General features: G+C 73.4%; 44 protein-coding genes, 1 pseudogene and 1 riboswitch (1 of these 46 running past the window's edge). Of the genes and pseudogenes, 23 read left to right on the top strand and 22 right to left on the bottom strand.

Annotated elements, in window-relative coordinates; genetic code table 11:
- On the bottom strand, positions 1-92 hold the 5' portion of the coding sequence (locus tag ACFRAV_RS12530) for a response regulator transcription factor (RefSeq protein ID WP_351114075.1). Its footprint begins 589 nt before the window's first position; only the first 92 of its 681 coding nucleotides appear in the window; the start codon lies at positions 90-92; the stop codon falls past the left edge of the window.
- A 139-nt stretch (positions 93-231) separates the two neighbouring features.
- Here ACFRAV_RS12530 and ppdK point away from each other — a divergent pair, with 139 nt between their 5' ends.
- The 3 genes from ppdK (at position 232) to ACFRAV_RS12545 (ending at position 4,050) form a co-directional block, all read left to right on the top strand.
- Entirely contained in the window at positions 232-2,997 is a 2,766-nt protein-coding gene (gene ppdK / locus ACFRAV_RS12535; protein ID WP_382554313.1) for a pyruvate, phosphate dikinase, read from the top strand.
- Between the two features lie 96 nt (positions 2,998-3,093).
- On the top strand, positions 3,094-3,606 hold the full coding sequence (locus tag ACFRAV_RS12540) for a pyridoxamine 5'-phosphate oxidase family protein (protein WP_382554316.1): 513 nt from the start codon (positions 3,094-3,096) through the stop codon (positions 3,604-3,606).
- A gap of 72 nt (positions 3,607-3,678) precedes the next feature.
- Positions 3,679-4,050, top strand: coding sequence for a DUF779 domain-containing protein (locus ACFRAV_RS12545; RefSeq protein WP_382554317.1), 372 nt, complete (start codon positions 3,679-3,681; stop codon positions 4,048-4,050).
- Here ACFRAV_RS12545 and ACFRAV_RS12550 read toward each other — a convergent pair.
- The 5 genes from ACFRAV_RS12550 to ACFRAV_RS12570 form a co-directional block, all read right to left on the bottom strand.
- A complete protein-coding gene (locus ACFRAV_RS12550; protein ID WP_382554320.1) occupies positions 4,040-5,260 on the bottom strand; it encodes a hypothetical protein in 1,221 nt (406 codons plus the stop codon). The two genes, ACFRAV_RS12545 and ACFRAV_RS12550, sit on opposite strands and share 11 nt — an antisense overlap.
- Before the next feature lie 94 nt (positions 5,261-5,354).
- Positions 5,355-5,549, bottom strand: coding sequence for a hypothetical protein (locus ACFRAV_RS12555; RefSeq protein ID WP_351114070.1), 195 nt, complete (start codon positions 5,547-5,549; stop codon positions 5,355-5,357).
- Positions 5,550-5,710: 161 nt separating this feature from the next.
- Positions 5,711-6,829 (bottom strand): acyl-CoA dehydrogenase family protein, encoded by a 1,119-nt coding sequence (locus ACFRAV_RS12560; protein ID WP_382554322.1) that lies wholly within the window; start codon positions 6,827-6,829, stop codon positions 5,711-5,713.
- On the bottom strand, positions 6,826-8,007 hold the full coding sequence (locus ACFRAV_RS12565) for an acyl-CoA dehydrogenase family protein (RefSeq protein WP_382554326.1): 1,182 nt from the start codon (positions 8,005-8,007) through the stop codon (positions 6,826-6,828). Before ACFRAV_RS12565 ends, ACFRAV_RS12560 begins: the two co-directional genes overlap by 4 nt.
- Complete coding sequence (locus ACFRAV_RS12570; RefSeq protein ID WP_382554327.1) at positions 8,004-8,981, bottom strand: NADPH:quinone oxidoreductase family protein; 978 nt, start codon at positions 8,979-8,981, stop codon at positions 8,004-8,006. Before ACFRAV_RS12570 ends, ACFRAV_RS12565 begins: the two co-directional genes overlap by 4 nt.
- A gap of 282 nt (positions 8,982-9,263) precedes the next feature.
- On the opposite strand from ACFRAV_RS12570, the gene ACFRAV_RS12575 reads away from it, so the two are divergent.
- Genes ACFRAV_RS12575 through ACFRAV_RS12590 form a run of 4 tightly spaced genes read left to right on the top strand, consistent with a single transcriptional unit; the run spans position 9,264 to position 12,967 of the window.
- The gene (locus ACFRAV_RS12575) at positions 9,264-10,805 is read left to right on the top strand and encodes an ATP-dependent DNA ligase (protein ID WP_382554329.1); all 1,542 of its coding nucleotides are present in this window, start codon (positions 9,264-9,266) and stop codon (positions 10,803-10,805) included.
- Positions 10,802-11,308, top strand: a complete 507-nt coding sequence (locus ACFRAV_RS12580) for an NUDIX domain-containing protein (RefSeq protein WP_382554331.1) — start codon at positions 10,802-10,804, stop codon at positions 11,306-11,308. Before ACFRAV_RS12575 ends, ACFRAV_RS12580 begins: the two co-directional genes overlap by 4 nt.
- A 14-nt stretch (positions 11,309-11,322) precedes the next feature.
- Positions 11,323-12,708: an NADP-dependent succinic semialdehyde dehydrogenase gene (locus ACFRAV_RS12585; RefSeq protein ID WP_382554332.1), complete on the top strand. Its 1,386-nt coding sequence runs from the start codon at positions 11,323-11,325 to the stop codon at positions 12,706-12,708.
- Positions 12,709-12,733: 25 nt separating this feature from the next.
- Complete coding sequence (locus tag ACFRAV_RS12590; RefSeq protein ID WP_351114062.1) at positions 12,734-12,967, top strand: DUF6213 family protein; 234 nt, start codon at positions 12,734-12,736, stop codon at positions 12,965-12,967.
- 29 nt (positions 12,968-12,996) lie between these two features.
- Here the strand turns inward: ACFRAV_RS12590 and ACFRAV_RS12595 are convergent, their stop codons facing one another.
- Positions 12,997-14,193: a hypothetical protein gene (locus tag ACFRAV_RS12595; RefSeq protein ID WP_382554336.1), complete on the bottom strand. Its 1,197-nt coding sequence runs from the start codon at positions 14,191-14,193 to the stop codon at positions 12,997-12,999.
- 127 nt (positions 14,194-14,320) lie between these two features.
- On the opposite strand from ACFRAV_RS12595, the gene ACFRAV_RS12600 reads away from it, so the two are divergent.
- The 3 genes from ACFRAV_RS12600 to ACFRAV_RS12610 are packed head-to-tail and all read left to right on the top strand — an operon-like array spanning position 14,321 to position 17,253.
- Complete coding sequence (locus ACFRAV_RS12600; protein ID WP_382554337.1) at positions 14,321-15,421, top strand: type III polyketide synthase; 1,101 nt, start codon at positions 14,321-14,323, stop codon at positions 15,419-15,421.
- 49 nt (positions 15,422-15,470) lie between these two features.
- Positions 15,471-16,694 carry a cytochrome P450 gene (locus ACFRAV_RS12605; protein ID WP_382554341.1) on the top strand — a complete coding sequence of 408 codons (1,224 nt, stop codon included), beginning with the start codon at positions 15,471-15,473 and terminating at the stop codon, positions 16,692-16,694.
- A 7-nt stretch (positions 16,695-16,701) separates the two neighbouring features.
- Positions 16,702-17,253, top strand: coding sequence for a cupin domain-containing protein (locus ACFRAV_RS12610; RefSeq protein WP_382554343.1), 552 nt, complete (start codon positions 16,702-16,704; stop codon positions 17,251-17,253).
- Between the two features lie 60 nt (positions 17,254-17,313).
- Here ACFRAV_RS12610 and ACFRAV_RS12615 read toward each other — a convergent pair whose 3' ends face one another.
- Positions 17,314-17,826, bottom strand: a complete 513-nt coding sequence (locus ACFRAV_RS12615) for a hypothetical protein (protein ID WP_382554345.1) — start codon at positions 17,824-17,826, stop codon at positions 17,314-17,316.
- A gap of 187 nt (positions 17,827-18,013) precedes the next feature.
- Here ACFRAV_RS12615 and ACFRAV_RS12620 point away from each other — a divergent pair, with 187 nt between their 5' ends.
- Positions 18,014-18,754 carry a Type 1 glutamine amidotransferase-like domain-containing protein gene (locus tag ACFRAV_RS12620; RefSeq protein WP_382554347.1) on the top strand — a complete coding sequence of 247 codons (741 nt, stop codon included), beginning with the start codon at positions 18,014-18,016 and terminating at the stop codon, positions 18,752-18,754.
- 126 nt (positions 18,755-18,880) lie between these two features.
- Positions 18,881-19,225, top strand: a pseudogene (locus ACFRAV_RS12625) (transposase); the annotation flags it as partial.
- Here the strand turns inward: ACFRAV_RS12625 and ACFRAV_RS12630 are convergent.
- Positions 19,220-19,690, bottom strand: a complete 471-nt coding sequence (locus ACFRAV_RS12630) for a hypothetical protein (RefSeq protein ID WP_382554348.1) — start codon at positions 19,688-19,690, stop codon at positions 19,220-19,222. The pseudogene ACFRAV_RS12625 and the gene ACFRAV_RS12630 sit on opposite strands and share 6 nt — an antisense overlap.
- 167 nt (positions 19,691-19,857) lie before the next feature.
- Between ACFRAV_RS12630 and ACFRAV_RS12635 the strand changes: the two genes are divergently transcribed.
- Positions 19,858-20,184, top strand: coding sequence for a hypothetical protein (locus ACFRAV_RS12635; RefSeq protein WP_382554350.1), 327 nt, complete (start codon positions 19,858-19,860; stop codon positions 20,182-20,184).
- An 86-nt stretch (positions 20,185-20,270) separates the two neighbouring features.
- On the opposite strand, the gene ACFRAV_RS12640 is transcribed toward ACFRAV_RS12635, so the two are convergent.
- Positions 20,271-21,500: an acyl-CoA dehydrogenase family protein gene (locus ACFRAV_RS12640; RefSeq protein WP_382554352.1), complete on the bottom strand. Its 1,230-nt coding sequence runs from the start codon at positions 21,498-21,500 to the stop codon at positions 20,271-20,273.
- A 223-nt stretch (positions 21,501-21,723) separates the two neighbouring features.
- Here ACFRAV_RS12640 and ACFRAV_RS12645 point away from each other — a divergent pair, with 223 nt between their 5' ends.
- Entirely contained in the window at positions 21,724-22,374 is a 651-nt protein-coding gene (locus ACFRAV_RS12645) for a TetR family transcriptional regulator (RefSeq protein ID WP_351114051.1), read from the top strand.
- 360 nt (positions 22,375-22,734) lie between these two features.
- Here ACFRAV_RS12645 and def read toward each other — a convergent pair whose 3' ends face one another.
- Positions 22,735-23,271 carry a peptide deformylase gene (gene def, locus ACFRAV_RS12650; RefSeq protein ID WP_382554354.1) on the bottom strand — a complete coding sequence of 179 codons (537 nt, stop codon included), beginning with the start codon at positions 23,269-23,271 and terminating at the stop codon, positions 22,735-22,737.
- A 183-nt stretch (positions 23,272-23,454) separates the two neighbouring features.
- Between def and ACFRAV_RS12655 the strand changes: the two genes are divergently transcribed.
- The 4 genes from ACFRAV_RS12655 (at position 23,455) to ACFRAV_RS12670 (ending at position 27,816) form a co-directional block, all read left to right on the top strand.
- On the top strand, positions 23,455-24,696 hold the full coding sequence (locus ACFRAV_RS12655; RefSeq protein WP_382554356.1) for a MurT ligase domain-containing protein: 1,242 nt from the start codon (positions 23,455-23,457) through the stop codon (positions 24,694-24,696).
- Positions 24,697-24,743: 47 nt separating this feature from the next.
- A complete protein-coding gene (locus tag ACFRAV_RS12660) occupies positions 24,744-25,472 on the top strand; it encodes a type 1 glutamine amidotransferase (protein ID WP_382554359.1) in 729 nt (242 codons plus the stop codon).
- 212 nt (positions 25,473-25,684) lie between these two features.
- A complete protein-coding gene (locus ACFRAV_RS12665) occupies positions 25,685-26,710 on the top strand; it encodes a 6-phosphofructokinase (RefSeq protein WP_382554361.1) in 1,026 nt (341 codons plus the stop codon).
- Positions 26,711-26,859: 149 nt separating this feature from the next.
- Complete coding sequence (locus ACFRAV_RS12670) at positions 26,860-27,816, top strand: cytochrome c oxidase assembly protein (protein ID WP_382554363.1); 957 nt, start codon at positions 26,860-26,862, stop codon at positions 27,814-27,816.
- Positions 27,817-27,857: 41 nt separating this feature from the next.
- On the opposite strand, the gene ACFRAV_RS12675 is transcribed toward ACFRAV_RS12670, so the two are convergent.
- The 5 genes from ACFRAV_RS12675 to ACFRAV_RS12695 are packed head-to-tail and all read right to left on the bottom strand — an operon-like array spanning position 27,858 to position 32,276.
- The gene (locus tag ACFRAV_RS12675) at positions 27,858-28,040 is read right to left on the bottom strand and encodes a hypothetical protein (protein WP_351114088.1); all 183 of its coding nucleotides are present in this window, start codon (positions 28,038-28,040) and stop codon (positions 27,858-27,860) included.
- 51 nt (positions 28,041-28,091) lie between these two features.
- On the bottom strand, positions 28,092-29,330 hold the full coding sequence (locus ACFRAV_RS12680; RefSeq protein WP_382554364.1) for a sensor histidine kinase: 1,239 nt from the start codon (positions 29,328-29,330) through the stop codon (positions 28,092-28,094).
- Positions 29,327-31,066: a cation acetate symporter gene (locus tag ACFRAV_RS12685; protein WP_382554367.1), complete on the bottom strand. Its 1,740-nt coding sequence runs from the start codon at positions 31,064-31,066 to the stop codon at positions 29,327-29,329. Before ACFRAV_RS12685 ends, ACFRAV_RS12680 begins: the two co-directional genes overlap by 4 nt.
- A 21-nt stretch (positions 31,067-31,087) precedes the next feature.
- Positions 31,088-31,510: a hypothetical protein gene (locus ACFRAV_RS12690; protein WP_382554369.1), complete on the bottom strand. Its 423-nt coding sequence runs from the start codon at positions 31,508-31,510 to the stop codon at positions 31,088-31,090.
- Positions 31,511-31,526: 16 nt separating this feature from the next.
- Entirely contained in the window at positions 31,527-32,276 is a 750-nt protein-coding gene (locus ACFRAV_RS12695; RefSeq protein WP_382554408.1) for a LytR/AlgR family response regulator transcription factor, read from the bottom strand.
- A gap of 146 nt (positions 32,277-32,422) precedes the next feature.
- Between ACFRAV_RS12695 and ddaH the strand changes: the two genes are divergently transcribed.
- Together ddaH and rocD are read left to right on the top strand one after the other, a co-directional pair.
- Positions 32,423-33,235, top strand: a complete 813-nt coding sequence (ddaH, locus tag ACFRAV_RS12700; RefSeq protein ID WP_382554370.1) for a dimethylargininase — start codon at positions 32,423-32,425, stop codon at positions 33,233-33,235.
- Complete coding sequence (gene rocD, locus ACFRAV_RS12705) at positions 33,232-34,560, top strand: ornithine--oxo-acid transaminase (RefSeq protein WP_382554372.1); 1,329 nt, start codon at positions 33,232-33,234, stop codon at positions 34,558-34,560. Before ddaH ends, rocD begins: the two co-directional genes overlap by 4 nt.
- Before the next feature lie 180 nt (positions 34,561-34,740).
- Here the strand turns inward: rocD and ACFRAV_RS12710 are convergent, their stop codons facing one another.
- The 6 genes from ACFRAV_RS12710 to ACFRAV_RS12735 form a co-directional block, all read right to left on the bottom strand.
- Positions 34,741-35,577 (bottom strand): urease accessory protein UreD, encoded by an 837-nt coding sequence (locus ACFRAV_RS12710; protein WP_382554374.1) that lies wholly within the window; start codon positions 35,575-35,577, stop codon positions 34,741-34,743.
- The gene (gene ureG, locus ACFRAV_RS12715; RefSeq protein WP_382554376.1) at positions 35,565-36,242 is read right to left on the bottom strand and encodes an urease accessory protein UreG; all 678 of its coding nucleotides are present in this window, start codon (positions 36,240-36,242) and stop codon (positions 35,565-35,567) included. The genes ACFRAV_RS12710 and ureG overlap by 13 nt, the downstream gene beginning before the upstream one ends.
- Before the next feature lie 80 nt (positions 36,243-36,322).
- Entirely contained in the window at positions 36,323-36,997 is a 675-nt protein-coding gene (locus ACFRAV_RS12720; RefSeq protein ID WP_382554378.1) for an urease accessory protein UreF, read from the bottom strand.
- A gap of 14 nt (positions 36,998-37,011) precedes the next feature.
- Positions 37,012-38,724 carry an urease subunit alpha gene (locus tag ACFRAV_RS12725; protein ID WP_382554410.1) on the bottom strand — a complete coding sequence of 571 codons (1,713 nt, stop codon included), beginning with the start codon at positions 38,722-38,724 and terminating at the stop codon, positions 37,012-37,014.
- Positions 38,725-38,743: 19 nt separating this feature from the next.
- Positions 38,744-39,055, bottom strand: coding sequence for an urease subunit beta (locus ACFRAV_RS12730; RefSeq protein WP_382554380.1), 312 nt, complete (start codon positions 39,053-39,055; stop codon positions 38,744-38,746).
- A gap of 15 nt (positions 39,056-39,070) precedes the next feature.
- Positions 39,071-39,373, bottom strand: coding sequence for an urease subunit gamma (locus ACFRAV_RS12735; protein WP_382554381.1), 303 nt, complete (start codon positions 39,371-39,373; stop codon positions 39,071-39,073).
- A 450-nt stretch (positions 39,374-39,823) separates the two neighbouring features.
- Positions 39,824-40,024: riboswitch (cyclic di-AMP (ydaO/yuaA leader) on the top strand.
- A 2-nt stretch (positions 40,025-40,026) separates the two neighbouring features.
- Between ACFRAV_RS12735 and ACFRAV_RS12740 the strand changes: the two genes are divergently transcribed.
- The 3 genes from ACFRAV_RS12740 (at position 40,027) to ACFRAV_RS12750 (ending at position 43,201) form a co-directional block, all read left to right on the top strand.
- Entirely contained in the window at positions 40,027-40,500 is a 474-nt protein-coding gene (locus ACFRAV_RS12740) for a C40 family peptidase (protein WP_382554383.1), read from the top strand.
- A gap of 305 nt (positions 40,501-40,805) precedes the next feature.
- Complete coding sequence (locus tag ACFRAV_RS12745) at positions 40,806-42,188, top strand: hemolysin family protein (protein WP_382554386.1); 1,383 nt, start codon at positions 40,806-40,808, stop codon at positions 42,186-42,188.
- Complete coding sequence (locus ACFRAV_RS12750) at positions 42,185-43,201, top strand: hemolysin family protein (protein ID WP_382554389.1); 1,017 nt, start codon at positions 42,185-42,187, stop codon at positions 43,199-43,201. Before ACFRAV_RS12745 ends, ACFRAV_RS12750 begins: the two co-directional genes overlap by 4 nt.
- Positions 43,202-43,304 lie beyond the last annotated feature (103 nt).

The raw sequence follows: 43,304 nt of genomic DNA on the forward strand, positions 1-43,304 counted from the left end.
AGGTCGTGCACCCCGCGCCTGACCACCTCGTGGTCGTCGAGAAGAAAGACCCGGATCGGGCTCGCGGGGCCGGCCGGCCGGCTGTCCGCCATCGGTTGCTCCTTGTCGTTCGGCAGGGGTGTCACTCCAACGATCATGCCTCGGTCCCGGGCCCTCGGGCCAGGGCCGAGCGGCCCTGACCGGCCCCGCGAGGGGCTCGCGCAGCCCGCACGACCTACTGGGGAGCATGCCATGGTCCGTTACGTGTACGACTTCGCGGAGGGCGGCCGGGACATGGCCGGCCTGCTGGGCGGCAAGGGGTCCAACCTGGCGGAGATGACCCGGATGGGCCTGCCGGTGCCGCCGGGATTCGTGATCAGCACGGAGGCGTGCCGGGCCTACCTGGCGACCGGGTCCGCGCCGCGGGAGCTGGACGCGGAGGTGGCCCGTCACCTTGCCGCGGTGGAGGAGTCGGCCGGGCGGGCACTGGGCCGGCCTGACGACCCGCTGCTGCTGTCGGTGCGCTCCGGGGCCCGCGTCTCCATGCCCGGGATGATGGAGACGATCCTGAACGTCGGTCTCACCGACGCGTCGGTGCATGGTCTGGCCCGGGTGTCCGGCAGCGAGCGGTTCGCCTGGGACTCCTACCGCCGCCTGCTGCAGATGTTCGGCGCGACGGTGATGGGCGTGCCCGCGTCCCGGTTCGAGGAGGCCCTGGAGGCGCTGAAGGCGCGCCGCGCCGCACGTGACGACCTGGGGCTGGACGCGGAGGACCTGGCGGGGCTGGCCGGCGTGTTCAAGGACCTGATCCTGCGGGAGACCGGTGAGGAGTTCCCGCAGGACCCGGCCGAGCAGCTGCGTCGTGCGGTCCTGGCGGTGTTCGCGTCGTGGAACGGGGAGCGGGCGCGGCTCTACCGGCGCCGCGAGCACATCCCGGACGACCTGGGCACGGCGGTCACCGTGCAGCGGATGGTGTTCGGGAACCTGGGCGCGGACTCCGGCAGCGGCGTGGCGTTCACCCGCGACCCCGCGACCGGGCGGCCGGGGATCTACGGCGACTACCTGCCGAACGCGCAGGGCGAGGACGTGGTGTCCGGCATCCGCAACACGGTGCCGCTGGCCGACCTGGAGCGGCTGGACCCCGTCTCGTACGGGCGGCTGCTGGAGATCATGAAGACCCTGGAGCGGCACTGGACAGACCTGTGCGACATCGAGTTCACCGTCGAACGCGGCGAGCTGTGGATGCTGCAGACCAGGGTCGGCAAGCGGACCGCCGAGGCGGCGTTCGCCATCGCGGACGCGCTGGTGCGGGAGGGGCTGATCGACCGCCGGGAGGCCCTGGCGAGGGTGGGCGGCGAGGGCCTGGCCCGGCTGATGTTCCCCCGCTTCGACGCGGACCGCACCGGCGAGCCGCTGGCGCACGGGGTGGCCGCGTCGCCGGGCGCGGCGGTCGGCGCGGCGGTGTTCGACTCGGCGGAGGCGGCACGGCGGGCGGCGGCCGGCGAGAGGGTGGTCCTGGTCCGCCAGGAGACGAACCCGAACGACCTGCCGGGCATGGTGGCCGCGCAGGCCGTCCTGACGAGCCGGGGCGGCAAGACCAGCCACGCGGCGGTGGTGGCGCGCGGCATGGGCAAGGTGTGCGTGTGCGGGGCGGAGGAGCTGGTGGTGGACACGGCCGGCCGCCGGTTCACCGCGCCGGACGGCACGGTGGTCGAGGAGGGCCGGGTGGTCTCGGTGGACGGCTCCTCCGGCGCGGTGTACCTGGGCGAGGCGCCGCTGGTGCCCTCGGAGGTGATGCGTCACCTCGAGGGCGGCGTGGAGGGTGCGGCGCGGGAAGCCGCGGAGGAGGGCTCCCTGGTCGCCGCCGTGACGCGCGCCCTGGAGCAGGCGGACGCCGCGCGGCGGCTGGAGGTGCGGGCCAACGCGGACACCCCCGAGGACGCGGCCCGGGCCCGCCGCTTCGGCGCGCAGGGCATCGGTCTGTGCCGCACCGAGCACATGTTCCTCGGTGAGCGGCGGCAGCTGGTGGAGCAGATGATCCTGGCCCGTTCCCCCGGCGAGCGGGAGCAGGCGCTGGGCGCGCTCCTGCCGCTGCAGACGGCGGACTTCACCGGCATCCTCGAGGCGATGGACGGCCTGCCGGTCACCATCCGACTGCTGGACCCGCCGCTGCACGAGTTCCTGCCGGACCGCGTCGCACTGTCGGTGCGCGTCGCCACCGCGGAGGCCCGCGGGGAGCGCCCCGAGCCGCGCGACCTGGAGCTGCTGGCGGCCGTGGACCGGATGCACGAGGAGAACCCGATGATGGGCCTGCGCGGCGTCCGGCTGGGCCTCGCGGTGCCGGGGCTGGTGGCCATGCAGGTGCGGGCGGTGGCCTCCGCGGTGGTGGCGCGCGTCCGGGCCGGCGGCGATCCGCACGCGGAGATCATGGTGCCGCTGGTGGGCGACGTGGAGGAGCTGCGGCTGGTGAAGGCCGAGGTGGAGCGGGTTCTGGCGGAGGTGCGCGAGCAGTCCGGCGTGACGGTGCACTGCCCGGTCGGCACGATGATCGAGCTGCCCCGAGCGGCGCTGACCGCGGGCCCGATCGCCGAGGAGGCCGCCTTCTTCTCCTTCGGCACCAACGACCTCACCCAGACCACCTGGGGCTTCTCCCGCGACGACGTGGAGGCGGAGTTCTTCCCCGCGTACATCGACCGCGGCGTCTTCGCGTCCTCCCCGTTCGAGACGCTGGACGGGGAGGGGGTGGGACGGCTGGTGCGGATCGCCGTCGAGGAGGGCCGGCAGGCACGGCCGGACCTGCAGATCGGCGTCTGCGGCGAGCACGGCGGCGACCCGGCCTCGGTCCACTTCTTCCACGCGGCGGGGCTCGACTACGTCTCCTGCTCGCCGTTCCGCGTCCCGGTGGCCCGGCTGGAGGCGGGCCGTGCGGCGGTGGCCGACGGGGACGGCCGGGACGGCACGGACGGCGGGGACAGAGGTGACGGGGGCGGCGGGGGGCCGCTGACAGGGGCCGGGTGACGGGGCCGAAGGACCCTGGCGGCACGGTGCCCCGCGCTGTTGCATGGAACGTGACCGCCCGCGCGCCCGGCGCCGGCCCGACCACTGGACTCGCCCATGCACCTCGACGACGCCACCGGGCGCACCGCGCCGACGGGCGGTCGCGCCGAGCCGTCCCCCGACGCCCGGACGCGCGGCCCGGAGGCCCGCCGAGGCATTCCCCTCGACGAGGCCGAGGCTCTGCGGCTGATGGCCACCGTGTCGCTGGGCCGGCTGGTGTTCACCCGGCAGGCGCTGCCCACGGTGCGCCCGGTGAGCCACCTGCTGGACGACGGGGACATCGTCATCCGCACCCCGGACGCCGCAGCCCTGCTCGCGCACGGCCTCCCGGACGCGCGGCGCGGCGTGGTGGTGGCGTACGAGGCCGGCTCCATCGACCCGCGCACCCACCTGGGCTGGAGCGTCTCGGTCACCGGTTACGCGATGCCCGTGGAGGACCGGGCGGACCTGGAGCGCTACCGCTCCCTGCTGCGTCCGCTGGGCGAGCCGCACGCGGACCGTCCGGTGCGGATCCGCCCCGAGCTGGTCACCGGCGTGCTACTGGTACGTCAGGACGGCGGCGCCGACTGACCGCGGCCGGACCGCGACGCATCACCGGGCACCGCAACGTCGTCGCAACCTCCGGTGCGCTGTGCTGGCCGCATGGACGACGACACCCCGCCCGTGGAGCTCACCGACGAGGCGGCCGGCCTCGTGCGCCGGCTCAGCGAGCAGCACGGCCCTTTGATGTTCCACCAGTCCGGCGGCTGCTGCGACGGCAGCGCCCCGATGTGCTACCCGGAGGGCGAGTTCCGCACCGGTGACTCCGACGTCCGTCTCGCCGAGCTGCGCGTCGAGGGCGTGGAGCGGCCGGTGGGCTTCTGGATGTCGCGCGCCCAGTACGAAGTGTGGCGGCACACCCGGCTGATCGTGGACGTGGTGCCGGGCCGGGGCAGCGGTTTCTCCCTGGAGGCGCCGGAGGGCGTCCGCTTCCTGATCCGCTCCCGGCTCCGCCAGGACCCTCCTACGACCTGACGAGGCGGACGATGACCGGGACCGCGTCCTCGCCCCTGACGGAGCCGACGCCCCAGACGTCCTGGGTTCCCGGGACGGCGGCGTAGTCCTCGAGCTGCAGCTTCTGCCCGCAGCCGTCCCCGCCGACCCTGCCCGGGCGACCTGCGAGGCACGGGGGCATGGTGATCCGTGCTTCCTCACCGGAGGGTGACACGTGGCGCCCGGGGCTGAGGAAGAGCGTGGTGCCGGCCTGGTGCGTCACGCAGCAACGCCCTCCGTCCTGCGTCCTCCACCGGGCGGAGCCCTCGTAGCGCCCCTCGTCCTCCCGCCACCGGGAACCGTCCCAGCGCAGCATGAGCGGTTCGAAGACGGCATCCGTGTCTCCGCCCTCGCTGCTGGCCCTGCCGATCGCCAGCACCTCACGCCCCGGCAGGAGGAACACGTCGTGGAGGGAGCGGGTCAGCGCCTCTTCCCCGCGTCGCGGCGACATGGCGGGCATCTTCACCGTGCTCCATCCGCTGCCGTCCCAGTGCGCTGTCGCGGGTTGCGCGTATCCGTCGGCGGGCGTCGTCCTTCCCACGGCCCACACGTCCTTCCCGGACGTACCCGCCACCGCGGTCCACGCCCTGCCGGGCAGCCGGAAGACGCGCCACTCCCGGCCGTCCCAGTGCCAGAGGGCGGCCGTGTCCCCGGCGACCCAGGCGTCCTGGCGGTCGAGGACGACAGCGCTCGTCACATGACCGGGAAATCCTTCGGGAAGGTCGACGGCCCGCCACTCGGCGCCGTCCCAGTGGGCCGCGAAGGGCGGGAGGTGCTTCACGGCGCCGGAGTCGTCGGCGAAGAGCCACACGTCGCCCGGCCCGCAGGAGTCGAGCCGGACGGACGGGAAGTCGTCGAGGCTGCTCAGCGCGGGCGGGAGGTCGTACGGACGCCATTCCTTGCCGTCGTGGTGGAGGAGCAGTGTCTTCTGGTCGTCCACCCACCCGGTGACCGGGGTCTTGCCCACCGCCCAGGCGTCGTCGGCTGAGGCAGCCGCGATGTCGAGAAAGGAGGCGTTGGTCTCCTGGCCCGTGTGGTCGTAGTCCCAGGCGGCCGGACCGAGGTCACCCCGGTCCTGAGCTCCGCGCCCGTCCCGCCCGTCACGCCCGTCCTGACCGTCCGACACGGCGCTGCAACCGGTCAGCAGCACGACAGCCGCACAGAAGGCGGCGAAGCGTCTCGCGACGGACATGCGTTCCCCCGAAGCCGGTTCCTGCTCCCCGGGGTGACGATCCCGGCCGGCGGGAGAGGAGCGGACGGGAGCATACGGGGGCGGCGGCGTCCCGTCAGGGGTTGAGGCTGCTCATGATCTCCGTCGTGGCGGAGAGCCCGTTGTGGATGGTGGGAGCCATGCTGGTGCCGGCCAGGCAGAAGCCGAGGAGCACACAGATGGTGGCGTGCGAGAGTTTGAGTGATCCGCAGCGCAGCAGGATGGTGGCCAGGATCAGCAGCAGGACCACCACAGAGATGGAAATGGCCATCAGGAATCTCCTCCACCGCACGCCCGGTTCACGGCTTTCGGCCGCAAGTGTGGCGCAGCGGGAGGAACGCCCGAGCGGTTGACGTGTCCGCCGAACGTGTGGTGTTCCGGCGGGCGGAAGGCGGCGGGACGGGCGTACGGCCCGCCGCCTCCCGAGGCGCTCTAGCCCAACGGGGTGCGCAGGTCGACCAGTTCGGCCAGCCGCTCCTTGTGCCGGCCGGCCGTGCCGTAGGCGAGGGAGTCGGCCTTGGCCCGCTTGAGGTGGAGGTGGGTCGGGTGCTCCCAGGTCATGCCGATGCCGCCGTGCAGCTGCACCGCCTCCTCGGTCGCGTGGACGGCGACCCTGCTCGCGAACACCTGGGCGACCGCGACGGCCGTCGGGGCGTCCGCGCTGCCGGTGGCCAGCGCGTCGGCGGCGGCCCGGGCGACGGCGCGGAGGTTGACGACGTCCAGCCAGATCTTCGCCAGCCGGTGCTTGAGCGCCTGGAAGCCGCCGACCGGGCGGTTGAACTGCTTGCGGTCCTTGAGGTAGCCGACCGTCTCGGTCAACACCTGCTCCGCGACGCCCAGTTGCTCGGACGCCAGCAGTCCGGCGCCGGCCCGCAGGGCGCGCTCGACGGCCTCGGCGGCGTCGTCGGCGACCTTGCGCGCGGGCGCCCCGTCGAGCGTGACGGCGGCCACCGGGCGGGTGAGGTCGAAGGAGACCCGCGGGTCGACGGTGACCCCGTCGGCCGTCGTGTCCACGGCGTACAGGGCGCCGTCCGCGCCGGCCACCAGCAGTATGTCGGCCGCCTGGGCGTCCGCGACGCCGGTGAACTCGCCGTGCAGCGTGCCGTTCTCCACCCGGGCGGTGGGCACGGCGGCTCCGGGCGCGGTGTTCAGCGCGACCGCGAGCACGCCGACGGTCCGGCCGGAGGCGAGGGCGGCGAGCAGCCGGCCGGCCTCCTCGCCGGATCCGGCCAGCAGCGCCTCGGTGGCGACGACGGCGCTGGTCAGGTACGGCACCGGTGCGACGGCGCGGCCCAGCTCCTCCAGCACCACCGCGGCCTCCCGGTGGCTCGCGCCCTGCCCGCCGCGGTCCTCGGGGACCAGCAGGCCGGCCAGCCCCATGTCCTCGGTGAGGCTCTTCCACAGGGTCCGGTCGTGCGGCTCACCGGACTCCGTGCGGGCGATCACGGAGGCGGCGTCGCACCGGTCGGCGAGCAGGTCGCGGACGGCGGCGCGCAGGTCCTCCTCCTCCTGCGAGTAGAGCAGGTCGGGGGTGGTGGCGGGGGCGCTCATCGGGCCAGGTCCTTCCACGCGACGTCCTTGTCGGTGCGCGGCTCGGCGGGCAGGCCCAGCACGCGCTCGGCGACGATGTTCAGCAGGACCTCGCTGGTCCCGCCCTCGATGCTGTTGCCCTTGGAGCGCAGGTAGCGGTAGCCGGCGTCGCGGCCGGTGAAGTCGACCTGCTCGGGGCGGACCATCGTCCAATCCTCGTACAACAGGCCTTCCTCGCCGAGGAGTTCGACCTCGAGTCCGCTGATCTGCTGGTTGAGGCGGGCGAAGGACAGCTTCATCCCGGCGCCCTCGGGGCCGGGCTGTCCGGCGACCAGCTGCTGACGCAGCCGGGCGCCCGTGAGGCGGGCGGCCTCGGCCTCGACCCACAGGTCGAGCAGCCGCTGGTGGAGGTCGTGGGTGCGCAGCTCGGGGCGGCCGCGCCAAGTGGCGGCGACCTTGCCGATCATGCCGCCCTCACGCGGGATCGGGGAGCCGCCGATGGCGACGCGTTCGTTGTTGAGGGTGGTCTGGGCGACCCGCCAGCCGTCGCCGACCTCGCCGAGGCGGCGGCCGTCGGGGATGCGGACGTCGCTGATGAAGACCTCGTTGAACTCGGCCTCGCCGGTGATCTGCCGCAGCGGACGGACGTCGACGCCGGGGTCGGTCATGTCGCAGACGAAGTAGGTGATGCCGCGGTGTTTCGGCACGTCCGGGTCGGTGCGGGCGATCAGGATGGCCCAGCGGGCGATGTGGGCGCTGGAGGTCCACACCTTCTGCCCGTTGACCACCCACGTGTCGCCGTCCCTCACCGCGCGGGTGCCGAGGGCGGCCAGGTCGGAGCCGGCGCCGGGCTCGCTGAAGAGCTGGCACCAGACCTCCTCGCCGAGCCACAGCGGGCGCAGGAAGCGCTGCTTCTGCTCCTCGGTGCCGTACTGGAGGATGGTCGGCGCGGCCATGCCGAGGCCGATGCCGATGCGGCGCGGGTCGTTGTCCGGTGCGCCGGCCGCGGCGAGTTCGGCGTCCACCACGGACTGCAGGGTGCGGGGCAGACCGAGGCCGCCGAGGCCCTCGGGGAAGTGGACCCAGGCCAGGCCGGCGTCGAAGCGGGCCTCCAGGAAGGCTTGGCGGTCGGTGGTGGCGGGCGGGTGCGCGGCCAGGAGGTCCTGGGTGCGGCGGCGCAGGTCCATCGCGTCGGTCATGCGGCGGCTCCGTTCTCCAGCGAGGGGACCACCACGACACGGCCGGTGGTGGCGCCTTCCCAGACCCGCTGCACGGCGTCGGCGGCGCCGCTCAGCGGCACCCGCTCGCTCACCAGCGGCCGGACGGCGCCCTTCGCGGCCAGCTCGGTGAGCTGCTCGTGGCAGTGCTGGACCAGCTTGGGGTTCTTGGTGTTGTAAAGGCCCCAGTGCAGGCCGAGGATCGCGTAGTTCTTCACCAGCGCGTGGTTGAGGGCGGCGCTCGGGATGGTGCCGCTGGCGAAGCCGATCACCACGATGCGGCCCTCGAAGGCGACCACCTTGGTGGACTGCCGGAACGCCTCGCCGCCGACCGGGTCGTAGATCACGTCGGCGCCGCGGCCGCCGGTGGCCTCCTTGACGGCGGCGATGACGTCCTGGCTCTTGCGGTCGATCACGACGTCGCAGCCGAGCGAGCGGGCGACGGCGGCCTTCTCCGCGCCGCCGACCACGCCGATGACGGTGGCGCCGGCGGCCTTGCCGAGCTGGACGGCGGCGCTGCCGACGCCGCCCGCGGCGGCGTGCACCAGGAGGGTCTCGCCGGCCTGGAGGGCGGCACGGCGGTGGAGGGCGAACCAGCTGGTCTGGTAGCCGATGTGCAGGGCGGCGGCCTCGGCGTCGTCCAGCGCCTCGGGGGCGGGCAGCAGGGCACGGGAGTCCGCGAGGGCGTACTCGGCGAAGCCGCCGTGGGGCAGGACGGGCGTGGCGAGGACGCGGCGGCCGTCCTCGGTCTCGCCGCAGATCTCCACGCCGGGGGTGAACGGCATGGCGGGCTTCACCTGGTACTCGCCGCGGCACATGAGGCCGTCGGGGAAGTTGACGTTGGCCGCGCGCACCTTGAGGAGGACCTGGCCCTCGCCGGGCTCGGGCGGATCGGTCTCCACGGGGCGCATCACCTCACGGGGTGCGCCGTTCTCGTGCACGTGCCATGCCTGCATGGTGGGCCTCCCACGGCTGCCGGTGTCCTTGGCCGACGTCGGCGTCGCCGGCGTCGCTGTCGTCCCCTGGCGCATACTAAGCGGTCGCTTGCCGCCAGGGAACCCTTGACGCCGTGAACCACCCCGGCGGGCCGCGCCGACCCACTGAAGGGACCGCCGGGGCCACCCCGGGTGAGCCAAGGAGTCGCGGCGGACCACCCCGAGGGCAACGGCGGCCCGTCGCCGCCCCGGGGCGCGTGTCAGCGCCGGGATGAGGCCGCTCGCGCTGGGAACCTGGACGGCATGTTGCTGGTGCGTGTTGCCGCCGTCTCCCGCGAGGTCGCCGCCACCTCCTCGCGGTCCCGCAAGAAGGCCCTGCTGGCCGAGCTGTTCCGCGAGGCCGGGCCCGAGGACGTGCCCGTGGTGATCCCGTACCTGGCGGGCCGGCTCCCCCAGGGCCGTCTGGGCGTCGGCTGGAAGACCCTCGCCGCCCCCGTCACGCCCGCCTCCGCCCCCTCGCTCACCGTGCTGGAGACCGACCGCGAGCTGACCGCGCTGAAGGCCGTGGCCGGGCCCGGATCGCAGGCCGAGCGCCTGCGGCTGGTGACCTCCCTGATGTCCCGCGCCACCGAGGAGGAGCAGGCGTTCCTGGTCGCCCTGCTCACCGGCGAGGTCCGCCAGGGCGCCCTGGACGCCGCGGCCGCCGACGGCCTCGCCGAGGCATCCGGGGCCGGGCCGGAGGACGTGCGCAGGGCGGTGATGCTGGCCGGCGGGCTCGCCCCGGTCGCCGAGGCGCTGCTGGCCGACGGGCCGCCCGCGCTGGGGCGCTTCCGCCTGGCCGTGGGCAGCCCGGTGTTGCCGATGCTGGCGCAGAGCGCGCCCACGGCCTCCGACGCGGTCGTCCGGCTCGGCGGCGCGGCGGCGGTCGAGGAGAAGCTGGACGGCATCCGCGTCCAGGTGCACCGCGACGGCGACGAGATCCACGTCTTCACCCGCACCCTGGACGAGATCACCGACCGGCTCCCCGAGGTGGTCACCGCCGCCCGCGAGCTGCGGGGCGAGCGCCTGATCCTGGACGGCGAGGTGATCGCGCTGGACGAGCACGGCCGTCCCCGCCCCTTCCAGGAGACCGCCGGCCGCATCGGCTCGCGCACCGACGTGACCTCGGCCGCCCGGGCGGTGCCGGTCTCCCCCGTCTTCTTCGACGTCCTGCACGCCGACGGCCGCGACCTGATGGACCTGCCGTTCGCGGAGCGGCACGCCGAGCTGGCCCGCGTGGCGCCCGAGCCCCGGCGGGTGCGGCGCGCCGTGGTGCGCGGACCCGAGGAGGCCACGGCGGCGGAGGACTTCCTCGCCGCGACGCTGGAGCGGGGTCACGAGGGCGTGGTGGTGAAGTCGCTGGACACCCCGTACAGCGCGGGCCGCCGCGGCGCGGGCTGGCTGAAGGTGAAGCCGGTGCACACCCTGGACCTGGTGGTGCTGGCCGCCGAATGGGGCAGCGGGCGCCGCTCCGGGAAGCTCTCCAACCTGCACCTGGGCGCCCGCACCGCGGACGGCGGCTTCGCGATGCTGGGCAAGACCTTCAAGGGCATGACCGACGAGCTGCTGCGGTGGCAGACCGAGCGGTTCCAGGAACTGGCCGTGGAGCAGCACTCCTGGGGCGTCACCGTCCGGCCCGAACTGGTGGTGGAGATCGCCTACGACGGGCTGCAGCGCTCCTCCCGCTACCCGGCGGGCGTCACCCTGCGCTTCGCCCGGGTGCTGCGCTACCGGGAGGACAAGAGCGCCGCCGAGGCGGACACCGTGCAGACACTGCTCGCCGCGCACCCGGAGGTCACCCGGTGAGCGGCGGTCACCGCAGCGCGGGCCTGCTGCTCCACCGGCGCACGGCCGGCGGGGAGCTGGAGGTGCTGCTGGGCCACATGGGCGGCCCGTTCTTCGCCCGCCGCGAGGCGGGCGCCTGGACGATCCCGAAGGGCGAGTACGAGGCGGACGAGGAACCGTTCGCCGCGGCGCTGCGCGAGTTCCGCGAGGAGCTGGGGCTGGAGCCGCCGGACGGGCCCGCCGTGCCGCTCGGCGAGGTGCGGCAGGCCGGCGGCAAGACGGTCACCGTCTGGGCCGTCGAGGCGGACCTCGACCCGGACGCGGTCACCCCGGGCACCTTCGAGATGGAGTGGCCCCGCGGGTCGGGCCGCCTCCAGGTCTTCCCCGAGCTGGACCGGGTCGCCTGGCTGCCGGTCGGGCGGGCCGCCGAGGTGGTCGTGAAGGCGCAGGCCGAGTTTCTCCGCCGTCTCGCTGAGCACTCGGCGTCCGGTGGACCACCTGCGGGAGAACCGCACAGCGAGTGAGGAGTTGGTCGGGCATGCCCATCGCCACCGTGAATCCGGCGACCGGTGAGACGGTCCGGACGTTCGACGCCGTCGGGCCGGACGAGATCGAGCGCAGGCTCGCAGCCGCCGACGCGGCGTTCCGCGACCACCGGACCACGTCCTTCGCGGAGCGCTCCCGGCTGCTGCACCGGGCCGCGGACCTCCTGGAGAAGGAGAGCGAGGAGATCGCCCGGACGGTCACCACCGAGATGGGCAAGCCGATCACCCAGTCCCGCGCGGAGGCCGCCAAGTGCGTCAAGGCGATGCGCTGGTACGCCGACCGCGCGGAGGCCCTGCTGGCCGACGAGCACCCCGACCCGGCGGACGTCGCGGACTCCGGCGGCTCCCGGGCGGTGGTGCGCTACCGGCCCGTCGGCCCGGTGCTGGCGGTGATGCCGTGGAACTTCCCGCTCTGGCAGGTGGTGCGCTTCGCCGCGCCCGCGCTGATGGCCGGGAACGTGGGACTGCTCAAGCACGCCTCGAACGTCCCGCAGACCGCCCTCTACCTGGACGGACTGTTCCGCCGGGCCGGCTTCCCCGAGGGCTGTTTCCAGACCCTGCTGGTGGGGTCGGCCGAGGTGGAGAAGATCGTGCGGGACCCGCGGGTGCGGGCCGCCACCCTCACCGGCAGCGAACCCGCCGGGCGGGCGGTGGCCGCGGCGGCGGGCGACGAGATCAAGCACACGGTCCTGGAACTGGGCGGCAGCGACCCGTTCGTGGTGATGCCCTCCGCGGACGTCGCCCGGGCCGCCGAGGTCGCCGTCACCGCGCGCAACCAGAACGCGGGGCAGTCCTGCATCGCGGCCAAGCGGTTCATCGTGCACACCGACGTCTACGACGCCTTCGCCGAGCGGTTCACCGCCGGCGTGCGGGCGCTGAAGGTCGGCGACCCGACGGACGAGTCCACCGACGTCGGCCCGCTCTCCTCCGAGCAGGGCCGGGCCGATCTGGAGGAGCTGGTCGACGACGCGGTGGCCCGGGGCGCCGAGGTGCTCTGCGGGGGCCGCCGTCCGGACGGACCGGGCTGGTTCTACGAGCCGACGGTGCTGGCCGGCATCACCGAGCAGATGCGCGTCCACCGCGAGGAGACCTTCGGCCCGGTCGCCACGCTGTACCGGGCCGGGGACCTCGAGGAAGCGGTGGCGATCGCCAACGACACGTCGTTCGGGCTGAGTTCCAACGTGTGGACCGGCGACGAGGCGGAGGTCGAGCGGTTCGCCCGCGACCTGGAGGCGGGCGGCGTCTACGTCAACGGCATGACGGCCTCCCACCCGGCCTTCCCGTTCGGCGGAGTGAAGCGTTCCGGATACGGACGGGAGCTTTCCGGCCACGGCATCCGGGAGTTCTGCAACATCACGACCGTATGGCACGGAGCGTGACCCTTACGGGTCTACCATCCCCTTTGTGAACCGCGAAGTTACTCTCCCCCTGATCGTCGACAACGGCGGCACGTTGCAGGTGGCGGCCGCCGACGTCAGCAAGTTGCTGCGGGCGGTCGGCGGGCGGTGGGTGCGGCTGGTCGAGGACGGTCGTGACGACCTGGACGAGGACACGGTGGCGACGTTGGCCATCGAACTCGCGAAGCTCGCCGACCGGATCGACGTGGCCTGCATCGCCCACAGCAGCGACCGCCCCTGACCGTCCCGCCCTCCCCCCTCCTCTCCCCCTCACCTCTCGAGCAGCGCGTCCCAGAACCCGGCTTCGTAGGACCGCAGCAGGCGGCCGTGCCGACGCACGGCCGCCTCGTCGATCCGGCCTGCGTCGGCCCACTCCTGGACGGCCGCCACCACCGACTCCTCGTACGCGGGCGCCGGCTCGGCGAACAGGTCGAAGAAGGCGCAGGCCGCGTCGTCCAGCCCGTAGTGCTCCCGCAGACCGCGGGCGATGCGTGAGCAATAGCCGCCCCACGCCGAGAAGTTGGCGGCGAGCGCCAGCACGGTGCCGGCCGGGGCGGCGTTGATCGCCAGCCAGGCCACGAACGCGGGGTACGCCTGGCAGCCGGCCCGCAGCTCGTACGCCTCCTCCGCCGGCGCGCCGGGACTGTGCCGGCCGGGTTCCCGGCCGCCCGGCCCACCGCCGGGCCTCTGCTCGGCCGGCCCCTGGTCGCCGGGCCGCTGCTCGGCCGGTCCGCCGCCGCCGCGCCTCTGCTCGATCGGTACCCGGTCTCCGGGCCTCTGCTCGGCCGGTCCGCCGCCGCCGCGCCTCTGCTCGGCCGGCACCCGGTCGCCGGGACCGGGGTCGCCGGACTCCTGGCCGTCGGGTGTTCGGCCCCCGGCTCCCTGGCCGCCGGCCGTACGACCGCCGGAGCCCGCTCCGGCGGGCCCCTCGGCGGGTCCCCGGCGCTCGGGCGCCCGGCCGCTGCCGGGGTCGTGCCCGTCCGGTCCCCTGGGCCGGGCGGCGTCGTGTCCCTCCGGGGCGGCCCCCGTGCCGCCCGTCTCCCCGGGCAGGGCGGCGGGCGCGGACACGTCCGCGTCACCCGCGTCACCCGCGGCGTCGGGCGCGGGCACGGCTAGGTCCCCGCCCCCGGACCCGTGCGCGTCCCCGCGCCCGTCCCCGCCCGGGTCCGGGAGGGCGTCGACCGCGCGGGCGAACGCGTCGAGTCGGAGCGCCGCCTCCTCCTCCCCGCGGGCCAGCTCCGCGTAGTAGGCCGCGCACGCCGGCATCGCGGCCGCGCGCTCCGCGAGCCGCAGGAAGGCCCGCCGGTCCGCCGCGACCACCGCCCGTTCCTCCGCCGCCAGCGCCCGCAGCAGCGCCGGTGCGGCCTCGCCGCTCTCGACCAGCGGCACCACCCGGTTGGCCCCCGGATCGGGGGCGAACTCCGCCCTGGCCCGTCGCAGCAGGTCACCGGCGTCGACGCGCCCCATGTCGGCCTCCCGTCCTCGCTCCTGACGTCACCCTTCCCCGGTTGGACCACTTCCGCGCGATATCCGCGGGCGGCGGGGTGAGGCTGGGGGATGCACCGACCCATCCCCACGAAAGCAGGTGCGGCACATGGCCACGTTGTGCAAACCCTCGGTGTCCGTGCCCGAGCATGTGATCACCATGGAGGAGACGCTGGAGCTGGCGCGCTCGCGTCACCACGACCACCCGCAACTCCCCCTCGCCCTGCGGCTGATCGAGAACACCGGGGTCCGCACCCGGCGCATCGTGCAGCCCATCGAGGAGACCCTGAAGCACCCCGGCTTCGAGGACCGCAACAAGATCTACGAGGCCGAGGCCAAGGCCCGCGTCCCCGCCGTGGTGCGGGAGGCGCTGGACCACGCCGAGGTCCTGCCGAGCGACATCGACGTCATCATCTACGTCTCCTGCACGGGCTTCATGATGCCCTCGATGACCGCCTGGCTGATCAACGAGATGGGCTTCCCCTCCACGACGCGGCAGATACCGATCGCGCAGCTCGGTTGTGCGGCCGGCGGAGCCGCCGTGAACCGGGCACACGACTTCTGCACCGCCTACCCGGAGGCCAACGCGCTGATCGTGGCATGCGAGTTCTGCTCGCTCTGCTACCAGCCCACCGACCTGGGTGTCGGCTCGCTGCTCTCCAACGGCCTGTTCGGCGACGGCATCGCCGCCGCGGTGGTCCGCGGACAGGGCGGCACCGGCATGCGGCTGGAGCGCAACAGCTCGTACCTGATCCCCAAGACCACGGACTGGATCTCGTACGACGTCCGGGCCACCGGGTTCCACTTCCTGCTGGACAAGCGGGTGCCGGGCACCATGGAGCCGCTGGCCCCCGCCCTGCACGACCTGGCCCGCGCCCACGCCTGGAACGCCTCGGAGCTGGACTTCTACATCATCCACGCCGGCGGGCCGCGCATCCTCGACGACCTGACCAAGTACCTGCGTGTCGAGCCGCACGCCTTCCGGTTCAGCCGTGCGACGCTGACCGAGTACGGCAACATCGCCAGCGCCGTCGTGCTGGACGCCCTGCGCCGCCTGTTCGAGGAGGGCGGTGTCGAGGACGGTGCGCGCGGCATGCTCGCCGGCTTCGGACCGGGTATCACCGCCGAGATGTCGGTGGGCACCTGGCAGGTCGGCGGCGGCGACCGGGCGCGCCGGACGGCGGCCCGTGCGGTGCGGGCCCCGGCATGACCGGCGGCCCCGACCACCGCCCTGTTCGCGGACGGAGACGACACCCGAGATGACCTCCACCACCGACGAGGCCACCCCCTCCGCCATGCCCCCGGTGCGGGACTGGCCGGCGATCGACCTGCACGGCGCCGACTTCGACCCGGTCCTCACCGAGCTGATGCGCGAGGGCCCGGTCACCCGCATCTCCCTGCCCAACGGCGAGGGCTGGGCCTGGCTGGTCACCCGCTACGACGATGTCCGCGCGGTGACCAACGATCCCCGGTTCAGCCGGGCCGAGGTGATGGGCCGCCCGGTCACCCGGCTGGCCCCGCACTTCATCCCCGGTTCGGACGCGATCGGCTTCCTCGATCCGCCCGACCACACCCGTCTGCGCCGCTCGGTGGCCGCCGCCTTCACCGCGCGCGGCGTCGAGCGGGTGCGGGAGCGGTCGCGGCGGATGCTGGACGAGCTGGTCGACGACCTGCTCGCCAAGGGGCCGCCCGCCGACCTCACCGAGACGGTGCTCAGCCCCTTCCCCATCGCCGTGGTCTGCGAGCTGATGGGCGTCCCGGCCTCGGACCGCGGCCTGATGCACGACTGGACCCAGCGGATCCTCTCCCAGTCGCACGGCGCCGAGGTCAGCACGAAGGCGCGCGAGGACATGTCCGCCTACTTCACCCGGCTGGTCGAGGAGCGGCGCGGCTCCGACGGTGAGGACGTCACGTCCCTGCTCGGCGCCGCCGTCGGCCGCGGCGAGATCACCGTCCGCGAGGCGGTGGGCCTGGCGGTCCTGGTGCAGATCGGCGGCGAGGCCGTCACCAACAACAGCGGGCAGATGTTCTACCTGCTGATGACCCGCCCCGAGCTGGCCGAGCGGATGCGGGCCGAGCCCGGCATCCGGGCGAAGGCCGTCGAGGAGCTGCTCCGCTACATCCCGCACCGCAACGCGGTGGGGCTGTCGCGGATCGCCACCGAGGACGTCGAGATCCGCGGCGTGCGGATCCGGGCGGGCGACGTGGTGTACAACTCCTACCTCTCGGCCAACCGGGACCCCGAGGTCTTCCCGGACCCCGACCGGATCGACCTGGACCGCAGCCCCAACCCGCACGTCGCCTTCGGCTTCGGCCCGCACTACTGCGTGGGCGGCATGCTGGCACGGCTGGAGTCCCAGCTCCTGGTGGACGCCCTCCTGGACCGTATGCCGGGACTGCGGCTGGCGGTACCGCCCGAGCAGGTGCCGTTCCGCAAGGGCGCCCTGATCCGCGGGCCCGAGGCCCTTCCGGTCACCTGGTGAGCGGCCGATGTCCATGACGGAAGGCCTGCTGGTGCCGCCCGGCCACGGCCGCACGGTGGCCACCCCGGCCCAGCACGTGACGTTCAAGGTCACCGGGGCCCATTCGCGGACCGCCTCCAGCTTCGAGGTGGTGGTCCCGCCGGGCTTCGACGTGGGCGCGCACGTCCACACCCGCAGCGAGGAGCTGTTCTACGTGCTGGAGGGCGAGCTGGACGTGCTCGCCTTCGAGCCGCGGGTGCGGACACCCGACAACTGGCGCCGCTGGGAGTCCCTTTCCGGCAGCCGGGTGGTGCGGGCCGGCCCCGGCACCGTCATCGCCGTCCCCCCGGGCTGCCCGCACGCCTTCGCCAACCCGACCGACACCCCGGCCCGGATGTTCTTCCAGGCCTCGCCTCCACCGGACCACGAGCGGTACTTCGAGGAGCTGCTGGAGATCCTCGCCGCCGGAGGTTCCCCGGACGAGGCGGCGATCGAGGCGCTGCGAGCGCGCTACGACATCCAGCAACTCACGCCGCTGCGCCACGGCGGCGAGGTCCCGGCACCCGAGCCGGCGCCGTGACGCCCGAGGGGGCGCGGGATCGTTCCGCGCCCCCTCCCACGTCGTGCGGACATGGCCGCGTCAGGCGCGCGTGGGCGTCTTTCGTTCCGTCCCCGGGCCGTCCCGCTTGCCCTGCGACGCGAGCCGCTCGAGATCACGGGCCAGGTGTGCCCGGCATCCGCGGCGGCCCGGACCGCCGGCCGTGGCGGCGTTCACCAGTTGGATGTGGAAGTAGTTCACGTACTCCAGGACGGCGAAACAGGCGAAGAACAGCCCGGGAACGCTCTCGGGTCCGGGAGAGCGGATGACCGCTCCGGCCGTGAGTACCAGGCCCAGGCCAAGGAGGGGGACGTCGACCATTCGGGCGGCTGCGAGGAACGCGATGCCGGGAGGCCTCGCTCCGGACCCCGAGGACAGCGAGCGGAGTTTCGCGGCCCAATAGGCAGCCCCCTGCAGCAGGATCAGGGCGCAGAGAGCGAAGCCGCAGACGTTGGGCCAGGTCGCGGGAAGGCGCGCTACGCCGAACCAGATGACCGCCTGCAGGGGAACGTTGACCAATTCCCCGGCGCAGAGCGAGAGAAGTCGACGACTCATCCCCGTTCGACCGCACCGGCCGGCGGACAGGCTCATCCCGCGTGCCTCTGCCGGACGGGGTAATTCAGCGTGCTGCCTACTGGTCCGTTCAATGGCAATTGCATGCCCAGTGACAGTAGTTGCCCTGCCGTCCACGAGGCGAGGCGACGTCCGAGCGGGGCAGCCTGCCGCCGATACGATCATGGCCATGACGGCATCGGAACCGACCATTCTCGCGACCTCCGGCGGACACCGGGCCGGAGCCCGGTCCAGGGTGGTGTTCGATGCCCTGGTCCATCACGCGGTCGATCTCTCCGGTGTGCACGGCCGACGTCCACGCATCATGTACGTCGGTACCGCCATCGGGGACGCCGAGCACTTCACGGCCCGTATGGCCGAGGCGGCGCGGGTGGCGGGCTTTGATCTGACCCCGTTGCACCTGTTCCCCATGCCGAACGTCGAGGACGTCGAGGGGTCGGTGCTCGACCACGACGTGGTCTGGGTCATGGGAGGCTCGGTGGTCAACCTGCTGGCGGTGTGGAGAGCACACGGACTGGACCGCGTCATGCGCCGCGCCTGGCAGGAGGGCGTCGTGCTCAGCGGGGTCAGTGCCGGTTCCATCTGCTGGTTCCAAGGAGGGGCCACCGATTCGTTCGGGCCGGAACTGCGCCCCGTCACGGACTCGCTCGGCTTCCTGCCGTACGGCAACGGCGTGCACTACGACTCCGACGAGGGCCGCCGCCCGTTGATCCACCAACTGGTGGCGGACGGCGCTTTCCCTGCCGCGCACTGCACGGATGACGGCGTCGGCCTGGTGTACCGCGGGACGGAGCTGGTCGAGGCGGTGGCGGAGACCGCGGGCAAGGGCGCCTACATAGTCACGAGTGACGGCGCCGAGGTGACGGAGGAACGCGTCGAACCTCGCCTGCTGAACCCGTCCCGACACTGAGCGAACCGTGACCGCCCTCACCGGACTTGCGGAGTGGCGAGCCGGCTGTGGCGCAGCAGGTAGAAGCACCGGCCCGCCACCAGCAGGACGTTGGCGACCGCCAGGGTTGACGATCCAGTGCTTCCTCGGGTTCCCCAGCCTGGGGCGGGCCGACCCCGCAAGAAGCCGGACAGCGTCACAGCAGATAAGGCCTGCTGGAACGGTCCCTGCCGTCAATACCTGCGGCGGCGCGGAATCCGGCACACGATTCCGGAGAAGGCTGATAGCCAGGCCGCCCGCCTGCGCAAGGGATCACGAGGCGGACGGCCGCCGGGGTTCGACAAGGAGCGGTACAAGAAGCGCAACACCGTCGAACGAGCCGTGAACAGGCTCAAGAACTTCCGCGCAGTGGCTTCGCGGTATGACAAGCGAGGCTACGTGTTCCTCGGCACAGTCTCAGCTGCGGCTGTCATCGTGTGGCTCCGCTCATGACCGGCCACTCGAGTTCACGTCGAGTGCGGAAGCCCGGCCGACCGCGGCATAAAGGATGAGAGGCAGCTCCTTGTCGGCTTGGCCGATCGCCAGCGCGAGCCAACGACCGCGGTCGGGGAGCGGCCACACCTGCATGCTCACAACCTCCTGGCTGAGGTAGTCGAGTGGCTCGGGCACCGGCTCTCCCTCGCAGCCGGCAATGAGATACGGTCCGAGATCCACGACGAACGCATGGCCCCACCGAGCCGTCAGGCGTGCTGCCAGGTCGTCGAGGCAGGCCTTCAGTTCGGCTTCGGCCTCAACCCATGCCTGCCCGTCGTCGTCATCCCAGAAATCCCGACTGACCTGCAGCTCGCGCACATGATGCCCTGGTCCACCGCCCCCGGAGGACTCGACATAGGTCACCTCCGGGAACGGCTGCACAGCCAACGCCTCAATCGTCGCGAGGTACTCATCGGTGGTCATGCGCGCAGGCTATGGGACCGTGCAGACAACCGCCGTGACCGTGCGCACCGACCAGTGATCGGCCGGACAGTTCCTCAGCCCATCGGCGCGGCTCTTAGAGATGCCCCTTGCCTGAAATCCTTGAGTTACACCCTTGCCACGTACCCAAGGGTCGCTACCATGTGTGCATGACAAGCAACGGGAAGCTCCGTCTCCTGCCTACCGGTACCTGCTGGTGCGGCTGCGAACGTGAAGTCGGGCTGGGCAAGTTCTTCGCGCCCGGGCACGACAAAGTTGCCGAAGCAGCACTCATCGCCGTCAAGTACGAGGGCAGCGTCCCCCATTTCCTCCACGCCCACGGCTACGGTCCGCACCACTCGGTGAGCGCCGCCGCCGTCAAGGAGGGTGCTTGGACCGAATGCACCGAGTGCACCAGCAAGCCGAGGTACCGAGGCACGAAGGAGAGCGTCGCCAATCACAGGCGCAAGTACCACTCGCCCACCACCGAGCAGTAGAACCGCCGGCTTCCGCGCGGCTGAGCCCCCTTCCACTGGAGGGAAGGGGGCTCCTCGGCGGTACACGGGGCCTGCCGCCAGAATCCCTAGCGGATGTGGACGCCCGAGATGGTGCGGGCGATGACGAGGCGCTGGATCTCGCTGGTGCCCTCGAAGATCGTGTAGATGGCGGCGTCGCGGTGCATGCGCTCCACCGGGTACTCGCGGGTGAAGCCGTTGCCGCCGAGGATCTGGACCGCCTGGGCGGTGACCTTCTTGGCCGTCTCGCTGGCGAAGAGCTTGGACTGGGAGCCCTCGGCGCCGTTGAACGGCTTGCCGTTGACCGCCATCCAGGAGGCGCGCCACACCAGCAGGCGCGCGGCGTCGACGCTGGTGCGCATGTCGGCCAGCTGGAAGGCCACGCCCTGGTTGTCGATGATCGGCCGGCCGAACTGGACGCGGGTCTTGGCGTACTCCAGCGCGTAGTCGTAGGCGGCGCGGGCGGTGCCGACGGCCATGGCGCCGACCACCGGGCGGGAGGCCTCGAAGGTGGCCATGGCGGCGTTCTTCACGCGCTCGCCGCCCGCCTTCTTCGCCTTCTCGCGGGAGCGGGCCAGGCGCTCGTCCAGCTTCTCCTTGCCGCCGAGCAGGCAGGAGCCGGGGACGCGCACGTTGTCGAGGATGACCTCGGCGGTGTGCGAGGCGCGGATGCCGTGCTTCTGGAACTTCTGGCCCTGGGAGAGGCCTTCGGTGTTCGGCGGGATGATGAAGGAGGCGTGGCCCTTGGAGCCGAGCTCCGGGTCGACGACGGCGACCACGACGTGGACGTTGGCGATGCCGCCGTTGGTCGCCCAGGTCTTGGTGCCGTTGATCACCCACTCGTCCTTGGCCTCGTCGTAGACGGCGCGGGTGCGCATGGCGGCCACGTCGGAGCCGGCGTCGGGCTCGGAGGAGCAGAAGGCGGCCACCTTCACGTCGTCCGGGGTGCCGTACATCTGGGGGATCCAGGTGCCGATCTGCTCGTTGGTGCCGTTGGCCAGGACACCCACGGCGGCGAGACCGGTGCCCATGATCGACAGCGCGATGCCCGCGTCGCCCCAGAACAGCTCCTCGGTGGCCATGGGAAGGCCGAGACCAGTCTGGTCGAAGTACTGGTTGGCGTAGAAGTCCAGGGAATAGATGCCGAGCTTGGCCGCTTCCTGGATGATGGGCCAGGGGGTCTCCTCGCGCTCGTCCCACTCGGCGGCCGCGGGGCGCATCACATCGGCGGCGAACCCGTGGAGCCAGTCCCGGACCTCCTTCTGCTCGTCGTTGAGTTCCATGGTGAACTCGGCCATGACCCCTCCAGCGCTGCCCGTCGTGTTACTTGCGGTAACCGCAGTCTGTTACTGGCCGGTAGGAAAGTCAACCCACCTGTTGGCGAGCCGTTTCCGCAGGAGGGGACCCCTGTCGTGGATGTGGGCAGCGCCACGACTTCCCGTCCGGACAGCCGTCACGGGCGGAACAGTGTTACTTTGCGCAAGCATCACCGATTACGTACGGGTGGGGAGAGCACCGATCATGGAGACGACGCAGCAGGGGACCCCGCAGCAGAGGTCCACCGAGCGGCGCCGCCGCGAACTGCTGGAAGCCGCGGACCGGGTGGTGCTCCGGGACGGACCGGGCGCCTCCATGAACGCGATCGCGGCCGAGGCCGGGATCACCAAGCCGATTCTCTACCGCCACTTCGGCGACAAGGGCGGACTCTACGCCGCCCTGGCCCAGCGGCACACCGACGCGTTGCTGTCCTCGCTCCGGGCGGCGCTGGACGCGCCCGCCGAGCAGCGGCGGGAGCGGGTGGAGCGCACCCTCGACACCTACCTGGCGGCCATCGAGGCGCGGCCGCAGGTGTACCGGTTCCTGATGCACCCCGCGGACGGCGGCTCCTCCGGCGAGCCCGGGTTCGACGTGGGCCGCCACTCGGCGCCGCTGCTGCGGCGGATGGGCGAGGAGCTCGCGCAGGTCATCGAGGAGCGCGTCGACCTCGGCCCCCGCGGACGGCAGTTGTCGCGGGCCTGGGGCCACGGGATCGTCGGCATGATGCACGCGGCCGGCGACTGGTGGCTGGGCGAGCGGCCCTGCCCCCGCGAGGAACTGGTCCGCAGCCTGGCCGACCTGCTGTGGGGCCGCCTCGCCGACGCGGGCGACCGCGCGGACGGCCCCGCGTTCTGACCTCATCGGGGCCTCGCCTCTCACCTGGCCCGGGACCTCAGGCGGAGCCACCCGGCCCGCCTCCGCCCCGTGCGGGCCCCGCCGCCGCTGAACAACGGCCGCCGGATGCCGGGGTGTACGCACCGTCGGCTTGCGCAGGTGAGGGGCGAGCCGCTCGCCGCGGAGGCTCGGGCCTGCGCCCGCCTCCCCCAGACTCCGTCCGGGGGGACCCCCACCCCCAAGCTCTCGCCGGCGCTCGAGCAGGGGGCACCCCCCTCGCCCCTGGGCGGCCCAGCCGCCCGCAGGAACGGCAGGTAGAGCCGCCGCAGGGGAGCCGGGGTGCCGCCGGCCGGCCGCGCGATCAGGGGGCGCCGAGAACAGTCACCCCCCGACCGCCCGCGCGGCCTTGCGCAGGAGCCGGCGTCGACGGAAGCCGGTGAGGCGGTCGGCGTAGACGAGCCCGTCGAGGTGGTCGCACTCGTGCTGCAGGCACCGCGCGAAGAACCCGGTGCCGACGACCTCCACCGGCTCACCGGTGACGGAGAACCCCCGCACCACCGCCCGGTCGAACCGCGGCGTCCCGGCCTCGAGGCCCGGCAGGGACAGACACCCTTCCGGCCCACGCACCGTCACCCCGTCGGCCTCCACCAGCCGCGGATTCACCAGATGACCGAGATGGCGGACATCCTCGTCGTCCGGACAGTCGTAGACGAAGACCCGCAGCCCCTCCCCCACCTGGTTCGCCGCGAGGCCCACGCCCTCCGCCGCGTACATGGTGGCGAACATGTCCTCGACCAGTCGTTCGAGGTCCGGACCGAATTCCGTCACCTCCCGGCAAGGGCTGTGCAGCACGGGGTCCCCGTGCAGGGTGAGGGGTCGCACGCGCCCGTGGGCGCCGGGGATCGAACCGTGTCGCATGCCGGTCAGGGTACGGTCGGGGCAGGCCGTCCCGGTCCCGCGTGCCCCTCCGTCCTTCCCCCGTCACCGCCGGTCACGGTGCGATTCCGATATTCGGCCGGGTGAACGGATCTCGGTAGGCTGAGGCCACCACACGCTGCCGGGACTCACGCGCGGCGCGTACGCAAGGAGGATCGAGAACTGATGGCAGGCACCTCGGACCCGCTCTCGCCGCGGGCCAAGCTGGCCGTGACGGCGGGCAAGACCGCCGCGGCCGTCTCGCGGGCGGCAGGACGCGGCAGTGGCTCGGTGATCGGCGGCCGGGTCGCGCTGAAGCTGGACCCCGAGCTCCTGGCCCGGCTGGCGCAGGGTCTGGACGTCACCCTGGTCTCGGCGACCAACGGCAAGACCACCACCACCCGCCTGATCGCCGAGGCGCTGCGCGCGGCCGGCCCGGTGGTCTCCAACGCGCTGGGCGCCAACATGCCCGCCGGCATCACCTCGGCCCTGGCCGACCGTGACGAGCAGGCCCGGTTCGGCGTCATCGAGGTCGACGAGAAGTACCTGATCACCGTCGCCCGCGAGACCGACCCCAAGTGCGTCGCGCTGCTCAACCTCTCCCGCGACCAGCTGGACCGCGCCGCGGAGACCCGCATGCTGGCCGAGCACTGGCGCGAGGGCCTGGCCGGCACCAAGGCCGTGGTCGTGGCCAACGCCGACGACCCGCTGGTGGTCTGGGCGGCCTCGTCCTCGCCGAACGTGATCTGGGTCGCCGCCGGGCAGATGTGGAAGGACGACGCCTGGTCCTGCCCGTCCTGCGGCGGCGTGCTGCAGCGTCCGGGCGACGACTGGTTCTGCGGCGAGTGCGGCTTCCGCCGTCCGACGCCGAGCTGGGCGCTCTCCGGCGAGCAGGTGCTGGACCCGCACGGCAGCGCCTGGCCGATCCACCTCCAGCTCCCGGGCCGCGCCAACCGCGCCAACGCCGCCTCCTCCGCCGCGGTCGCCGCCGTCTTCGGGGTGCCCCCGCACGTGGCGCTGGAGCGCATGTCGCACGTGCAGGCGGTGGCCGGCCGGTACGACACCGTCCAGTTCCAGGGCCGCGACCTGCGCCTGCTGCTCGCCAAGAACCCGGCGGGCTGGCTGGAGACGTTCTCGCTGATCGACCCGCCGCCGACCCCGGTCATCCTGTCGGTGAATGCCCGCTCCGCCGACGGCACCGACACCTCGTGGCTGTGGGACGTCGACTACAGCCGGCTCAACGGTCACCCGATCTTCGTGCTCGGCGACCGCAAGCTGGACCTGGCGGTGCGCCTGGAGGTCGCCAACCAGAACTTCCAGGTGTGCCAGAACCTCGATGAGGCGGTCCGCCTGGCTCCGCCCGGGCGGATCGAGGTCATCGCCAACTACACCGCCTTCCAGGATCTGCGCCGCCGCGTCGGCAACTGAATCACCTCCAGCGACTGATCAGCGACTCACAGTTCGAGGACCGACTCATGAGTGACAGCCAACTCCGGCTGGTGTGGATCTACCCGGATCTGCTCAGCACCTACGGCGACCAGGGCAACGCCCTCGTCGTCGAGCGCCGGGCCCGCCAGCGCGGTCTGGACGTGGCCCGGATCGACGTGCGCAGCGACCAGCCGGTGCCGACCTCCGGCGACATCTACCTGATCGGCGGCGGCGAGGACCGCCCGCAGCGCCTCGCCGCGGAGCGCCTGCGCCGCGACGGCGGCCTGGAGCGCGCGGTGGGCAACGGCGCGATCGTCTTCTCGGTCTGCGCCGGCTACCAGATCCTGGGCCACGAGTTCATCAACGACCTCGGCCAGCGCGAGCCGGGCCTGGGCCTGCTCGACGTGGTCTCGGTGCGCGGCGAGGGCGTGCGCTGCGTGGGCGACGTCCTCGCGGACATCGACCCGCGGCTGGGCCTGCCCCCGCTGACCGGCTTCGAGAACCACCAGGGCGTGACCCATGTCGGCCAGGGCGCCAAGCCGTTGGCCCAGGTCCGCATCGGCAACGGCAACGGGACCGGCGACGGCACCGAGGGCGCGTACAACGAGACCGTCTTCGGCACCTACATGCACGGTCCCGTGCTGGCCCGCAACCCGCACATCGCGGACCACCTGCTGAAGCTGGCCCTCGACGTCAACGCCCTCCCGCCGGTCGACGACCGCTGGTACGAGGCGCTGCGTCAGGAGCGCATCGCGGCGGCCACCCAGCCGGCCTGACGGACCGCCACGACGGCTGCGCGAGAGCCTGTCCGGACACCCCCGATCCCACCTGCGAAGAGCCCGTTTGACGGGGCATCCGCACAGGTGAGCGGGGGTGTCCGGCTGTCGGACGCCGGGTTCGGCCGGGGGCCTTTACGCCGGTAGGGTGGCGGCATCAAGCCGGACGAAGCGGTCCGGTGCCGTCCCCCATCGAGAAGGTTTTTCGCGCCATGCGCATTGGTGTGCTCACCTCCGGCGGCGACTGCCCCGGCCTCAACGCCGTCATCCGCTCCGTCGTCCACCGCGCCGTCGACGCCCACGGCGACGAGGTGATCGGTTTCCTCGACGGCTGGCGCGGTCTGCTGGACGGCGATCACGTCAAGCTCGACCTCGACGACGTCAGCGGCATCCTGGCCCGCGGCGGCACCATTCTCGGCTCCTCCCGTGTCCGCCCCGAGGACCTCCGGGACGGCGTGGAGCGGGCCAAGGGCCACCTGCGGGACCTCGGCCTCGACGCCGTGATCCCGATCGGCGGCGAGGGCACCCTGAAGGCCGCCCGCCTGCTGTCCGACAACGGTCTGCCCATCGTGGGCGTCCCGAAGACCATCGACAACGACATCGCGGTCACCGACGTCACCTTCGGCTTCGACACCGCCGTGGGCGTGGCCACCGACGCGCTGGACCGGCTGAAGACCACCGCCGAGTCCCACCAGCGGGTCCTGATCGTCGAGGTGATGGGCCGCCACACCGGCTGGATCGCCCTGCACTCCGGCATGGCGGCCGGCGCCCACGCGATCGTGGTGCCCGAGCGGCCCTTCGACATCAAGGAGCTGACCGAGCGGGTCGGCGCGCGCTTCGAGGCCGGCAAGCGGTTCGCGATAGTCGTGGTGGCCGAGGGCGCCAAGCCCGCCCCGGGCACCATGGACTTCGCGGAGGGCACCAAGGACGTCTTCGGCCACGAGCGGTTCGCCGGCATCGCCAACCTGCTGGCGGTGGAGCTGGAGCACCGCCTCGGCAAGGAGGCCCGCCCGGTCATCCTCGGCCACGTGCAGCGCGGCGGCACCCCGACCGCCTACGACCGGGTCCTCGCGACCCGCTTCGGCTGGCACGCGGTGGAGGCCGTGCACCGCGGCGAGTTCGGCCGGATGACCGCGCTGCGCGGCACCGACATCGTCACCGTCCCGCTGGCCGAGGCCGTCGCCTCGCTCAAGACGGTGCCGGAGGAGCGCTACGCCGAGGCTCCCACCGTTCTGTGACCCGCACCCGGTGACCTGGGTCACCCCCGCACACCTGCGACCCCTCGGTGACTCGCAGGTGAACCGCCCCCGGCCGCCGGCACGGCCGGGGGCGGTTCTAGTCTGGTGCGGACAGATTTGCACAACCCCCACGAAACAGGAGCCGGCGGATGGACCACAGCGGTCACGGCGCCATGGATCTGCCCCCGTTCACGCTCGGCCGGGGGCTCGCCTGGTCGCCGGACGCCTTCTTCCTCGTCGCCTGCCTGCTCGGGCTGCTGCTCTACGGCTGGGGCGTGGTCCGGATGACGCGCCGTGGCGACCGGTGGCCGGTCGGCCGGACGGTGTCGTTCGTCGCCGGCGTGCTGAGCGTGGTGCTGGTGATGTGCACCGGGCTCAACGACTACGGCATGGTCATGTTCAGCGTGCACATGGTGCAGCACATGGTGCTGAGCATGCTCTCCCCGATCATGATCCTGCTGGGCGCCCCGGTGACCCTGGCGCTGCGCGCCCTGCCGGTGGCGGCGCGCGGCGCGCTGGGCCCGCGTGAGCTGCTGCTGAAGCTGCTGCACAGCCGGTACATGCGGGTGGTCACGCATCCGCTGTTCACCATCCCGATGTTCATCGCCAGCCTCTACGCGCTGTACTTCACGCCGCTGGTGGACACGCTGATGGGCTCCTACCTGGGGCACATCGCGATGATGGTGCACTTCTTCGCGGTGGGCGTGGTGTTCTTCTGGCCGATCATGGGCGTCGACCCGGGTCCGCACCGTCCCGGGTACCTGATGCGGATGCTGGAGCTCTTCGCCGGCATGCCCTTCCACGCCTTCTTCGGCATCGCGCTGATGATGGCGTCCACGCCGATGATCGGCGCGTTCGCCCACCCGCCGGCCTCGCTGGGCATCGACCCGATGGAGGACCTGAACGCGGCGGGCGGCATCGCCTGGGCGTTCAGCGAGATCCCGTCCGTGCTGGTGCTGATCGCGCTGCTCTTCCAGTGGTACGGCTCCGAGCAGCGGCAGGCCCGCCGCAAGGACCGCGCCGCCGACCGCGACGGCGACGCGGAGCTCGAGGCGTACAACGCCTACCTGGCCTCCCTGCGGGCGGGCTCGGCCCGCCAGGGCTGAGAGCGGCCGAGGAGCTCGGGACCCGCCGAACACCCTGCCGGTCAGGTGTCGCGTGTCGCCAGCAGGGCCAGGAACAGGGCCCCGAGCACCACCCAGCCGAACCACAGCCAGCCGTTGCTGCCGAGGGCCACCGAATAGGCCGTCACCACGACGAGACCGCCCATCGTGAGCGCTCCCATGGTCTTGGCGCTTCCGGGTATGCCGGAGCCGTGCATCGAGGGCATCGCGACCTCCTCAGGTCCGCTACCCCCATGGTGCCCCGCGGGCCCCCCTTCTCACCCTCGCAGGAGGCCACCGGTTCCCGGACCGGCCGGGTGGACGCCCGGCCGGTACTTCGGCAGCCGCACGGTGACCTTCATGCCGGCGCCCTCGGCCGTCTCGATGACCAGCCCGTACTCGTCGCCGTAGACCTGCCGGAGCCGGTCGTCCACGTTGGACAGGCCGATGCCCCCGGTGGGGCCGGCGTCCCCGGCGAGGATCCGCCGCAGCAGCTCGGGGTCCATGCCGACGCCGTCGTCCTCGATCACCACGACGGCCTCCGCGCCCTCGTCCCGGGCCGTGATGCCGATCCCGCACCGGTCGCCGCGGCCCTCGAGGCCGTGCTTGACGGCGTTCTCCACCAGCGGCTGCAGGCACAGGAACGGCAGTGTCACCGGCAGCACCTCGGGCGCGATCTGCAGGGTCACCGCCAGCCGGTCGCCGAAGCGGGCGCGGACCAGTGCCAGGTAGTGGTCGATGGCGTGCAGCTCGTCGGCGAGGGTGGTGAAGTCGCCGTGCCGCCGGAACGAGTAGCGGGTGAAGTCCGCGAACTCCAGCAGCAGCTCCCTGGCCCGCTCCGGGTCGGTGCGGACGAAGGAGGCGATCACGGCGAGCGAGTTGAAGATGAAGTGCGGGGAGATCTGGGCCCGCAGCGCCCTGATCTCCGCCTCGATCAGCCGGGTGCGCGACCGGTCGAGGTCGGCGAGCTCCAGCTGGACGGAGACCCAGCGGGCGACCTCGCCTGCGGCCCGCACCAGTACCGCGGACTCCCTGGGCGCGCAGGCGACCAGTGCCCCGTGCACCCGGTCGTCGACGGTGAGCGGGGCGACGACCGCCCAGCGCAGCGGGCAGTCGGGGGTGGCGCAGCCGAGCCGGAACGCCTCGCCGCGGCCGCTCTCCAGGGGGCCGGCGAGGCGTTCCATGATCTCGGCGCGGTGGTGGGCGCCGACGCCGTCCCAGACCAGGACCCGGTCGAGGTCGGTGAGGCAGAGCGCGTCGGTGCCCAGCAGCGAGCGCAGCCGGCGGGCGGCGCGGCGGGCGGTCTCCTCGGTGAGGCCGGCGCGCAGCGGCGGGGCGGCCAGCGAGGCGGTGTGCAGGGTCTCGAAGGTGGCGTGTTCGACGGGGGTGCCGAGGCCGGCCAGTGAGGCCGAGCGGCCGGCGCGCCGGGCGGTGCGGCGGCCCAGCCAGAAGCCGGCGGCGGTCAGCGGCAGCAGGGCCACGCAGACGCCGGCGAGGAAGCCGCCGAGGGCGCTCATACCGCGTTCTCCTTACGGGCGGGTCCGCCGCCGATCTCCTCGGGCAGGTGGAAGCGGGCGAGGACGGCGCCGGTGCCCGGCGGTATCCGGCCGGGGGTGGCGAGCGAGACGGCGATCATGGTCAGGAAGGCCAGCGGGACCGTCCACAGGGCGGGCCAGGCGAGCAGGGCGTTGGGGACGCCGGCCGTCGGATGGTGGCCGATCAGGGTGACGGAGACGGCGGCGAGCGCGGAGCCTCCCCCGACCACCATTCCGGCGGCGGCGCCGGGCGGGGTGAGCCGGTGCCACCAGATGCCGAGGATCAGCAGCGGGCAGAAGGAGGACGCGGAGACCGCGAAGGCGAGGCCGACCGCGTCGGCGATCGGCAGCCGCCCGGCCAGCACGCTCGCCGCGAGGGGCACCGCGATGGCGGTCACCGCGCCCATCCGGAAGTGGCGGATGCCGCGGGAGGGCAGCGCGTCCTGGGCGATGACCCCGGCGAGCGCGACGGTGAGCCCGGAGGCGGTGGACAGGAACGCGGCGAACGCCCCGCCGGCGATCAGCGCGCCGAGCAGGTCGCCGCCGACGCCGCCGATCATGCGGTCCGGCAGCAGGAGCACGGCTGCGTCGGTGCTGCCGGTGAGGACGAGCTCGGGGGCGTACATCCGGGCGAGCGCCCCGTAGACCGGGGGCAGCAGGTAGAAGGCGCCGATCAGGCCGAGCACGGCGACGGTGGTGCGGCGGGCCGCCACCCCGTTGGGGCTGGTGTAGAAGCGGACCACGACGTGCGGCAGGCCCATGGTGCCCAGGAAGGTGGCGATGATCAGCCCGTAGGTGGCGTACAGCGGGCGTTCCTGTCCGGCGGGGCCGCCGCTGTCGGCGAGGGCGGCGTCGCCGCCGGCCCCGGCTCCTTGGGCGACCGGCACCGGGGCCCCGGCGGGGAAGCCGAGCCGGGCGCCGGCCTCGACGGTGTGCGGGCCGGCGGGCAGGGCGACCCGTTCGCCGTCGTGGGGGCGGCCGTCGACGCGGCCGTGGACGGTGACGGTGAGCGGCTCGGCGAGCCGGATGTCGACGGTGTCCTGGACGCGCACGGTGCGGTGCTCGCGGAAGGCGGCGGGTTCGTCGAACGCCCGGGTCGGCGCGCCGTCGCCCTGCCAGGCGAGCACCAGGAAGAGCACCGGGACGAGCAGGGCGGTCAGCTTCAGCCAGTACTGGAAGGCCTGGACGAAGGTGATGGAGCGCATCCCGCCGGCCGCCACGTTGGCGACCACCACCACGGCGACGATCACCGAGCCCAGTTGCCCGGGCGCGCCGGTGAGGACCTTCAGGGTGAGCCCGGCGCCCTGGAGCTGCGGCATCAGGTAGAGCCAGCCGATCCCGACGACGAAGCCGCTGGCCAGCTTGCGCACCGCGGGCGAGCCCAGCCGGGCCTCGGCGAAGTCGGGGAGGGTGTAGGCGCCCGAGCGGCGCAGCGGGGCGGCGACGAAGAGCAGCAGCAGGAGGTACCCGGCCGTGTAGCCGACGGGGTACCAGAGCATGTCGGGCCCCTGGACGAGGACGAGTCCGGCGATGCCCAGGAAGGAGGCGGCGGACAGGTACTCGCCGCTGATGGCGGCCGCGTTGAGGCGCGGGCCCACGGTGCGGGAGGCGACGTAGAAGTCGGAGGTGGTGCGCGAGACCCGCAGGCCGAAGGCGCCGACCAGGGCGGTGGCGACCACCACCAGGGCGACGGCGGCCACCGCGTAGCTTTCGTTCATCGGGGCATCACGGGTTCTCCGTCAGCGGTCCTGGTCCTCGACGAGCCGCACGAAGTCCCGCTCGTGGCGTTCGGCGCGGCGCACCTGCCACCGGGCGAGCAGCACCAGTGGCACGTAGAGGCAGAAGCCGAGGACCGCCCATTCCAGGGCGCGGCCGTGCGGCACGGCCGCGAAGACCAGCGGCAGCGGCAGGACGAGGGCGACGAGCACGGCGAAGACGGTCAGCGCGGAGCGCAGCTGGGTGCGCATCAGCGAGCGGACGTAGGTGTGACCGAGGGTGGTCTGCTCGTGGATCTCGGTGCGGGGGCGGTAGGCGGTCCGGTGGGCGGGGCCGCGGTGCCGGCGCGGCGGTCCGGTGACCGTCACTCGGGTGGGGGCTGCGGGGGCAGGACGGCCGGGGGCGGGGGCGGGGCGCTCGGGGGCCTGGCCGGGGTCGTGGGGCATGGTGCGGGCCGGCTTCCTATGCGGCGCCGCGGCGCATCAGCAGTTCGCGCAGTTCGCGCGCGTGACGGCGGCTGACCTGGAGTTCCACGTCCCCCACCAGCACGCTGACGGTGCCGGCGGCGAGGCGGAGCTCGTCGATGTGGCGCAGGGCGACCAGGTGGCGGCGGTGTATGCGCACGAAGCCGTGGGGCTGCCAGCGCTCCTCGAGGGTGGAGAGCGGGACGCGGACCAGGTGGCTGCCGCAGGAGGTGTGCAGCCGGGCGTAGTCGCCCTGGGCCTCGACGTGGGTGATGTCCTCGACCTGGACCAGCCGCCGCACCCCGCCGAGGTCGACGGCGATGGAGTCCGGTTCGGGTTCGTGCACGGGTATGCGGGCGGCGCGCAGCTCGTGGGCCCGGCGGACCGCCTCGGCGAGGCGTTCGCGGCGGACCGGCTTGAGGACGTAGTCGACCGCCTTGAGGTCGAAGGCCCGCACGGCGAAGTCCTCGTGCGCGGTGACGAAGACGACCAGCGGCGGACTGGCGAAGCCGGTGAGCAGGCGGGCGAGCTCGAGGCCGTCGAGGCCGGGCATCTGGATGTCGAGGAAGACCACGTCGATGGCCTCGGGGCCGTCGGGTCCCGACTCCAGGGCGCGGGTGATGCGGCGCAGCGCCTCGGTCGCGTCGCCGGCGCCCTCGACCTTGCCGATCCGCGGGTCGGAGTCGAGCAGGTAGAGCAGTTCGCCCAGGGAGGGGCGTTCGTCGTCGACGGCGAGGGCGCGCAGCATGAAGGTGGAGTGTAGGAGCTGTTCGCACATTTGGACATGGTTGCCCGGCATGCCGGAACGCTCCCGGGGGCGGGGAGGTGCGATCCGCGCCGGAACACCCCGCTTGGTCGCTTGTCGGCGCTTTGCCCTCTTCCTAACGTGGGGGCATGGCCGTGAGACGACAGTCGCGCCCCCGGCGCTTCCTGATGTGCGAGCCCCGACACTTCGACGTGTCCTACGCGATCAATCCCTGGATGCATCCGGACGAGGAGGTCGACGTCCGCCGCGCGCACCGGCAGTGGGAGTCGCTGGTGGCCTCCTTCCGGGCGCACGGCCATGTGGTGGAGACGCTGCCGCCGGCGCCGGGTCTGCCCGACATGGTGTTCGCCGCCAACGCGGCCCTCGTGCTCGGCGGGCGGGCGCTGGGGTCGGTGTTCCACGCGCCCCAGCGGCGGGGCGAGGCGGACCACTACGAGCTGTGGCTCAAGGACGCAGGCGTCCCGGTGCGGCGGGCCCGGTCGGTGTGCGAGGGCGAGGGCGACCTGGTGCCGGTGGCCGGCCGCGTGCTGGCGGGCACCGGGTTCCGCACCACACCGGAGGCGCACCGTGAGGCCGAGGAGCTGTTCGGCGTGCCGGTGGTGGCGCTGCGGCTGGTCAACCCGTTCTTCTACCACCTCGACACCGCGCTGTTCGCCCTCGACGACGAGAACGTCGCGTACTACCCGGACGCCTTCGCGCCGGAGAGCCGTGCGGTGCTGGAGAGGCTGTTCCCGCACGCGGTGATCGCCACGCTGGGCGACGCGCTGGCCTTCGGTCTGAACTCCGTCTCCGACGGACGTCATGTGTTCGTCGCGCCCGGGGCCGTCGCCCTGGGCGAAGAGCTGGCGCGTCTCGGCTACGTCCCCGTCCCCGTCGACCTGTCGGAGTTCCGCAAGGCCGGCGGAGGCATCAAGTGCTGCACCCTGGAGGTCCGATCATGACCGCGCCCACCGTTCCCTCAGGTCGCCCCGGCGGCCCCGGCGACCCCGACGGCCGCGGGATCGACTCCCCCGGCGCCCTCGGCTCCGGTACCGGCCCCGGCTCCGCGGCAGGCGGCAGGCGGGACTCCGCCGGACTGATTCGTGCCGAGGAGGCCGTCCTCGCGCCCAACTACCATCCGCTGCCGGTGGTGGTGGCCCGGGCGGAGGGCGCCTGGGTGGAGGACGTGGAGGGCCGCCGCTACCTCGACCTGCTCGCCGGTTACTCGGCGCTCAACTTCGGCCACCGCCATCCGGTGCTGGTGGAGGCGGCCCACCGGCAGCTGGACCGTCTCACGCTGACCTCGCGGGCGTTCCACAACGACCAGCTCGCTGGTTTCGCGGAGCGGCTGGCGGCGCTGACCGGGCAGGAGATGGTGCTGCCCATGAACACCGGCGCCGAGGCGGTGGAGAGTGCGGTGAAGGTGGCGCGCAAGTGGGCCTACGAGGTCAAGGGCGTCCCCGAGGACCGGGCGACGATCGTGGTCGCCGCCGACAACTTCCACGGCCGGACGACCACGATCGTGGGCTTCTCCACCGACGAGTCGGCCCGGGCCGGATTCGGCCCGTTCACGCCGGGCTTCCGGATCGTCCCGTACAACGACCTGGCGGCGCTGGAGGAGGCCGTGGACGAGTCGACGGCGGCGGTGCTGCTGGAGCCGGTGCAGGGCGAGGCGGGGGTGATCGTGCCGGACGACGGCTACCTGACGGGGGTCCGGGAGATCACCCGGCGGGCGGGGTGCCTGTTCGTCGCCGACGAGATCCAGTCGGGGCTGGGACGGACGGGCTCCACGCTGGCCGTGGATCTGGAGGAGGTCAGGCCGGACCTGGTGCTGCTGGGCAAGGCGCTGGGCGGCGGCATCGTGCCGGTGTCCGCGGTGGTGGGCCGGCGCGAGGTGCTGGGCGTGCTGGGCCCGGGCACCCACGGCTCGACGTTCGGCGGCAACCCGCTGGCGGCGGCGGTCGGCTCCGCGGTGGTGGGGCTGCTGGAGACCGGCGAGTACCAGCGTCGGGCGGCCGAGCTGGGCATCGTGCTGCGGGACGGCCTGGCGCCGCTGGTGGGCCGCGGGGTCCGCGCCTTCCGGACGCGCGGGCTGTGGGCGGGGATCGACGTGGACCCCGCGCTGGGCACGGGTCGGGAGATCGGGGAGCGGCTGCTGGCCGAGGGCGTCCTGGTGAAGGACACCCACGGCTCCACCATCCGCGTCGCTCCCCCGCTCACGGTCACCGAGGACCAGTTGCGCGGCGCCCTCGCGGCCCTGGAGAGGGTGCTGACCGCCCCGGCGTGACGCCGGGGCGACGACGCCGCTGACGCGGTCGTGCCTGGCAGCTTGTCTGACCGCCCCACGGGAGGGCAGCTTGTGTGACCGCCCTACGGGAGCGGACGGCACGCGTCCGGCGCCCGTCACCCGCGGTGTGCCCGCCGCACGGGTCACCGAGGAGCGAGCGAGCTCACCGCGCCCTCGCCGTCACGGCGGCCACCCGCCGGTGGCCGCCGCGCGGTCGTCGCCGTTCGCCGCGCCGAGCGTCTCGTCGGTGGCCTCGTGCAGGAGGCGGCGCAGGGTGAGGGCGTCGGGTGCGACGGCGGTGATCAGGGCGGCGGGGCCGGGGAGCGGGACCAGGGCGGCGGTTTCGCCGAAGAGGCGGGGCTCCGGGGGGCGGGAGGCGAACCCCGGCGCGACCAGGAGCACCTGGCCGACCGCGCGGTGGCCGCCCAGCACCGCGGGCCCGTCCCAGCCGCCGGGGGCGCCGGGGCCGCAGGTCAGGTCCTGGTCGAGCAGGAGCCGCCCGCCCACCCGCAGGGTCAGCCGCGAGGCGAGCGTGCCGGGCGGCTCGGCGTGCCGGCCGAGCACCAGTTCCTCCCGGAACACCAGCCGGCCGCCCGTCGCGACCTCGGCCCGGGTGAGGACCCGCAGGTCGCTGCCGCGCACCGCGATCAGGGGCTCGGGCTCCCAGCGCAGCGAGCCGCCCGCGCCGACCCGCAGCCGGGTCTCGTACCGGGCGCGGTCCTCGCCCTGGCCGGGCAGCGCGAGCGTGGCGGCGGCCGAACCGACCCGCAGCCGGGCCCCTTCGGCGACCTCCGCCTCGAGCAGGAACCGGTCGCCGCCCAGCGGTCCGCTCATCGCGCCGACCACGGTCACCCGCGCCTCGTCCCCCGTGCCCCGGGTCCGCCGCAGGGCGAGGGGCCCGTCCCCGGCGAGCACCGGCAGGGCGGTGCCGCCGCGGCCGTCGGGCCGCGCCGCGATCCGCGCGTGCGCCCGCACCCCGGCGGCGCCGCGACCGGGGTCCGTGGTCAGGCCCGCCACGCGGCCAGCCGCTCCCGGACCCAGGCGGCAACGTCCGCGACCCCGGCCTCGCCGCGCAACGACTGGAACACGACCGGCAGTTCGGCGCGCTGCGCCTTGGCGTCGGCGGCCATCCTCGACAGGTCGGCGCCGACGTGGGGCGCCAGGTCGGTCTTGTTGACGACCAGCAGGTCGGCGGTGGTGACGCCGGGGCCGCCCTTGCGCGGGATGTCGTCGCCGCCCGCCACGTCGATCACGAAGATCTGGGCGTCCACCAGGCCCCGGGAGAAGGTGGCGGTCAGGTTGTCGCCGCCGGACTCGACCAGGATCAGGTCGAGCGGCCCGTTGTGCTCCTCCAGTTCCTCCACCGCCTCCAGGTTGGCGGAGATGTCGTCGCGGATCGCCGTGTGCGGGCAGGCCCCGGTCTCGACGGCGGTGATCCGCTCGGGCGGGAGCACCGCCTCGCGCAGCAGGAACTCGGCGTCCTCGCGGGTGTAGATGTCGTTGGTGACGACGGCCAGCGACAGCTCTCCCCGCAGCTCCCGGCAGAGCGCGGCCACCGTCGCGGTCTTCCCCGAGCCGACCGGACCGCCGAGCCCGAGTCTCAGCGCGCGGCGCGTCCCGTCGGGGCGGTGGGCGGCGGCGCCGGATCCCCCGAGGCCGTCGTGGTGGCGGTGCAGGTGCATGGGCGGGGCTCCTTCGAGGACGGGACGGCGAGGAGAAAGGACGGCGGACGTGGCGTTGCGTGGCGTGGCATGGCGTGGCGTCAGGAGGCGAACAGGCGGCCTCCCCGGGCGGCGTGGGCCTCGGCCGAGAGTTCGAGCAGCGGCGCCGAGGCGGCGGGCAGCGCGTCCGCCCCGTCGGTGAGCGCCTCGCGGGCCGCCCGCACCGCGTGGCCGGCGACCCGGTCGGTCTCGGGGGCGAGCCGGGCGAGCACCCCGGTGGCGTCGAACGGGTCCAGGCTCAGCAGCCGGACCGTCGCGGTGGCGGGTCCGCCCACGCTCTCGTAGGCGGCGCAGTACGCGGCGTCGCGCGGCCCGAGCCCGGCCGCGCGGGCGACGGCGCCGAGCACCACCGGCTGGTGCGCGCCCCGGGGAAACTCTCGTGCGAGGGCGTCCAGTCCGGGGCTCGGCCAGGTCGCCCGGCCGGCCCGCAGCAGCTGCCGCCCGAGCCGGCGGGCGGTGTCGCGCAGGGCGGGCGACGGGGTGCGCGCGTCGGCGGCCTCGTCCAGCTCCGCCGGCTCCACGCCGAGCGCCGCCGCCGCGGCGAGGGAGGCGGCCACCAGGCCGGCGGTGTGCAGCCGGCCCCGGCAGAAGGCCTCCAGCGAGGCGGCGTCGGTGATCCGGCCCGCGCGGACGGCGGCCTCCGCGCCGCCGGAGTGCGCGTGGCCTCCGGCGGGGAAGCGTCCGTCGGCCAGCAGGAGCAGTGCGGCGCGGTTCATCGGCGGGCCCGTGCTCAGAAGAGGAAGTACCGCTGGGCCATGGGCAGTTCGACGGCGGGCGTCGCCTCGACCAGCTGTCCGTCGATGTGCACGGCGAAGCTGTCGGGGTCGATCCGCACGTCCGGCAGGGCGTCGTTGACCCGCATGTCGGCCTTGGTGACCTGCCGCGTGGAGTCGATCACCGCCCACCGCTTGCCCAGGCCGAGCCGTTCCGGCAGTCCGTCCTCGATCGCCGCAGGGGCGACGAAGTTGACCGAGTTGGCGGCGGGGGCACGCCCGAGAGCCCCGAACATCGGGCGGGGCAGCACCGGTTGGGGCGTGGGGATGGAGGCGTTGGCGTCGCCCATCTGCGCGTAGGCGATCTGGCCGCCCTTGAGGACCAGATGGGGCTTGACACCGAAGAACGCCGGTTCCCACAGCACGAGGTCGGCGAGTTTGCCGGGCTCCACCGAGCCGATCTCGGCCGCCATGCCCTGGGCGACGGCCGGGTTGATCGTGTACTTGGCGACGTAGCGACGGGCGCGCAGGTTGTCGGCCCGGCCGTCGCCGGGCAGCGCGCCGCGCCGCTTCTTCATGACGTGGGCGGTCTGCCAGGTCCGCAGGACCACCTCGCCGACCCGGCCCATGGCCTGGGAGTCGGAGGAGATGATCGAGATGGCGCCCAGGTCGTGCAGGACGTCCTCGGCGCCGATGGTGGAGGGGCGGATCCGCGACTCGGCGAAGGCGAGGTCCTCGGGGACGGCCGGGTTGAGGTGGTGGCAGACCATCAGCATGTCGAGGTGTTCCTCGGTGGTGTTGACGGTGAACGGCCGGGTCGGATTGGTGGAGCTGGGCAGCACGTTGGGGTGCGAGACCACGGTCATGATGTCCGGGGCGTGGCCGCCTCCCGCGCCCTCCGCGTGGTAGGCGTGGATGCCGCGTCCGGCGATCGCGGCGAGGGTGTCGCCGACGAAGCCGGCCTCGTTGAGGGTGTCGGTGTGGAGGGCGACCTGTACGCCGGTGCGGTCCGCGGCGGTGAGCGCCGCGTCGATCGCGGCGGGGGTCGATCCCCAGTCCTCGTGCAGCTTGAGGCCGACGGCGCCGCCGCGGATCTGGGAGAGCAGCGCCTCCTGGGAGACGGTGTTCCCCTTGCCGAGCAGGCCGATGTTGAGCGGGTACGCCTCCATCGCCTCCAGCATCCGGGCCAGGTGCCACGGTCCGGGGGTGACGGTGGTGGCCTTGGAGCCCTCGGCGGGCCCGGTGCCGCCGCCGACGAGGGTGGTGACGCCGGAGGCGAGGGCCTCGTCGGCGATCTGCGGGCAGATGAAGTGGACGTGCGCGTCGACGGCTCCGGCGGTGAGGATCCGGCCGTTGCCGGCGACGATCTCCGTCTCGGGGCCGATCACCAGGTCGGGGTGGACGCCGTCCATGGTGTCCGGGTTGCCGGCCTTGCCGAGGGCGGTGATCCGGCCGTCCCTGATGCCGACGTCCGCCTTGACGACGCCCCAGTGGTCGAGGACCACCGCGCCGGTGATCACGGTGTCGGGGGCGCCCTCGGCGCGGGTGGTCCGGGACTGGCCCATGGACTCGCGGATCACCTTCCCGCCGCCGAAGACCGCCTCGTCCCCGGCGCGGCCGGGGCCGCCGCAGCGGTCCTCCTCGATCTCCACCAGCAGGTCGGTGTCGGCGAGCCGGATCCGGTCGCCGGTGGTGGGGCCGAACAGGTCGGCGTACGCGGCGCGCGACATCCGCCGGCCGGGAGGCGTCTCAGGCATCGAGCGGGCCCCCGGTCTCCCCGCGCAGGCCCGGCACCACGCGGTGTCCGGCCAGCGGCACGAGCTCGACCTCGACGGGGATGCCCGGTTCGAACCGCACGGCGGTTCCGGCGGCCACGTTCAGGCGGCGGCCCCGCGCGGCCGCGCGGTCGAAGTCCAGGCCGGGGTTGGCCTCGGCGAAGTGGTAGTGCGAGCCGACCTGCACGGGGCGGTCGGCCACGTTCAGCACGGTGGTGCGGGTGACCTCGCGGCCTTCGTTGAGGATCACGGGCGATTCCTCGAGGACGAACTCTCCGGGTATCACGGCGGCCCCTCTTCGTCAGACGATCGGGTCGTGGACGGTGACCAGCTTGGTGCCGTCCGGGAAGGTCGCCTCGACCTGGACGTCGGGGATCATCTCGGGGACGCCGTCCATGACGTCGTCCCGGGTGAGCACGGTGCGGCCGGAGCTCATCAGTTCGGCGACGGTGCGGCCGTCGCGGGCGCCTTCCAGCACGTGGGAGGCGATGAGCGCGACCGCCTCCGGGTGGTTGAGCCGCAGCCCGCGGGCCCTGCGCCGCTCGGCGACGTCGGCCGCCACATGGATGAGCAGCCTTTCCTGTTCGTGCGGAGTCAGTCGCACGGAGTCCCCCTCGGCAGTGGCCCGTTGGCGTGCCCGGAGGCTAGCGGCGGTGCGTTTCGACGGCGTTAACGGCGCCGGCGCCGGGAGGGGCGCGGCGCGCGGCCGCCGCGCGGCGGCGCGTACACCGCGTGCCCCCGGTCGTGGCCCCGCCGCCACCCCGGCGCGCCGCCTCTCAAACGCACCAGACGAAGTACCGTCGTTCGGCGTAGACGCTGGTCCTTCCGACGGACCCCGCGATTTGCCCCGCGCGCCTGGACGCCGGCGCCGGCCGGCCGTAGTGCCGCTGGTGAGAGCCTCGTAAGAAATGGTTACCGAGGGATACAGGCCACTTTGTCCACCCGAACAGCCCAATGGTGACGAAGTCCACAACACGCCCTCCAGGGATGATCCCGGGCCGCGAGTGCGTGAAGATCCTCCCGACGACAAGCCCCCGCCACCGCGGCGGGGCGGCCCGGGCGGACGCCGAATCCTGCCGCCGGCCGGGCGACGGGTCGACAGGAGTGGATCGGCAGGAGTGGAGGACCCGAGCACGACGGGCCGCCGGAACTCGTTCCGCGCGGTCCTTGGGGTGAAGCCGCCTTCGGGCGGCCGGGCTACTTCGCGGCCCGAATCCGACAGGTCATCCTTCACAGGCGGCTGTCGAAGGGTTGTGCATGACCGTGCCCAATCGAGTCCCGTCCCTGCTGACCCGGGCCGGAACCGCCTCGGTCCTGACCTTCGCCGCGTTCGGAGGCGGCGTCGCCGCTCCCGGCCTGGCGGCCGAGGCGCAGGCGGCCACCCTGGGCTCCAAGGCCCTGAAGGTGGCGGCCTCCAAGAAGGGAGCCCCCTACCGGTACGGCGCCACCGGGCCCTACTCGTTCGACTGCTCGGGGCTGACGCTGTACTCGTTCAAGAAGGCCGGCAAGACCCTGCCCCGCACCGCGGCGCAGCAGTACAACCGGTCCACCCACGTCTCGGCGTCCAGGCGCAAACCGGGGGACCTGGTCTTCTTCCACTCGGGTTCGTACGTCTACCACGTGGGCATCTACGCCGGCTCGGGCAAGCTGTGGCACGCGCCCAAGACCGGGGACGTGGTGCGTCTGCAGAAGATCTGGACCAGGAGCGTCTGGTACGGGCGGGTGCGCTGACCTCCCGCCTTCCGGACGCACGCCGCTCCGGCCCGTCGGCCCCGCCGTCGGCGCCGGGGCGGTTTTTCCGTCGCCCGGCACATCATGCGACGGCGCCCCAGGGGTACTCGTCTCCGGGTCGAGGCCCTCACCCGCGGGCCGCTTTGCCCGTCCTTTACCCTGGGGGTGCCACCGATCACGGTGATCCTGACATTCTCCCGAAAGGTGCGTGAGCGTCCGCCCATGGGCGAGCCTCCCAGTAGCAGCTCCGGCTGCGCCTTTTCCGCACGATCCCCCCTCCCCGGCGACCACAGGGGGGCGACCCCATGACCGAGGTCCTCCTCCTGCTCCTCGCGGTCCTGCTCTCGCTGGCCTGCGGAGCCTTCGTCGCGGCGGAGTTCTCCCTGACCACGGTCGAGCGCGCCGAGCTGGAGCGCGCCGCCGAGAAGGGCGACCGGGGCGCGGCGAGCGCCCTGAAGGCCGTGCGCAACCTGACCTTCCAGCTCTCCGGCGCGCAGCTCGGCATCACGGTCACCAACCTGGTGGTCGGCATGCTCGCCGAGCCGTCGATCGCCGCCCTCATCTCGGGGCCGCTCGGCGCGCTGGGCCTGTCCGAGAGCGCCTCGCGCTCGGTGGCGCTGGTGCTCGGAACCGCCCTGTCGACGGTCTTCCTGATGGTCGTCGGCGAGCTGGTCCCGAAGAACTGGGCGATCTCCTCCCCGATGGGCGTGGCCCGCAAGGTGGCGACGCCGCAGCGGGTGTTCAGCTCGGTCTTCGGCCCGTTCATCACCCACCTGAACAACACCGCCAACCGGGTGGTGCGCCGGATGGGCCTCGAACCCGCCGAGGAGCTGGCCTCCGCGCGCGGCCCGCAGGAGCTGGCCGCCCTGGCGCGCCACTCCGCGAAGCAGGGCGCCCTGGAGGCGGACACCGCGGAGCTGTTCGTCCGCACGCTGAACCTGGCGGAGCTGACCGCGGAGAACGTGATGACCCCGCGCGTCCAGGTGGTCGCCCTGGAGACCCAGGCGACCTGCGAGGACGTCGCCAACGCGACGCGCGCCACCGGACTGTCCCGCTTCCCGGTGTACCGGGGCAACCTGGACCGGGTGGTGGGCACCGTGCACATCAAGGACGTCATCGCGCTGCCCGCCGAGCAGCGGTCCCGGGTGCACGTCTCGGAGCTGCTGCGCGAGCCGCTGCTGGTGCCCGAGTCCCTGACCGTGGAGCGGCTGCTCGACCGGCTGTCCGGCGGGCGCACCATGGCCGTGGTGATCGACGAGTACGGCGGCACCGCCGGTGTGGTGACGCTGGAGGACATCGTCGAGGAGGTCGTGGGCGAGGTCCACGACGAGCACGACCCGTTCGAGACGCCCGACCTGGCGCCCGCCGGGACGGACGCCGACGGCCGCGCGGTCTACGACGCCGACGGCGCCGCCCGTACCGACCAGCTGGCCCGGATCGGGCTGCGCGCCCCGGACGGCCCCTACGAGACGCTGGCCGGACTGGTCGCCACCGCCCTGGGCCGGATACCGGCCGTCGGGGACGTCGTGGAGATCGAGGGCTGGCGGGCCGAGGTGCTGGACGCCTCCGGCCACCGGGCGGCCCGCGTGCTGCTGACCGCCCCGCCGGCCGACGCCGGCTCCGAGGGCGCCGACGCGGACACCGAGTCCGGCAGGAACGCCGGGAAGGGACAGGGAGCGACCCGATGACCGCCGTACAACTGCTGATCGGTCTGGCGACCCTGGTCCTGAACGCCTTCTTCGTCGGCGCCGAGTTCGCCATGATCTCGGTCCGGCGCAGCCAGATCGAGCCGCACGCCGAGGAGGGCGACCGCCGCGCCGTGCGGGTCATCTGGGGCCTGGAGCACGTCTCCGCCCTGATGGCCGCGGCCCAGCTGGGCATCACGCTGTCCACCCTGGTCCTCGGCGTGGTCGCCGAGCCCGCCATCGCGCACCTGCTGGAGCCGGTGTTCCACGCGGTGGGCGTGCCGGCCGGAGCGGGCCACGCGGTCTCCTTCGTGATCGCGCTGACCGCGGCGACGTACCTGCACATGCTGCTCGGCGAGATGGTGCCGAAGAACGTCGCGCTGGCCGAGCCGGTGCGCACGGCGCTGCTGCTCGGGCCGCCGCTGGTCGCCGTCTCCCGGGCGCTGCGTCCGGTGATCTTCACCGTCAACGCCTTCGCCAACGCCCTGCTGAAGCTGCTCAAGGTGGAGCCGAAGGACGAGGTCACGGCCTCCTTCTCGGACGCCGAGCTGGCGCAGATGGTCAAGGACTCCGGGGAGGCCGGCCTGATCGACGACCGGGCCCGGGAGCGCCTGAACGACGCGCTGGAGCTCGGCCGGCGCCCGGTGGGCGAGGTCCTGCTGCCGCTGGAGAAGGTGCGGTACGTGTCGCTGGGCGTCACCCCCGTCCAGCTGGAGGAGCTGTCCGCGGAGACCAAGTTCTCCCGCTTCCCGGTCGTCGACGACGAGCGCCGCATCATCGGCTACCTCCACGTCAAGGACGCCCTGGACGCGATGCCGCGGGACCTGCCGTTCCGGGTCCAGCACATGCGGCCGATCGCCCGGGTGCGGGAGAACACGCCGCTGGACGACGTGCTCACCGCGCTGCGTGGCAGCCGCACGCACCTGGCCGCCGTACTCGGCTCCGACGGCCGCCTCACGGGGCTGGTGACCATGGAGGACGTGCTGCGCGAGCTGTTCGGCCAGCCCGCCGCCTGAGCCGTCGGCCTCCTTCCGGTCGGGGGGGGGCCGCCGGGGCCCGGGGGCCCGGCCCGGTGGGGGCAGGCGGCCACGGGTGGCGGACCGTGTCTGCCAGCCGGCC

Source organism: Streptomyces sp. NPDC056600, assembly GCF_042792855.1.
In the GTDB taxonomy this organism is placed as follows: domain Bacteria; phylum Actinomycetota; class Actinomycetes; order Streptomycetales; family Streptomycetaceae; genus Streptomyces.

Excerpts from the sequence above, each read along its gene's own strand:
- ppdK (WP_382554313.1), top strand. The coding sequence starts at position 232 with ATGGTCCGTTACGTGTACGACTTCGCGGAGGGCGGCCGGGACATGGCC.
- ACFRAV_RS12540 (WP_382554316.1), top strand. The coding sequence starts at position 3,094 with ATGCACCTCGACGACGCCACCGGGCGCACCGCGCCGACGGGCGGTCGC.
- ACFRAV_RS12545 (WP_382554317.1), top strand. The coding sequence starts at position 3,679 with ATGGACGACGACACCCCGCCCGTGGAGCTCACCGACGAGGCGGCCGGC.
- ACFRAV_RS12550 (WP_382554320.1), bottom strand. The coding sequence starts at position 5,260 with ATGTCCGTCGCGAGACGCTTCGCCGCCTTCTGTGCGGCTGTCGTGCTG.
- ACFRAV_RS12555 (WP_351114070.1), bottom strand. The coding sequence starts at position 5,549 with ATGGCCATTTCCATCTCTGTGGTGGTCCTGCTGCTGATCCTGGCCACC.
- ACFRAV_RS12560 (WP_382554322.1), bottom strand. The coding sequence starts at position 6,829 with ATGAGCGCCCCCGCCACCACCCCCGACCTGCTCTACTCGCAGGAGGAG.
- ACFRAV_RS12565 (WP_382554326.1), bottom strand. The coding sequence starts at position 8,007 with ATGACCGACGCGATGGACCTGCGCCGCCGCACCCAGGACCTCCTGGCC.
- ACFRAV_RS12570 (WP_382554327.1), bottom strand. The coding sequence starts at position 8,981 with ATGCAGGCATGGCACGTGCACGAGAACGGCGCACCCCGTGAGGTGATG.
- ACFRAV_RS12575 (WP_382554329.1), top strand. The coding sequence starts at position 9,264 with ATGTTGCTGGTGCGTGTTGCCGCCGTCTCCCGCGAGGTCGCCGCCACC.
- ACFRAV_RS12585 (WP_382554332.1), top strand. The coding sequence starts at position 11,323 with ATGCCCATCGCCACCGTGAATCCGGCGACCGGTGAGACGGTCCGGACG.
- ACFRAV_RS12595 (WP_382554336.1), bottom strand. The coding sequence starts at position 14,193 with ATGGGGCGCGTCGACGCCGGTGACCTGCTGCGACGGGCCAGGGCGGAG.
- ACFRAV_RS12600 (WP_382554337.1), top strand. The coding sequence starts at position 14,321 with ATGGCCACGTTGTGCAAACCCTCGGTGTCCGTGCCCGAGCATGTGATC.
- ACFRAV_RS12605 (WP_382554341.1), top strand. The coding sequence starts at position 15,471 with ATGACCTCCACCACCGACGAGGCCACCCCCTCCGCCATGCCCCCGGTG.
- ACFRAV_RS12610 (WP_382554343.1), top strand. The coding sequence starts at position 16,702 with ATGTCCATGACGGAAGGCCTGCTGGTGCCGCCCGGCCACGGCCGCACG.
- ACFRAV_RS12615 (WP_382554345.1), bottom strand. The coding sequence starts at position 17,826 with ATGAGTCGTCGACTTCTCTCGCTCTGCGCCGGGGAATTGGTCAACGTT.
- ACFRAV_RS12620 (WP_382554347.1), top strand. The coding sequence starts at position 18,014 with ATGACGGCATCGGAACCGACCATTCTCGCGACCTCCGGCGGACACCGG.
- ACFRAV_RS12630 (WP_382554348.1), bottom strand. The coding sequence starts at position 19,690 with ATGACCACCGATGAGTACCTCGCGACGATTGAGGCGTTGGCTGTGCAG.
- ACFRAV_RS12635 (WP_382554350.1), top strand. The coding sequence starts at position 19,858 with ATGACAAGCAACGGGAAGCTCCGTCTCCTGCCTACCGGTACCTGCTGG.
- ACFRAV_RS12640 (WP_382554352.1), bottom strand. The coding sequence starts at position 21,500 with ATGGCCGAGTTCACCATGGAACTCAACGACGAGCAGAAGGAGGTCCGG.
- ACFRAV_RS12645 (WP_351114051.1), top strand. The coding sequence starts at position 21,724 with ATGGAGACGACGCAGCAGGGGACCCCGCAGCAGAGGTCCACCGAGCGG.
- def (WP_382554354.1), bottom strand. The coding sequence starts at position 23,271 with ATGCGACACGGTTCGATCCCCGGCGCCCACGGGCGCGTGCGACCCCTC.
- ACFRAV_RS12655 (WP_382554356.1), top strand. The coding sequence starts at position 23,455 with ATGGCAGGCACCTCGGACCCGCTCTCGCCGCGGGCCAAGCTGGCCGTG.
- ACFRAV_RS12660 (WP_382554359.1), top strand. The coding sequence starts at position 24,744 with ATGAGTGACAGCCAACTCCGGCTGGTGTGGATCTACCCGGATCTGCTC.
- ACFRAV_RS12665 (WP_382554361.1), top strand. The coding sequence starts at position 25,685 with ATGCGCATTGGTGTGCTCACCTCCGGCGGCGACTGCCCCGGCCTCAAC.
- ACFRAV_RS12670 (WP_382554363.1), top strand. The coding sequence starts at position 26,860 with ATGGACCACAGCGGTCACGGCGCCATGGATCTGCCCCCGTTCACGCTC.
- ACFRAV_RS12675 (WP_351114088.1), bottom strand. The coding sequence starts at position 28,040 with ATGCCCTCGATGCACGGCTCCGGCATACCCGGAAGCGCCAAGACCATG.
- ACFRAV_RS12680 (WP_382554364.1), bottom strand. The coding sequence starts at position 29,330 with ATGAGCGCCCTCGGCGGCTTCCTCGCCGGCGTCTGCGTGGCCCTGCTG.
- ACFRAV_RS12685 (WP_382554367.1), bottom strand. The coding sequence starts at position 31,066 with ATGAACGAAAGCTACGCGGTGGCCGCCGTCGCCCTGGTGGTGGTCGCC.
- ACFRAV_RS12690 (WP_382554369.1), bottom strand. The coding sequence starts at position 31,510 with ATGCCCCACGACCCCGGCCAGGCCCCCGAGCGCCCCGCCCCCGCCCCC.
- ACFRAV_RS12695 (WP_382554408.1), bottom strand. The coding sequence starts at position 32,276 with ATGCTGCGCGCCCTCGCCGTCGACGACGAACGCCCCTCCCTGGGCGAA.
- ddaH (WP_382554370.1), top strand. The coding sequence starts at position 32,423 with ATGGCCGTGAGACGACAGTCGCGCCCCCGGCGCTTCCTGATGTGCGAG.
- rocD (WP_382554372.1), top strand. The coding sequence starts at position 33,232 with ATGACCGCGCCCACCGTTCCCTCAGGTCGCCCCGGCGGCCCCGGCGAC.
- ureG (WP_382554376.1), bottom strand. The coding sequence starts at position 36,242 with ATGCACCTGCACCGCCACCACGACGGCCTCGGGGGATCCGGCGCCGCC.
- ACFRAV_RS12720 (WP_382554378.1), bottom strand. The coding sequence starts at position 36,997 with ATGAACCGCGCCGCACTGCTCCTGCTGGCCGACGGACGCTTCCCCGCC.
- ACFRAV_RS12725 (WP_382554410.1), bottom strand. The coding sequence starts at position 38,724 with ATGTCGCGCGCCGCGTACGCCGACCTGTTCGGCCCCACCACCGGCGAC.
- ACFRAV_RS12740 (WP_382554383.1), top strand. The coding sequence starts at position 40,027 with ATGACCGTGCCCAATCGAGTCCCGTCCCTGCTGACCCGGGCCGGAACC.
- ACFRAV_RS12745 (WP_382554386.1), top strand. The coding sequence starts at position 40,806 with ATGACCGAGGTCCTCCTCCTGCTCCTCGCGGTCCTGCTCTCGCTGGCC.
- ACFRAV_RS12750 (WP_382554389.1), top strand. The coding sequence starts at position 42,185 with ATGACCGCCGTACAACTGCTGATCGGTCTGGCGACCCTGGTCCTGAAC.